Below are 57,671 nucleotides of genomic sequence, written 5' to 3' on the forward strand. Positions count from 1 at the left end.
GCAGATCCCTTTTTCAGTTGGAATTTCATTTTTTGGGCGACCGTGTAAGCGAGAAATTAACGACTGCATGGCGGCTAATTTTTGAGGTTTGTCAGTAATAGGGATACTGTATTTTTGATCCCTTATCTGCATGTTTTTATATTTAGGATTAGATACATCCCTTATTTCAGTTTTGATAATGAAGGCAACATTATCAATATAAACATGACCTTCTAAAATCCGACCAAAATCTGGTGTTGTAGAGTTTTCGTTACTATCGAATATAACTCCATTATCTAACTTAATTACTTCCTTTAAAAAAGGGGCATCAGATGAATCGATAACTCTTTTATTTTTTAACTCTTCTTCACGCAGCTCAATGCGTTGTTTAAATGCAGGGGGATAAAGAAATTGACTTTCAATGGTCATATCATCGATAGTGATGACCGATGAAAGTTCTTGGGTTAACGCTTTGGGATAATTAAAGGTATAACGACCTAAACAATAGGTGGGTGCATCATCAAATAGGGTGTTAATCACGGCAGAATCCTTGTCATTAAGCGAAGTTGAATAGGTTTTATTCGGTACAGAGCACGCTGCTAAAGCTGCGAATAAAACCAGGCCTAAAAAACCGATAAATTTATTTTTCATCAGGGTTTCACTTCATCCGATTGCAATATGCGACATAAGGAACGCAAGGTGAATTTAATAGCAGGAGACACATTTTTTGTTTTTTTGTACGTTTCAAACTCGGCATCCCCTTTTAATGGGACAAACTGATAAGCGTTCTGATGGTCAACGTTCATTTCTAAAATTTCTTTAAACAGTTCTTTTCTATCTAAATTTATGGAATATTTAGGAACTGTACCGTCACCGCGCCCGCCCTCATAATCCATTGTTGGCGTACTTTTCCATTTATTACTGGATTTGAGTAACGTATACTCACGCTTCTCGCCATACATTTCAGTGGCTCTGCTATCATCAGAGACCCATAACCACGAGGTTTTATCCCTTAATTTCCACGTTACAGTTTCATCTGAGCGGCGGGAGTCTTTTGGATCATCATCATCAAAATATGCTCCGTAAAACTGGTAAGTATTCGTATGATACTTATTGTCCATTTTTTGAATAAAAGGAGCGACTTTCCGTTCAATTATATTTTTATAGTTAATGAAATTTTTTTTGCTAGTAGCATCGTTTTTATCAAGAATGTCTGACTCATACATTCGCCACCACACATCATCTTTAAGATAGATTTCTTCGAACGGATCACCGTTTTGAGGCAATAACAAATCTGTTACGCCATCCGGACTGCCTTTTTCAATCCGTAAGCCACGGTTTCCCATGATTATATTTGGGAGAAGGCAAAAGCTGCATGGGGGCGGGTGATTGAGCCAAGACTGACATCAAGCGTGTGGCACTAGCGCCTAAAACAAGTGACATCGGGAATGAATGTTCTCCAATTTTCATCATTTTATAGGCGGTCGGCGAGCCTAAATCGGGCATCACACCATGCACGATCCCGAGAATTTTATCTTTGTAGGGGGTATCTAATAATTCAGAAGCATAGCGTGAAATCAATCCGCCCATTGAATGGGTCACTAGAATGACTTTTTCATGTCCTTCTTCAAACGCCAGTCCATGGCCAACCCCTCCATTTTCATTAGTGTTATACATCATCAACACGTTATCGATGTAATTTGCGAGTTCTTGCGCAGACTGAGCATTATCTTGTAGCCAGTTATAGCCAAAGACATGAAGTGGAAGCAACAGACTGCGGTAATGAGTTGTTTCTTTAATAGAAAGGGGGTTTTTATCATCATCTGAAAGTTTTTTGCCTAAAATATGCTGGAAAATAGATTTAGAACCCTTACCATTACCTTCAAAATATTCCGTTGCGGCAGCCGCAGAGCCAATACCATCCTTTCTTGCTTGGTTATAATAATCTTCCCATATTAACAACTCTTTTTGTAATTGTTCTAAAGGCTCAGCATAAGAGAATTCCAATGCGCTACCCCAACCCCGTTTTTGACGAGAATTAGCAAAATAAGTCGACTCGTTATCACTATTACTCACCTTTTGGTCAAAATCCGTCACAACCGCGTTAGGGTTTAATAGTTCACGGCGACGTTTTCCTCCGGTCAAGCCCCAACCTAGCGCATCCCATAATTTTAATGCCAGATTACTACGAATACGCCAGACAGATTCTCCCGAATCTTTATGTTTTAAGTTAGACCCCATAATGCCGGGTAAAAAAATAACAGGAACCACTTTGGTTGCAGGGGGATAAAGATGGGCTTTGGCGTTCCGTGATTTATGTTCCGTTGTACACTCCCACGCAACGCGTTTCTTCTCGTCAAACTCACAAAAACGGTGTTGGATATTTTCTATTTGTTCATCCTGATCCATCATATATCCTTTAAATTTTGGTTATGGATTGAAATATAACCTAAATTTTATGAGATAACACTCAAATAATAAAAAATTTACCATAAGACCAATTATATCAAAAACAGTAAATGCTCTGGGGAACCGCCAGAAAATAGACAGGGAGCGGGTGGTGTGTTTTATTGATGATTACACCCAGTCAATAGAATCTGGGCCAATTTTTAAAATCCTTTTTTTATTTGCAAGCATATCCGTATTCATTAACCCAATAATCATTAATGTAATAGAAGTAATAGATGCAATAGAAGCTACGATGCATGCAATAGAATAAACTTGAGTTGTTAAAATATGAGCCATTTTATTTTTAACTGTTCTTTATATGGATATAAATAAAATACTCTTAGCCAGAATATTGTGAAATAATATCTTTTTCATTCAACGGCCTGTCAGAACGCTAAAGCTCAGCAAAATAAACCCTAATACTGCCACTCACTGCAATCTAAGATATAAAATTATAAGATATAAAATTAAAAATATTAATATCGGAAATTCTTTATCAAATACCTTATTATCTGGCATCAAGCGCGCGTTCTTAAGCGGAATTAATGATGTCTTATATTTAACCGGCGGGTTTTAGTCACTTTTTTATCAGGCACATCTGATAATCGCGGGATAAATATAACGCGTTCAGCGCCTCTTGCCAGTAGTTAGACTATTTATGCTTCGCGCCGAACTATTTATGCTTCTCATGCTTCGTGAAATGTTTGGCGCCAGACTGTTTTGGCTGAGATTAGGACACATTCAGTCGTGATCGGGCACAGATCGCGAGCGATTGCGCATCATTGAGCTTGATTAGTGGTGTTGTTGGATGATTTATTGATGGTTTGGCGATCATTTGGGGGGTAACCTCCGCGATTTTTTCGCTGATCCACGCATTATTGACAAAAAATCACGATAAAGCCAAATAAAACGAGGCGAATCGAGGTGAAACGAGGCGAAACGAGGCGGATTGAGGCGAAACGAGGTGAAACGAGGTGAAACGAGGTGAAACGAGGCGGATTGAGGCGGATTGAGGCGAAACGAGGCGAATCAAAATAAAATAAAAGCCTATAAAATCATCGAGTTAAAAACCCCTCTCACGAACGTGCTCATTTTAGTCCGATCCACGGCCAATATGGTGCCATTATTAGCGCTCAGCCGTCGATTTTAATCACTCCGCTCGGTATTAAGCTATTTTTGAAGCCTATTGGGCTAATTAAGGGCTTATCTTGGCGCAATCGCGGTAACGTTCAGGGCAATGACTTATTCAATAGAGATTATCTGGATTTTTCAAGGGCAAGGGGTATCCCCCCTGCCAATCGCGACTTGTGATAAATTATGTATAAACGTAAACTTTAGTGTCTAAATTATTTATAACTAGGAATAATGATTAAAATGCGAACGTTTTTAATTCCGATGATGTGTGTTGCGACGTTGTCAGGCTGTGCGGCGACTGAATATAATTATACCCCCCAATCACATAAAATTAGTGAACCCAAAGTAGGCAGCGTGAATACCGTCACGGTGGGCGATACCTTAATTAAAGACGGCAATATCAGTGATATTGAAGGCATTAAAATCGCCAATCTGATCAAGATAGATATGGCGTATAAAATTATTCCGGGGTTGTTTAAAAAAGTTGGTTCTAATGATCAAGGCGATTTTTACATGCCGACCACCACCATGGATTCTGGATCGGTAGTGGTTGAAGTGCTCGGGCGGCCATGGACCTCGTTATTAGTCAAAAAAGAGGGCAAAACCAATGAGATTTGTGTAGTGAGTGATCTAAAAGTCGCGGTGTGCGGTGACGATGCGCAGATTGAAAAAGTGACTTTAAACGATCCGGACAGCAACTCATTTGAACAAGCACTGATTTTTAATGGTGTAAATGAAGATAAAGTTGATATTAGCTATCAACAAATCGGCTCTAATATTAAGAACCAAAACTTTGGCAATAACATTCAATATAACTTGAAAGAAAGTACTATTATTTCGTATAAAGGGGCGCAATTAGAGGTGCTCAACAGCACGGATACTTCGTTAACTTATAAAGTGATCAGCAATTTCTCAAATAACTAATCGTTATTAGGTGTTTTTTAATTGCGGTATTTAACGGCAAGGGTATTTGATCCACAGATACTTTTGAGATAATTAAATATTGGCGGGGATATTTTTTGGACTATGAAAGGCCGCAGGATAATACATTAGCGGCCTTTTGTAATTTGTTAATTCTGATGTGGATCTCGACATTGCTATCTATATTTATATCTATGTTTATGGTTCATGCCGAGATTAATAACGAAATTGATACTATGGCGCACCCGCCGCCGCATAATTTTAATCGGTAGAGATATTTTTCAGCGCATTTTTGGAGGCGATTTTAGCCGCCTCAATAGAGGCATGCAGCGCCTCATCATCAATCAAATTGGGTGCGCTGGCATCAAGCTCTGCCAGCAAGGTATTTTGCTCATGCAAATAATACAGCAAATCAAATTGTTGCTGTAAAACAAAGCTTAAGATCTCTTTAGCTTCTGGCGGCTCTAGCGTAACAATGGCGTAAATTAGGGCACGACAGTGATCGATCACTTCTTCCAACGTTATCGGGGTGTCGTCAAACATACATCACCCCCGAGAGCCGCGCGGTGGCGTGTAGGCGAGAGTGTACAGTGGTGAATATCGCGGTGAGTAATACGAATAGGCAGAAAAATAGGCAAGGGTAAGTAAGGCAAGGGCGGTACGTCTTCAGATCCATGATGACAACCTCTAATTGATGGTTTAATCTCACCGTCTAGAGCTGCTAATCTTAGAGGTGGTGAGCTGAGTAAGGTTAGCAGACCGGTCAACAGAGAACCCGGCGCATCTTTTCGATGCCCCTATCCAGCCCACCATTGCTTTATTTCAGGTGCCACTGTACCTGCACATAATCACCGCTTGTGCGGTTGTGCGCTCTGTTTTGTTTTTAAGCTGCTAAACTCAGCAACGGATGTGCCGCTGCAACTGCACTATATCCGTGGTATCTCAGTGGTTCAATCCACCGGAGGATAATTAGGATAAATATTTTTGTTTTCGGCGTGTGGTAGGGGGGAGAGATATCATAGAACCTATTAAGGCATGAGTGATATTCGGGGAATGAGAACATCGGGGAATTTTAATTAGGGGGATATTAATAGAGAAAATAAAACGTATTGCCAGTGAATGCGTTAGCATCCGTACTGGCAACAGAAATAGCGTTTTTATATTGACGACTCTTTAATCAGTGCAGCGAAAATAAAAAATATTATTTAAATTCATGCTGAACAGTATTGGCGATGCCTTTCTCCAACGTGACCGGAGGTGTAAAAGAGGTGCTTGCAATATAGTTTGATTTGAACTGGGTTCTAGCACAAAACTTTTTAACGCGAATACTACTAACAGGAAATTCTTTTCCGGTGACTTTAGATAAAATATCAAAACAATAACCGCCCATAATCCCGATAATATACGGGACACGGATATTAGATTTTGGTTTATCTAACGCATGACAAATCACCGTAGTCAGTTCATTCATAGTAAAGTCAGGTTTATCAATATAATTAAATACATGTTTACCTTGCGTAAAGGTGGTAGCAAAATTAATAAACGCTGCCACATTTTCTACATAGGCCATGGATTTTTTATTATTTCCGCTGCCGATCATTAAGAAACGACCAGAGGCAATTTGGCGGAACAGATTATATACATTGCCGCGGTTTCTTTCACCGAACACTACCGTTGGTCGAATGGTTACTAATACATTATCAGTAGATTTTGCTTGCCAAGCATCATAGACATGCTCGGCTTCCAATTTTGATTTTCCATAATCATTAAATGGATGATATTCGCCATCTTCGCCGGTTTCTTTTTCAACAAAACCATAAACAGCCACAGAAGATGTAAATACAATATGCTTTATGCCAAGTTGTTCCGCAACATCACAGACATTTTTAGCGCCACCGACATTAACATCATAATACAGGCTAATAGGATGAACATTATCTTTATGCTCAGCCGATAAGTTAATAATAACATCACTGCCTGTTAACGGCTCAATAAGCGTTTCAGGTTTTGTAACGTCACCAAATTCCCAATGTTCAGGATGGGCTTCACTTTTTCTAATATCGACTATTTTAAAGTCAATGTTTTGAGATTTTAATTGATAAGATAGACGCGTTCCGATAAAACCGGATCCACCGATAATTGTTAGCATAGTTTATCTTCTTTTTTTAAATGCGTTTAAGATATAGTGTGAAAAATAATAAGATGATTTTAATAAAGGTAACTTAAGCTCATTTCTGTATATAGACCATTGCCATGTAATTGCTTTTAATTTATTACCAGATAATGAATCGTCTGAGAGTCTATATTTAGCAAGTGGTTCTTGGATACAAAAAGCATGACGTGATTTTTGTATTATTTGTAGCCACATTACATAATCCTCATGACCAATATTTTTCTGAAAAAATACACCTAAATTTTCTCTATTATAAACACCCGTTAAATTACCTACAAAGTTTGATTTTAGCATATCAGAATATTTTATTACTTCAGAGGCTGTTCTTAATGATTTTATACCAGAGGAATCAAAAGTGGTATAATTTGAACAAACCACATCCCAACCTTCATTGAGTAATTTTAGTTGTGAAGATAGTTTATTAGGTAGCCAGAGATCATCACTATCCAGAAATGCAATATACTTACCATTTGCATTTTTTAAACCCTTATTTCTACTTTCTGCAACTCCTGAGTTTTTATCATTTTCAAGATATATAATTCTAGAGTCATTAAAAGAGAGTATTATCTCTTTAGTTTTATCTTGGGATGCATCATTAATAACATATAAATTAAATGATTTAAAATCCTGCTGAAGAACAGAGTTAATACTATCAATAATAGTTTTTTCTGCATTATATGCAGGCATAATTATAGAAACTAATTCTTGAGTAGTTATTTGAGGCATGTATGGGTTACCTAATTAATTACAGGCGTATGGGTTATCGGTCTTGTTTTCAGTCTGTTGGCAGTATACGATTTGCCAGAAGAATGTTACTGTCAGCTTTAAATGTATTAAGGTCACGATACACTTTTGAGTGGAATGATTCATTATCTTTAAGCACTGGTTTATATATGATGATGTCGATACTTTTTTAATTTATTTTATGGTGCATTGTATCTAGAATCGGCACATCTTTTTTAATAATGCTGTCTAACCACAAAAGTAAAGGCTTATGTGTGTTTAGAGTGCTCACCGACCACAATGTGAGAAGAGTAAAGATTGTCATACAATGCAGGGCCTTCGCGTAAAAACTCCGGCGAGAAAATCACATTGCATTGGTATAGTCAAACTCTTCACGCAGACGTTCGATAAAGTCGACCGGAATGGTTGATTTTACAATAATAGTGGCGTTAGGGGGACTTTTTTACACATCATGGATCACCGATTCAACCGACTGGGTATTAAAGTAGTTGGTTTTTAGGAGTATAATCGGCCGGGGTAGCAACAATCACATAGTCGGTACTAGTATAAGCTTCGATTTTATCTTCTATGGTGCGGAAATTGAGGTTTTTTTTCAGTTAATAACTGCTCAATTTCAGCGTCAATGATCGATGATTGTTTGTTATTCAGTATCGCGACTTTTTCAGCGATAATATCCACTGCCACAACTTCATGATGTTATGACAGTAACATGGCGTTAGATAAACCAACGTAGCCAGTACCTACAATTATAATTTTTTTAAATACTTATTAAATAAAAAATTAGTTATTAAAAGATGAGATGTAATTATTAAAGAAAAAATAATGAAAATATGGATATGTTTTTAATATCTAATATAAAAATATTTTTTATGCACTGTAATTATAGTAATCACTGCATATTTTTATTTTATAAAGAGTAGTTTCTTTATTATATATAGACTTTTTCTTTATAATAAAATACTATGTTTTTAATATAAAGATAGATTGATTTATTTTTTATTTTAATAATGATTTTTCTAAAACATATACAGACGTGATTATAAGTGAAACTATATCTATAAACTATCTTTGTGTTATATAATAATTTCATTTACCATTTGTGGTAACACTTTGATAAAATTGATAGAATACACATTCTTGAATTAAACATAAATTTATTTTTATGAATATATTTAAAATAGTCGTGTGCGTGAATTTGCTTTCTTAATATTCTGAGTAATGACATTTTACTTGAGTCGTTAGAACCATGGATTAGCCTAAAGATATATTCATTAAGATACTCAATATCCTCAGGCTTCAATAAACATGCTAACATATTCAATCTTGAATCTAACCAAACATCATCAAATCTCTCATCAAAGATATAGCTCTTATTGTTAAAAAGAAATTCGCCTGAAGTAATAATTGACGATGTTACTGATATGGAGGGAAATAAATTTTTACTTTCTAAAACAGTTCTTTTTATACTTAGATTACTCTCTAAACCTTCATTAGTTATATTCTTTACTTTTGTAAAACAAATTTTTTTTGATTTTATTTTTTTAAAGAATTCAGGACCTAAAGTAGAAAAATTACAATAATCATCAGCATCCATAAACCAATAATGATCTGACGTAGAGAAATATTTACTATTCATTATTTTATTCAAACTTTCAAGCTGGCCTTGATATGGTTTTTTTCGACCTAAATTAGGCTCTGTGCTTTCAAAAATAAATACATTTATTGCATTGAATTCAGAAATGAAATTTTTCATTAAATCTAGACTGCAGTCAGTTGAGCCATCATCACAAATAAGGATTCTAAATTCTGGCTTATTGACTATAGTTTTAATTTCATTTAATAATTTTTTCAAAAAATTGGCGTAATTCCAATTGAAAATCACTATATTTAACAATGTTAACCCTCTAGTTGAAGTTATAATTTATTTATAAAGATTACTTATTTATATATATTTTCAACTAAATTGCTACTACCAAGATTATTGATGTAGCGAATTCTTTTGAAGTGTATAAAACAAGGTGTAATAATTGTTGATGTAAACTGTTCCCATTTTGAAAGTTTATAGTTAAATTTTAGCTCTTCATATAACATTCCATCAACAAAATAAAAAGTTGAATCATTTTTGAATATATATTTCTCAAAAGATAGTTTCATGCCATATATTTCAATACCTTTAAATATAATGACTCGTCTTTTGTCACTAAGTTTATTTTGAATTTTTTTAAGCGCTAATGGTGTGTATAATAAATGAGCATCAGCTTTCATTACATAATCCGATGTAGCTTTAGAAAATGCAAATGTATAGTATGCTGCTAGTGAATTAGATTCAGATAAATTATTATGATAATTTTCACCAGCAATAGCCAGTCTATTATTGTAAGAGTAGATTTTTATATCACATATATCTCTAAGCTGCTCTTGTAATCTATAGCATATTTCTAAAGACTTATCAGATGAATTATTGTCTACAATAATAATTTCTGTACATATTGGAGCTATAGATGTAACAGAAATTTCTAAATACGTTTCAGCATTTTTAATTCTAAATACAGCAGATAATGTAGGTAAATTTTTTCTATTTAAAATTAAGTTATTTTGAAATTTTCCAACTTGGGAGTCAAACTTTAATCTTTTTTTTGTTTTTTTAAGTCCTAACTTGAATATATTTAAAAATGACATAAAAATCCTTTAATTAAATTTTCAGTTACTAATAAGATAATTTAGTATTTGAATATATACTACCATGATGATTTAATTTTTTTTCATTTAGTATTGAAATAGTGAATATTAATAGCCAAAAGACAGGTTGTAAGTAATCAAATTTACTTTGTAATATAATAAAAAAAATTAATAAATGTATATTATTCTTAATTTTTAATCTTGCCCAAAGTATAAATAACACAAATCCTATGAGACCAAATGAATAATAAAGATTTATAAAGAAACCACTATCTCTAAAACTATAATCGTAGACATCATAACCATCGATAACTATAGGAGAAGATAGTATATTTATACCATTACCAATTAGATGATTATACCAGCTCTGATTTTGTATGATATTTGCTACAACAGTTCTTGTAGCAACCATATTATACTCAGATGTGTTATTGATGCGTTCTAAACTAAATAAAATTGTATAAAAAATAAAAATCAAACATAGACTAATAATTAATGTCTTAAATAATATTGTTCTAAGTTTAGATTTATTGCTATAAAATAAAAGTGATATACCTAATGAAGCTGAACCAATTAAAACACCTGCTGTTGATAATGTTAAGATAGAAACAATAAATCCTAATATTACATAACGGTCAATTTTTTTTATTAAATACAGATAGCAAAAAGTTATCATCGTCATTATAGCACTAGCATTTGATGGCTCAGTAAAAAAAGCAGTTGGTCTTATGAGTCCAAGGGTTTTAAAAGTTAGACTAGTATATCTTGATTCGGACTCGCCAAATGAAAAGATTTTATTAAAATCAATGTAATCGTCAGTTAAAAAATAAGTTAACCACTGTAATAAAATTGTGGCCGCTAATATTATTAAATAATATCGAAATATTTTTACTATATAGTCATAATCAAACTCTCTCAATAGTGATATAAATATATATACTATTGATATATATATCATAGATACAAGATATGTATTTATTTTTAGGGAGTAAAGAGTATATGGTTTTAAAATAATTGTAATAATACCATAAAGAATAAGAATAAAAAGAAAGAAATAATCTCCTATATATAGTTTGGTATGAATAATTTCTTTATATGATAAAAGTAAGCAGAATAAAAACCAGATAATAACTATGCCTAACATGTATAAACCGGAGTTTATTAATGGTATAAGAAGAAGTAATATAAAAAAAGAAATTTTTTTCATGAAAGCTCTGAAATAGATAACTAATAAATTAAGCATTAAAATATTCGCAAAAAACATCATATTAATTAGTTGATTCTTTAATATAAATGATAATTAACCTTTATTTTATATGCATATATAATTTTTTGACTAATATTATTAATCTAAATGCTAGTTTAGGACTTATTGAAAATAGTAAAATTTTCATTTTAAGAGTAAGCGGAAACTCTCCAGTTATAAATTTAACATAATGTTTCCTAAGATAGGATGTGTATTCTTTAACTTCTTTATTATATGTTTTATTATTACTTGTAATATATATGGTGTGTAATGCTATATATGTTGTCATATACTTATGATAAATTATTGATAAATCAAAGTGTTTTGATTTTATGATTTTATTTTTATTTATATTATCTAGAGCACGTAATGCATTAATATATTTAGGTATATTGACAACAGTAGTGGCGCTTTGTTGATTATCTTTTCTATAGTTATAAACTTTTCTACTTCCTACACATATTTTATTGGCTTTTTGAGCTGCATTAATAATGAAATTAAGTCCTTCTCCCATATAGAGTGTTTCTGGAAATTTTATATTATTATCAATTATGAATGTTTTTAAGAATAATTTATTCCAACATCCTATTTCAATTTTACCTGGATAAAGTAATTCCGAAGCTGCTTTTTCAGCACTCCAAATTTCTATGTTATCTATTACTTCATCATGTTCTATGCTTTTACTGGGAAATAAACGACAGTTTTTCGACATTACAAATTCAGCATCACTTTGGATAGCCATGCTTATCATATAATCAACATAATCTGGAGATAAATAATCATCACTATCAACAAAAACTAAATAATCTCCTTTAGATAATTTAATTCCTAGGTTTCGAGCACTACTAACACCATTATTCTTAGTGCGGATAACTTTAATTCGTTTTTCTGTTATAGCAAGTTCTTCGGCAATATCACCCGATTTATCGGGTGAACCATCATCAATTAAAATTATTTCGATATTTTTGTATGTTTGTTCTATAACTGAGTTTACACATTTATGTATAAATAGCTCAACGTTATACATTGGTATTATAATTGAGACTAATTTAGTATTATTCATTATGTTTTTCGCTTATTAAATTTTTTAGTTATAATTAACAAAATTGAGCTGATTTCTTTTTTTTCTTGTTTGTTTAAACTAAGTAAGTAACACATTGGAATATATATAATAAAGCTCAAGATAATTATTAAAAATGTATTTTTATTTGGTATAAATAAGTTGATTGTTATATATAGTAAAATATTAGTTATTATAAATGGAAAAAACATTTTAATGATAACATTTTTTATATACCATAATTTTTTTACTGAAAGTATTTCACTGAAGAACCAAATTTTCATTATCCCAGTGATTATTTCAATGAATACAAGAAGGTATAATACATATAATATTGAAAAATTATAAATAAGTAAAATATATGATAATGGAAGAACAGTTAAAGCTGTAGTACCAATTACCATTTGAAATTTCTTTATGTTTCCTACAGCCTGTATTGCCGGAGTGATACCTACAGTTAGTTGATTTATTAAATTGCAAAATAAGAAAAAAATAGTAAATAACACTACATATTGAGGGATGACACCTAACCATAATTCTATTAGTTTAGGAAGTATATACAGACATGGTATAGTAACTAGAGATACTAGGAAAAAACCAATTTTGCTCGCAGCTACTGAAACATTAATAGCTCTTTCTCTATTAGATTTACCCTCACTTTTCATTATTTGAGGGTTCATGGCCGATAGTAAAGTTTGTGATAAATTTTTTACTTGGCCATTTATTTGAAAGGCTATTCCATAGGCTGCATTCATTTTTGCACCAAAAAATTTATTAATAACTACATTTATTCCTTGGGTATTTAGTACATAACATAAGTTAGTATATAGACTCCATAGTGCGAAATGAGTCATTTCTATTAATAATTTTTTTTCGAATGTTGCTCTCAAATTACATTCACTATATTTATTTTTGCAGTATATCAAGTAACATAAAAATATAAAAAAATTTATACTTGCAATAACTATAGAAAATGCAATTAATCGATACTCTTCTGCTATTATATCCAGAGCAAATGAAAATATTAAAAGTGAAAATGATTTAAAAACTAGAATGAGAGCATCAACTCTAAAGTTTTCATGTGAAATAAGTAAGGCATTAAAGGGAACAGTTAAAATAGTAAAAAATATTGATAATACAACTCCACTATATAAGTAGTAAGTACTAGTTATTAGTTTTTTGTCTATATTTAAAAAATCATCTATTAGATGGCCCATCGAGCTAAACAATATAATCATCATAAAAACACCAATAATAAGGTGTAATAATAAACTATTTTTAAATATTCTACTTAAATTTTCAATATCTCCAGTGCCTTGATGAAAAGATAAATATCGTTGCGTAGATACCGTCATCGCTGAGTTTAAAAAAGTAAGAATTGTAACAATTCCTGTTACTAAAGCGTATATACCATATTTTTCTATTCCTAATGCTTCTATTAAATATCTTACTGTCAGAAGGGAGAAAACGGTTGTACAGAATATTCGCATATAAGAAATTATTGAGTTAAATAAAATTTTTATATCTTCACGCTTAGTATTTTCCATTGGTATGCTTAGATTTTTATAAAACGAAAATATTAAATTTAAATTATAGCCTTTTATATTGGATGGTAATCAATCAATAATTAAAAATTAATTTAAGGCCACGTTTTTATATTAAAGGACAACTTTAGCTAGATAACGAGTTGTATAAATAACTTAATGAGCTGGCTCTCAATTTATCAAGATTGTGTTGTTCCTTTTCCATATTATATATTGGTTGTATTTCTTCGAAAGGCTTATTTAAGGGAACAATACATTGTTCAATATCTAGCTTTTGTAATAGAGATATTTGTCGGTCATCAGCTGTATATAAGCTATCAACTACAGAATATAGCGGTATACCAAAGTTTACTGCGAAAGCCGTTCCGTGGAAAGAGGATGTTACTACATATGATGATTTTTCAAATAATTCGATAAAATCTTCTGCACTTATATCAGCACAGCTTTCGTAGTTAATACCAAATGAACTAGGTATTTTACTGAAAGAATAAATTTTTAATTTTGTTTTTTCTTGAAGTTTTTTTAATATTTCATAAATATAAGGAGTTACATCAAAAGAATGAGTAATTAGATAGAATATAATATAGCCATTATTAGAATATCTGGATTTTCTATTCTTTGAAAATAAAGACCATTCATCTTTACTCATCATTAAGGTTGGATCTAATGTAACATCAGCTTCTTTACCAATAAGTTCTTTTATAATTTTATTACCGCCTGAGTCTCTTATTGATATATTATTATATTTTTTTAAGAGCTTTTTAAATGAAGGTTTATATTTTTCTTTTAATTCATTACCGGCGATACTGGCAGAGAATGATATTTTTTTAGCATTCTCCGGTGCGAAAGCCAGTAAAAATACATCATCTCCTTTTGTATGTTTAGGATTCCAGGTTTGATCGCTTCCTGTAATATAGATATCATAAGTAGGCGGGTTATTTTTAATTTCAGATGGGGTACTATATGTTTTAGATAAATTTAAATACTTATTAACAGCATGGTTTAACTTTATTTTTTTTCTATGTCCTGGTTTAATTCCTAATTTATGAACTATATCAGATATATTTTTTTTTACTCCACTTGTTCCAATGACTCCTTTTTCAAAATGCCATTTATTTGGGAATTCATAATCAATAATCTCGCATTCATATCCTAATTTTTCAATGATAAATTGGGTAGCATATGCTTGTAAGAATGATCCATAGTTAATTACTTTATGCATTGTAACAACACCAACTTTCTTTAATGCTTTATTTTTCATTTTTTTCTTCATGTTAATGCTAAGAATTTATCTTAGTAGGTTATTATTCTAAATAAAAATGGTAAATATATTATGGATGTCTTTTGATCTTATAGTGGATGTGATTTCCATATAAAAAGCGATAATAATGAATATTCAATATTATAAGATTATTTTAAGCAGAAAGATTTCATCTTATTAATCTTTTATAATCTAGCATTTTTTTAAAAAATTTATATAAGTTTTGAACATGAACCTAAGGCTTAAAATCAATTTAGGTACGCTACCGCCACAGGCTTTACAGCTACCTGAGCGCTGGGAGAAACATAAAATTTTATTTTTCTGCCGATTATCGGCATATAAAACAGCGCGGCAAGGATACAGCTTTTTGAAAAAAAATTCCACATTAATAAGCCGGAAATTGAATTTATTGTGTTTGAAAATATTGTTTTTGGTTTTAATATTTCTTTTAAATTCAATGGGTAATTAGTTGCTTGGTTCAAAATTTAGTCTTAAATGATTGATAATGAAAATTAATATTAATTAGGATTAAACTGATACGCAGAGAGAGATTGGCTTACGCCTTTTGGGTGTATTTTTTCGGGGGGATGTGATAGCTAATTGACTAAATGTAGATTTTATCGCTATCACGCGGAGCAGATTACGGCTTAGGTGATGTCAGTTAATTCCGCTCGCTTGGTTTAGCTAAAGCCAGGAGTGTGGGGTATAGATCATCGGATAAAGCTATTATTTGGCAATATCGAAGGTAAATATTATTTATTTGTCTTGAAGGGAAACAGCTAAATATTATTTTATAATATTGCAGTTAAATAGAGTTTTGGTCTATAAAGCGATACACGCATAAAAGGTATGTGTTTATAAAGGTTATGGTATTGTCTCTAATATCCAAGAGGTTGCTGGTTGAATATATTGACAGCGCTTCTGTCGCTCTTCTTTAGCTCTTATATAGAGAACCTTTACTTATTATCGTATCGCGATTATTGCGGGAATAAAAATATCTTTAATTGAGGGGATCGGTTATTGAGTTAAAATTCCAGTGTTTATAGATAGAATAAAATAGGTCTATTTGTACGAAATTATGATTATTATTTTTTATTCGAGTGAAAAGTTGAATTAATTATAATTATTACCGATTACCGATTACCGATTACCGATTACCGATTACCGATTACCGATTACCGATTACCGATTACCGATTACTGATTATTTATTATCCATTATCCATGACGGATTATTTGGTATTCATTATTTATGGCTATTGATTGATAATTGTTTATTTCAGGCTGTTTATGGATAAGCGGTTATGGTTTTTTATATCTGCCGGCGTCGAGGCTCGAGCCAGCAGTGGTGAGTTATTCGCCAAATGAGAGAATAGTGGTTGATAACAGTTTGATTATTTGGGTTGTCGTGGGAATATTTGGCACAGCGTTTAAGATTAAACATTGAATGGAGCAATTATGGCTATCTGGGTGGATGCGGATGCGTGTCCGAAAGTGATTAAAGACATTCTGTACCGCGCGGCGGAGCGCGAGAAAATCGTTGTCACCTTGGTGGCTAATCAACGGTTGAATATTCCGGCCTCGGCGTATTTACGCACCTTGCAAGTGGCGGCGGGGTTTGATGTGGCCGATAATGAAATCGTCAGTCGAGCGGCTGCCGGCGATTTAGTGATTACTGCGGATATTCCGCTGGCGGCGGAAGTGATCGAGAAAGGGGCGATTGCGCTCAATCCTCGGGGGGAGCGTTATACTGAGGCGACAATCCGTGAACGGCTGAATATCCGTGATTTTATGGATACTATGCGCGCCAGTGGTGTGCACACTGGGGGGCCTGCGACCCTGAACCAGCGTGATCGCCAGCAGTTTGCTAATGAGTTGGATAAATGGTTGCTGCAACAGCGGTTATTGCGTCAGAAAGCGTCACGCGAATGATCGGGGTGGCAGGAATTGCAGCATGATGTTTGATGTTTGATGCAATACAATATAATGCAGAGCGATACGCTACCAAACAGCAGGATGGTGAGCGAAAGCTAAAGCGCGGGCGGCTAAACGGTTAAAGCCAGCGGTATAAGCCGCCAGCGGTAGCAGCTCGGCGATAAAACTGAATGACATAACGTTAAGTTATCTACGCTAATCTATAGGCCAAGTTATATCAGTCATATCAGTTATAAAAGCTTATCTACACGCTCTTCTACACGTTCTTCTATATGTTCTTCTATATAAGAAGCAGAAGCAGAAGCAGAAGCAGAAGAATAAGCTTAGTGGTAAACGAAACCACAAAAGTCAGGGAGAAGCTAATTCGTGGAGAATGTATGGGCTGGAGAATAAGCGCTAGCAAGCCAAGTTGTAGCATATAGGTTGTGGAGAATAAGCGTTCTAACGCTAAATTACAGACGCTGGGCGACATAAATACGCGCGATTTTAGCCCTGACGATTAACCGGCGGACGCCCTGAGCGCGGTGTTATTCGGCACTTGGGACCTCTACCTGTTTGATCAATTCTACTTTATCTCACTTTATCTGTCTAATTCTGTTTGTTTAATTAACTCGGTCTGTGTGATTAACCACGGCGCGGCTGCCCCGTGGTGAGATAGTCATTGCCGGTTATGGCTACCAGAACAAGGCATACAGTACGCACAGAATAATTAAGATAGCGTAAGAAATCAGATTAAACGCTTTGCTGGTTTTAAAGGTTTCGGCTTCAAGAATGATCGCGCCTTGGCAATCATCGCCCGGTTCCGAGGTTAAACTGATTAAGCCAATCACTACGCAGGTAAATATAAAGGTGTACATCATCTGGTCGAGGAACGGCATGTTTAATGGCATTAATTTTAAGAACAGTGCAAATGGCAGGGACAATAACACCCCAATAATCGCACCTTTGGCATTGGTTTTTTTCCAGAACAAGCCCAGCAAGAAGACGGCTAAAATTCCCGGGCTGACTAAGCCGGTATATTCTTGAATATATTGGAATGCTTGACCAATGTTGCCTAATAATGGCGCAATAAAGCAGGCAATGATTAATGCCACGACCGCACTGATGCGTCCCACATTGACTAAACGGTGGTCGCTGGATGCCGGCGCGATGTAAACTTTATAGATATCCATGGTAAAGATAGTGGCGACCGAGTTAAGCATTGAGGCTAACGAAGATACAATCGCGGCGGCTAACGCGGCAAATACAATCCCTTTGGCGCCCACCGGTAAGAACTGGGTTAACCATGGGTAGGCTTTATCGGCTTGGGCTAAGGTCGGCATGTGTTCGCCGGCAATCTCGCCTAATCCGGCCATTAATTGTGGGTCGGAAGTGATCACATACGCCGCAATCCCCGGCACCACCACCAGCAGCGGTACAATTAATTTTAGGAATGCCGCAAAGACTAAGCCTTTTTGCGCTTCATTAATTGATTTGGCGGCCAGCGCACGCTGAATAATGTACTGGTTGAAGCCCCAGTAATATAAGTTGGCGACCCATAATCCACCGATTAATACTGCAATCCCTGGTAGATTGGTGAACTGGGGATTGTCGCTGCTTAAGATCATTTCAAAATGATGAGGCGCGGCATCGACCATGCGGCCAAAGCCGATTAAAAATCCGCCATCCCCGCCGATATAGCTGACCGCTAAAACGGTGGTAAATAAGCCCCCGAGGATCAGGAAAAATACTTGGACAACATCGGTCCATGCCACGGCAGCGAGGCCGCCATACAGGGAATAGATAACCGCAAACGCCGCCAGTCCAATAATCGCGTACATCATCGGGATGCCGAGAATAGTTTCTAGGGCGAGGGCGCCTAAATACAGTACCGACGTTAAGTTAACAAAGATAAATAGGGCGAGCCAGAAGATAGCCAGAATGGTTTTTAAATGGCGGTTGAATCTTTTTTCAACGAATTCTGGAATGGTATAAATGCCTTGGTCGATAAATACCGGCATAAAATATTTGGCGACGATAATCAAGGTGATGGCGGCCATCCATTCATAGGAGGCAATCGCCAAGCCGATAGAAAATCCGGAGCCGGACATGCCGATAAATTGCTCGGCAGAAATATTCGCGGCAATTAATGATGAGCCGATCGCCCACCATGGCAAGGTTTTTCCCGCCAGGAAGTAATCTTTGGTGCCTTTTTTGACTCCTTTTTTATCAGTGAGCGCCGTAAAACCCCGTCCTTTTAGGTCGGGGATATAAGGCGTGCAGTTGACTTTATCTGTAAATAATGCCAGTGTTTTACACAATATACTGTGAGAATGTAAGAATGAAGCGCGCATATAAATATCGGTTTTACCCAACATCTGAACAGGCTGAGCTTTTAGCTCAGACGTTCGGCTGTGTGCGTTTCGTCTATAACTCAATCCTGCGCTGGCGTACTACGACCGTCAAGAAAAAATCAGCTATACGCAAGCCAGTTCAAAACTCACCGCAATGAAAGAAAATACTGATTTTTCATGGCTTAATGACGTTAGTTCGGTTCCATTGCAACAAGCTCTGCGTCACCAACAATCAGCTTTTGCTAACTTCTTTGCTGGTCGCACCAAATACCCAACCTTCAAAAGTAAGCACCATAGGCAATCAGCGACCTTCATGAGTACGGCTTTCAAGTACCGCGACAGTAAGCTATACATGGCTAAAAGCAAAGAGCCGTTAGATATTCGTTGGAGTCGTGAATTGCCCTCCACGCCGTCAAGTATCACTATTTCCAAAGACTCGGCAGGGAGATACTTTGCATCGTGCCTTTGCGAGTTTGAACCTAAATCACTGCCTATTTCAGCAAAAACAGTTGGCATAGATGTAGGTTTAAAAGATTTGTTTGTCACTGACACTGGATTTAAAACAGGCAATCCCCGCCACACTGCAAAATATGCAAAACGTTTAGCCTTGCTACAGCGGCGATTGAGCAAAAAGAAAAAAGGCTCAAGTAATCGCGCTAAAGCAAAACTAAAAGTTGCAAAACTCCACGCAAAAATAGCCGATTGCCGCATGGATAACTTGCACAAGTTATCCCGTAGACTGATTAACGAAAACCAAGTTGTCTGCGTTGAATCTCTGAAAGTGAAAAATATGATCCGCAACCCTAAATTATCTAAAGCGATAGCAGACGCTAGTTGGAGTGAATTTGTGCGCCAACTTGAATATAAGGCTGAATGGTCTGGACGTTCCTTAGTTGCTATAGAGCAGTTCTTCCCATCTTCAAAGCGTTGCCATTGTTGCGGTTATACACTGTCTAAACTGGCGTTAAATACACGGTCTTGGGTATGCCCTGAGTGCAATACTGAGCATGACCGTGATATTAACGCTGCAAAAAACATCAAAGCCGCTGGTCTAGCGGTGTTAGCCCTTGGAGAGTTTGTAAATCCTAAATTGCATCACGCGGCCTAGGTTAGACTCTGTGAATTGGGAATCCCCTTCCTTTAGGGAGGGGAGCAGTCAACGCGGGAGACCCATAACCCGACACTAATGATAATGGCCACATATACGATGAAGATCGCATAATCTAATACGCTCAGCCCAATACCTTCAGTTTGCATTGCTACATACCTTTATGAATTGATAAACGGCGCCAGTGTAAACGTTTCCACTACCGAGGTGTGTATTATTTGTCACATTTTTAACTACGTTGACTAAATCTTTGTTAAAAGGAGGGATTGATCACAATTCGAGTCAGATTGAATCATTCAATGGGGGAGTCATTTATCGGCTGATTCGGTGGCTGAGGGGGGGATATTCGCTAGCGTCACCGTGTTATTATCGTGCTTTCATGCGGTTGCCATATTATTGCCATATTATTGCCATATTGCCGCCATAGTGTCGCCGTCGCCATATTGCCGCTTGGCATCAGTGGGGGAATGATCGGCTGGTGCACAACGGGCATAATATTCATTTCTCATTTCTCATTTCTCATTTCTCATTTCTCATTTCTCATTGAATCATTGAAAAAAGGGCCATTAGTCTCTATTATAATCGGTTCTAAAAAGGGCGCTTAATCAGAGGTGAAAAACCTAGGATTAAGATTTCCGAGATTTTACCATCCACCACTTTTGAATCGCAGCACTGATATCCATCATTGAGGTTGATTTAGAATAAAATAATAATGGATAATCAATAACATGCTAAATAATTATGTTTTACGTAGTGTTCGTTACATGCTGGATTTGAGCGATGCGAAGATGGTTCAGATTGTTAAACTGGCTGATTTAGACGTCACACAAGCCGAGATGGTCAGCTGGCTGAAGAAAGATAATGAAGAAGGTTACGCCCCGTGCGACGATAAAGTGATGGAGCATTTTTTAAATGGTCTGATCTTCTTCCGTCGCGGCAGAGATGAAAATCATCCGCTGCCTGAGCTAGAAACTCGCATGACTAACAATATTATCTTGAAAAAACTGCGAGTGGCTTTTGAACTGAAAGACACGGATATGCTTGAAATCTATGAAAAAGTTGATTTTCGCGTTTCCAAACCTGAGCTGAGCGCGGTGTTCCGTAAGCCGGGTCATAAAAATTACCGCGATTGTGGCGATCAATTATTACGCTACTTCCTGAAAGGTTTGACGGTGGTTATTCGTGGCGTTTCGCCTGATGACAAGAAAAAAAGTAAATAATATTAGCGTATCACAACAGCAGCGCGCCAAAAGTCGCGAGTTCTAAGCGGCACAAAATGAGCAGCACAAAATGAGCCGCATAGCATGAGCCACCGCTAAAAATTAGCCGCCCAAAATAAGCGTCTAAGAATAGATTAATACGCTAATGTGTTAATCCAGAACGACTAAAAAAAGCCATCATTCATGGCTGTTAGCCCGGTAATTTACGCCCGGCGAAACAGTGCAGGAAGATGGCTTTTTTGTTGGCTTAGCCTATACGTCGCGAAATGAACCCGGCTAGCGCGCTGATAGCTAAGCCGGTAATAGATTAACTGATTGATAGGTTAAGTGGCTGATAGCGTAGCGGTTAATAGGTTAAAGCCTATACGTCGTGAAATGAAACCGGCTAAAGCGCTGATAGCTAAGCCGGTAATAGCTCAACTGATTGATAGGCTAAGCCAGTAATAGATTAATTGATTGATAGGCTAAGTGGCTGATAGCTTAGCGGTCAATAGTCTAAACTATTAATCGCTTAACGCGGCGATAACGCCGCCATTAACGGCGGCGGTTGAGCAGCATTAATCCCAAGAAGTAACCGCCCCCCAGTATCGCCACCAGTGTTCCTGCCGCAATTTGACGCGGAAAAATCAGCGTTTGTCCGAGCCAATCTGCCCACACCATTAAACAGGCTCCGATTAGGCTGCCGATAATCAACTGGGCTTTAACCTGTTGTGCGCCCAGCAATACCGCCATGTGCGGTGCCACTAGGCCGATAAAGGCTAATGGGCCGACCGTTGAGGTGACTAACGCACAGAGTAATGCGACTAAAATCAGCAGGATCATACTGGCGCGTTCGGTGGCTAATCCGCGCGCTTGGGCAAAACTGCGACCGATAGATATTAATGTTAACCCGCGTGCCAGCAGCAAAACCACACCGGCGATAAGCCCAATCGCCAGGCTAAACAGCAGGGCATGCTGCTCGCTGACGCGATAAGTTGAGCCGGAAAGCCACAATAAAATTTTGTAGCTGCTAAGGGTGCCTTTGGCTAAAAAGAACTGTACAAAGGCTTCTAGACTGGCGGTCAGTGAGATACCGATTAAAATCAGGCTGGCAGGGGCAAATTTTTGGCGTTTGCCTAAGGCCAGCAAGAGCATCAGCACCATGCCGCTGCCCAGCAGGGCTATTCCCCATTGTGAGGTTTGGATCGTGCTGCCGACCAGCAGGCTGAAAAACACCAAGGCAAAGGTGGCGCCGGAAGATACGCCAAGAATATCTGGGCTGGCGAGGGGGTTATAAATCATTCGTTGTAAAATAGTGCCGGCTAGCGCTAAGGCGATACCGGAAAATATCGCGGCTAATAAGCGTGGCCAGCGTAATGACCATTGATAAGGTAATGGCCATTGCCAGCTTCCTTCCCAGAGCCAAGCGCTATCGGACTGATTTAATTGCATAAAGATGCTAACAGCTAAGCCAGCGATCAATACTAAGATGATTAAACTCAGGGTATAAACCGATAATTTTGGGGTCAGTGGCGTCAGCGAAACGCTCAGCTGATCTTGCGCTTGTGTTTTTTTGCGGCTAAACCAAATCAGTGCCGGTGCGCCGATAGCGGCGGCAGTTACTCCACTGGGGATCACGGTGTTAAGCCATACGCTGAGTAGCATCGATAGGCTGTCGGTGAGCAGTAATAGCGCTGAACCGAGCAAAAAACTGGCGAACAGTTCGTTGCGTGCGGTGCGGATACCGAAGGCGCGCACCATATTAGGTGCCAGTAAGCCGATAAAGCTGATCATGCCCACCGCGGTTATCGAAATGGAGACTAACCAGGTGGCGAGAATAATAAACAGTGAAAAAATCGGCAATACAGCCAAGCCACGGGCTTCTGCGCCTTGATGGCCTAATCTCAGCAGGGTGAGAATGCGAGGCGCAAAGAAAAAAATCGCCAGTACCGGAACCGCGCGCGGTAATAGCCATAAAACGGTGTCCCAGCCGTCTTGGGCGAGATCTCCGGCGCCCCACATAAAGATATTTTGGGCAAATTGTGAATTCAGCGTAATTAAGGCGGTCGCGATGGCGCCGAATAAAATGTTCACCACCATGCCAGAAACAATCAATGGCAGCCCAGTCATATTGCGTAGGCCGGCAATCATCACCACCAAACTAAAGGCAAATAATGCCCCCACCATGGCCGCCATCGCGCTGTAATCGGCTACCCAGTCAGTAAACCAGATATTGATCACCACGAGGGCTAACCAAGCGCCGGACGAGGTACCCAATGTGAGCGGTGAAGTTAAATTGTTTTGGGTCAGTTGCTGCATCAAGCTGCCGGTGACCCCCAATAAACCACCGATTAATAATGTGATAGCCAGTCGTGGTAACTGCGCCTGTTGCCAATATACGCTGGCAAAGCTGCCTTGAGCGGGATCTGCCGATGCTTGAGCGCCACCAAATTGCAGCCATAATTGTTGCCATACCGGCAGGGGGGATTCAATGTTTAAGCTCAATAGACTGAGTAAAACGATGGCGCCCAGACTGCCATAAGTGAGACCAAAAACACGGCCAATAGGAGATTGTTTTTTCATGGTTAATTATTCTGAGTCGATGCGGGGGCAACCGCCAGCAAGCTCTGAGTGATTGCTTCTGCCATCCGTTGTAATGAGGTTATGCCGCCATAATTCCATACCGGCGGCACCGAATGCATGCGGCCTTGGCGGACAAAAGGCATGGCTTGCCATAAAACGGAGTGCTGTAATTTGGCTTCATCGGGAAACGGCAAAATATATAACACATAGCCGTCGGTAATATTCTGTAATTGATTCATTCGTCGCTGCTCGGTTCCCCAAGGCTGGGGTGGCAAGGGGATAGCGGTAGTTAATCCTAAGCGGTCGAGAACATATTGAGTCGTGGAGTTTTGGTTATATAAAAACACCGTGGAGAGGTTCGAAAAACGCATGACTGCCACCTCGGGCATCACGGGAAAGGCGTGTTGCAGTTGGGCGTTGAGCTGCGCAAAATGCTGGTTTAACTCGGTGATTTTTTGTTCCGCTAGCGCGGATTTGCCAAATCGTTGGGCGAGCGTCTGGAAATGGGCAATAGCCACCGGACCGGCATCATCTTGTTGGGCAAAATTAGGCAGATAAAGCACCGGAGCAATCCGCTCAAGTATCGGCAGCAGATCCTGCTGTGAAGCTGAGGCGAGAATAATATCGGGCTTTAAGGCGGCAATTTTTTCCAGATTCGGCTCTGCTCGGGTACCGACCTCTTGGATCACCTCAGGGGCTGCGGGCTGTACCACCCACTGATTATAGCTGGCAATCTCGGTTGCCCCGACGGGAATAATGTCTAAGGTCAGGAGTTGTTCCAGCAGATCCCAATCTAATACCACGACTCGCTGAGGAAGGGGCTGATCGGCCGTCGTCTTAGAGGCTGTACTCGAGGATGCCAAGACGCGGGAGGAGGGTTGCTGGGCAGCGAACGCGGCGCTCAGAGTAAGCAAACATCCTAGCCATAAGGTCAAAATAGGAGGAATTATGCGCATACGATGGCCACCTTACGACCTTGTGTTTCGGCACTCAGGGCGTGGTCTGGATGATCAATCAGCTTAATCGGGGTGTCGTATAACGCGGATAAGCGCGGTTCATCATTTAACAGTTGCGCCGAGCCGGCAAAATCAACGCGACCTTTTTTTAACGCCACAATATGGGTGGCAAAGCGCAGGGCTAAGTTAAGATCATGCAAAATAACGATAATCCCTACGCCTTGGGTGCGTTGTAATTCGCTTAATAGCTGCATTAATTGGTATTGATGCTGGATATCTAAGGCGGAGGTCGGTTCGTCGAGGATCAGGATCGGCGATTGCTGGGCTAATAACATGGCCACCCATGCGCGTTGGCGTTCACCGCCGGATAAATGATCCGCTAATACCGAGGCAAACGCGCTGACGCCAGCGTGTTCCATGGCTTGGTCAACAATCTGATCGTCCGCTTTACGCCAGCGCCCCAGTGCACCGCGCCATGGAAAACGAGCCAGTTTAACCAGTTCTCTGACGGTAAGCCCTGCCGAGGCGGGTAATTTTTGCGGCAGAAATGCTATCTGCTTAGCCAGATCGCGCGGTTTATAGCCTGAAATATCATGGCCATTTAAACAAATGCTGCCGGTATCGGGGGTCATCTGTCCGGCTAATAAGCTAACCAGGGTTGATTTTCCTGAGCCATTATGGCCGAGGATCACCGTCAGTTCTGAATCGGGGATACTCAACTGATCAATGGCTAAAATGGTGCGTTCGCTGCGTATAATCTGTAGATCAGAAAGTTCAAACATAGTGACTCATAGCGATATATAGTGATTTATAGTGACTGCTAGTAACTTGTAGCGACTGATTGTCACTGTTCCGGGCAACAGCGCTCGGTTGATGTTATTCCATTCATTAACCCGGTTAGTTTTTCACCGGGTTAATTTTAAAGGCATAATTTTATGGCTAGGCGACAAGCTAAGCCCAAAGCCACGAGCGACCCCACCGATTACCAACGGTATTTGGCGTTCAATAATACGGAGCGCGATTGACCAAAATAGCAATAGTAATCGCAAGCAGAGACATAGTCTTTGTCCAGAATATTATTGATATTTAATTGCATTTGCCAGTGTTTATTCAGCTCATAGGTGGCGGCCATATCCCACAAGGTGGCACTAGGAACGGTCAGATTGCTGCTAGCCGGATTATCTTTGGAGGCGCCTAAATAGCGCACGCCAGTCCCCAAGGTTAAGCTTTGTTGTTCGGTCAGCGGTAACTTATAACTGGCCCAAACTGAGGCCATGTTTTTAGGAATTAACGCCGCCTGTTTATGGCCTTTTCCGCCACTATTATCGGTACGGGCATCGGTATAGGTATAATTAGCTTTAAGATTTAGCTGTTCAGTCAGTTGTACGGCACTTTCAATTTCAATCCCTGAGGAAGTAACTTCGCCTGTTTGGGTGGCGATTGAGGTTTTCGGATTCGTGACTAAGGCATTCTTTTGGGTAATATCAAACCAGGCAATATTGAAATAACCGTCGATAAAGTGAGGGGTGTATTTTACGCCGAGTTCAATTTGATCGCCTTTCAGCGGCTTATAAATTTGCTGCGTCGCCGGATCAATGGTGCTCATCACTTCGAAAGATTGGGAATAATTGGCGTAAGGCGAGAGCCCGTTATCGGCCAAATACATTACTCCACTATTTAGGCTCACTTCGCCGTCGTTGCGTGAACGATTATTATTTAGCTGGTGGGTTTTATTTTCGGTTTTAACCCAATCATAGCGTAAACCGGCAACGCCAACCCATTGGCTATCAAATTTTAATTGATACTGGGAGTAGAGGCTAGCTTGCGTTTTATCAATGGTACGATTGATATTTTTGGCCGGATCTAATGGGGTGTATTGGCCATAAATAGGGTGCCATGGATTAATCGGAGCAAAGCTGTAGCTATCTTGTTCATCGCCTTTGGTACGGTGGTATTGCAGCTCGACTCCGGCCAATAAGGTATGCTCTAGTCGTTCAGTATCCCATTCACCGACCAGATTATTATCCAAAGAAACACTTTGGTTATTACCCTCGCGGAATACGACCCCTCGATTAAGCTCGGTGGCGGTGATGTCGGCGTTAGGGAAGGCGTAAACACTGCGCAGTGTGAGGTCGTTGTAGCCATAATTTAACCGTTGTGCATAGCGCCACTCGGAATTAAGTTCATGTTCCAGCAAGTACCCTACAGACAGCTGGGTACGTCGATATTTATCGTAGCTGGGCTCCCCCAAGTTCGTGGACGGTTTTATTTTACCCAATGGCGAGTTAATTAGAGTGCCTGCCGCCGGGAAAAACGGATTGGTCGGCGTGCCATTGTCATGCAGATAACTGGCCATCAAGGTCAAATTAGTGGCTTCTGACAGTGGAATTTGTACGCTTGGGGCTAAATATACCCGTTTATTGTCGGTACCGGACAACTCGCCATCGGCTTCCTTGACGACGCCGACTAAACGGTAGCGGATTGGATCGCTACTGTCGGTCTGATCGGCGAAATCAAAACCGAGGGCACGTTGGTTATTATTACCAAATTCAACAAAGACTTCATTTTGTGGGGTGAGACGTGGTTTTTTTTGTACTACATTGACCGCACCGCCGGGAGCGGATTCGCCAAATAAAATCGCCGAAGCGCCTTTTACCACTTCGATGCTTTCGAAGCCGTAAGGTTCTAATAACCAAGTGTAATATCCGTCCCGGAATAATCGGCTGTTATCTAAATAGGTGGCCGCGTCAAAACCGCGCACTTTAAACCAGTCGGTATCATTATCCGCCCCGTAAGGTTGCGAGACGACACCTGAGGTATAACGTAGCGCTTCATCTAATTTTTGCGGGGCATGGGTCTCTAATTGTTGCTGCGAAATCACTGAGACCGACCGAGGCGTTTCCTGCAGATCTGTATTGACCTTAAGCGCTTGGGCGCTGACAACAATCGCTTCAGGATCTTTGTCTGACGGACTGGATTCGGCCAAGACGACAGGCGAGAATAAACCGAGATATACCGCTGAATTTAAACATAAAAGTTTGCGCAAGGTGAAATGTGTGATCTTTTCCACTGAAAATTCCATCAATCTAAATGATAACTGTAATTACTATTATTACCAATTGTAATTTTTGATGAAATAAAAATTATCGTTATTCAGCATTAATTCGCTTAACACCAGCCAGTTATAAAATTCTGTTGATAATAAAAATTAAAATTTATTGTTATTTTAAAACAGCTTAGATTTGATAATTAATTGGATTTGACTTAAATCGCGAGGTGAATTAAGCACAGAATAATTTGTTAGCAATTGTTTCAGTGCAAATAAACTTCGCTATTGGGGAGGATTACCGAGTTTTATTTCGCCGAAGCCAGAGCTCTCCTTGGCGCGAACGGGAATGCCAAGGAGAGCTTAAGGGAAGCGAACCCACCGCCAACAACCAAGTAAGGCGCGCCAAGACTAACGATTAATCATACAGGCGATATTTTTGGCGTATTTTAAGATAGTTATCGATACCTGGCTGCCAGCTGTTTTCAATTAACTCAATGGTTTGTTGCTCTGATAATCCGCGTTGTGTGGCGGTTTCCAGTAACGGAATTAATTGGTCATTACCAAGCACTTTGGCCAGCCAAGAGGGGCGGATCACAAAACAGTTATTTTGATAGTCCAAATAATTAGCTTCATTAGATTTATCAATCACTAACGGATAGCCAAGGCGGTGAAATTTAAACCACCAATTGACAAAATAGCCAATAGTTGGCGCTAAGTTTTGCTTCGATTGCGCGGTTATTCTTTCACCGTAAACCCTATTTCCCGCTTGTGGCCAGCCATAATTAGCTTGATTTGGCTCTACGGTATAGCGGGTATTAGTAAAAAATTGTGGATCGGAAAAGGCCAATTGTTCAAAGGGATGGTCGGAGCCACGCCCCATATTTACGCTGGTGGCTTCAAATAATACTAATGATGGATAAAGTGCAATTGATAGATCGCTGCGTAAGTTCGGTGATGGTCTTTTGGGCAGTCGATAATGGCTATTGCGTGAATAATTAGCCATTTTAATCACTTGTAGATTGTGCGTTGGGAATTGGTATTCTGGCTTACCGAAAGCGGCCCAATGAGTATCTTGATAATGGGTTAACCAGCCTTCATTGACGATCATTAAGGCAAATTCGCCGGAGGTTAATCCGTGCACGAGGGGGATGGGGTGCATCCCAATGCCGGAAATAAACGCTTCTTCTAATACGGGCCCATAAACGTTATCGCCGAGGGGGTTGGGGCGGTCGAAGACCATCAATTGTTTATTATGCTGTTGTAGACTTTCTAGCAAATGATGCATTGATAGGGTGTAAGTGAACGATCTTACGCCGACATCTTGTAAATCATAAATAACGATATCAACATCTTGCAGTTGTTCTGCGCTGGGGTGAGCGCGTGAGCGTCCGTTTTCATCTCGTCCGTACAGTGAAATAATCGGTAATCCGCTTTGTGCATCCCGATGGTCGTTATCCCCAAAGCCGGCATCTTCATTGCCGCGAATACCATGTTCAACCGAGAACAGTTGGGTAATTTTGAATTGGTATTTATCTTGCAGCGCTAATAGTTTATCCAGTGTGTGCGTTCCGTCGCTGGCGACCGAACTTTGATTCACCATTAATGCCACTTTTTTGTTTTTTAGTAATGGTCCATAAATAGCGTCTCGATCGACGCCTAATTGTAACTGTTCTGCCGGCAATGGGGCGGCCAGAGTGGTTGGGCTTAAACCGAGTAAAGTTAAAAATACCATGATGATCTTTGTCATGTCATGCTCTCTTTGTTTAGGGTAGGCGTCATGATTGTCACGCCTATCGAATATTCTGCGAGAATTCAGTTAAATGGCTGCAATAATATCGGCTGGATTATTATCAATCCACCTAAGCCAAGCTAAGCAGATAAGCCAAGCCGGGTAAGCCAAGCCAGTTTAAATCCGCCAGATTAAAAGGTGTGGCGTAATTCCAGTGCCCAAAACCAGAAATTATTCTTTTCTTGGCTCCCTTGGGTCCAAGTGACTTCCGGACGGTAGTAAACATCCCAGAAAACCGAGGTATTTTGACTGATAGGATACAGTAATTGGAGTCCATAACGACTGCGGTCTTTTTGTTTATATAAAGCTTGGTGATTGTCAGAATCGCGAAAACTTTGTTGGCCTTTGGTCAGCGCATAGCGGGTATATGGCATCACGGTTAATCCATTATCAAAGCGATAGCGATAAAGTGCCCATAAGAAATGCTCTTTATTATGCAGCGTATTAACCAGATTTTCGTCAATATACAAATAATTTACCCACAGGGAACTTTTACTATTAAAGGTATAGGTGGCGCCAATAAAATGTTCGTTAATCGAACTCCAATCGCGTTTATATACCCCATATTCCCCTTTAGCTCGGGCATAATCTAATTTGCGATCAATAAAGCGGAACGATAAGCTGGCATTTAAATTAATATTATCTGAGTATTTATAATTAAATTGAGGTCGTATCCATATTTCATGTCGTTCTTCCCCTTTTCTAATATCGCCTTTATAGGCGGGATCAGAGAGCGCCGGGTTATTAATCGACGGATAATGCCAATTATCATTACGGTAACCTAAACGGAGTTTAAAATTCCCCGGTTGGTTATGGTAGTTAAATGGAAAGGTGCGGGTCGCGCCTAATTGCCAGCGGGTTCGGTTATATTCAGAATTGTTATCTAAATAAGTTTTTAGAATTTGAACATCATACATCCATAGTGATTCATCTTGATAAATAAATGCACCAATATAGGGGGAGGTCGCCATGCTGCCTTTTAGAAATGTCCAGTTATCATCACTGTCAATTTCTTGCTCTGTGCCTACATACGCTTCTACATGCCATTTTTTCTCCTTAGGCATGGCTTCTAATTGGGCTTTCTTTTGTTCAAGTTGTTGGATTTTTTGATTGAGTCGATTAATTTCTTGTTGGTAATCGGTACTAAATTCATCCTCTAATTCTTCTGCACTCGCTGAACTTAGGCAACTCAAAGACAACGCAACTATCCCTGCCAATAAATAATGTTTATTTCGCATCATAGATACTCGGTGAGTTTATTAACTGCCGTTTTAATAACGGCAGTTAATAAATAGAGTTAAAAGTAGACGTTAAAATAAAATTTAATAAATAAAGTTAAAATTAAACGCTAATAAATAGAATTAATTATTTGCATTAATAATTAGTACTTAATAACTGGTATTTAATACTTAATAAGACAGTCCATGACCAAACGGATAGAGTATTTGTTGATTATCTGGCGTTTTTATATCGACAGGTAATTTCCCGCGTGGGGAATTAATCACTCCAGAGACAGGCGTAGAAAATAAGCTGTTTAATCCTCGGTTAATATTCGTTTCTAGACTGTTTCTGACATTATTCGTGACATCAAAACCGGTAATACCATAAATCGCAATATTGGCTTTCACATTTTTTAAGTACGCAATATCGTAAGGATTTCGGCTCGAAATAACCACCAACGGGATGGCTTTCTGATTAGCGACATCAATGATTTTCTGGGCATTTTTAGGCTGTTCAGTCAGATTATAGGTCACTAGAATAATAAAATCTTGCCCTTCAATGGCCTGCTCTATTTGTGATCCAGTGAGGTCGTCATTCATCATTTTAACCACCTGATCGCGGCTATTAATTGTCACCTGATGATCGGCGGCGATGTTATTTAATTGCTGTTTAATCAGTTCATTTCTTGGTTGTTCGTCAGAAAAAATAACGAAGTTATTATTTTTAGCTAAGGTGTAGGGTAAAATGTGCTGATTTTCAATTAATGTTATCGCGTGATCGGAGACGGTGTTTTCCAGATCTTTATTTTCTTTAGAGGCCACAATATGGCTGGCAATTTGAACATCTTTAGCCTCAGCAGAAATTCGATAAGCTAATTTTTTTTGTACAATTCGTTCAGCAGATTGATTAATTCGCTGATTTAACTCCCTGTTATTGGCGGCTTGATGTTTTAAATAAGCATATAAATCATCTAATTTAGCCGTGCTTTGGGGATTGGATATTTCTAATGGCATTAAAATAATATCGTTTCCGGCTAATATCGCCTGTTCAATCGCCCAATGGCTGGAAAAGTTCTTACTAATCGCGCCCATATCCATAGCGTCAGTAATAATCAACCCATCATAGTGTAGTTCGTCACGCAGAATATCGGTTAAAATAGGTTTGGATAAGGTGGCGGGAACCCCTATTTCTTCACCGGTGAGTGAGGTGATTTTTTGCTGGTCTAAGGCGGGAACCACCACATGCGCCGTCATAATCGCATCGGTCGCCTTCATGGTATTTATAAACGGTTTTAATTCAATATTACGCCAAGTGGCTTGATCAATATTAATGGTCGGGAGCGCAAAATGAGTATCTGAAGAGACATTGCCATGACCGGGAAAATGTTTTACCGCGCTCATTACCTGATATTGGTGGATCCCCTGAATATAGCTATTGGCTAATTGCTGCACCAACTCTGGGCGATCTGAATAAGAACGCACGCCAATTACTGGATTATTTTGGTTATTATTTACATCAACCACCGGGCCAAAATTAAAGTTAAAGCCTAAGTTTGATAATTCTTTGCCGTGAATGCGACCGGTTAATTCAGCCAATTCCGTGGAGCGTGTCGCGCCCAGTGCCATATTCCCTGGCATTTCAGTACCTTCACGTAAACGGGTTACATAGCCGCCTTCTTGGTCGGTACTAATAAATAATGGCAAGTTGCTTCGAGCTTGTTGAAAGGCATTAATTAATTTCACGGTTTGCGGAGTATTAATTAAGTTTTCACGAAATAAAATCACCGAGCCTAAATGATATTGATGAATAATTGCCGCAATCTCAGGATTAAATTCAGTCAGAGGGGTTTTGTTTGGTTGGTCAGCCGCTTGCCAATAACGAAAATCCAGCATCAATATTTGACCTAATTTTTCTTCCAAAGTCATTTGTTCAACCAGTTGTTTTGCCGAACTTTCTGGTTGCTGCCAATAGTGGGCTAATTGTGCGTTAGAAATAATATCTGCGTGACTCAAGCCGCTAAAAATCATCAGAGCGCATAATGTTTTCTTCATGGGGTGATTTCCTTTGAACCAGTAAGGTTGCTGTGAGCACTTAATTTTCACAGGATAATAAGTAATAGCGCCTATTTTATATGTGATGAAAATCGCATTAAAGCGATTCTAATTAATCCTATAATAGGAATATTTAGCATAAATTTTTATGCCATTAAATAGATAAGCTAATGTTTAACCAAATAATATTTACAGGAATATTTAATTTGTATTAATGAATAATTAGAATAAATAATCTAAATAAATAGTGATAATAAATATTATTAGATCAGTTAAAACATTATCTAATAGTTATTATCAAGAATAGAGAATAGAGAATAATAATTAAACGTAACCCATAAATAGAGTGAAAAGCTTAATAGTCAATCAGCTTAAAATATTATTATCCGAATAACTTAATTAATCGTTAATTCTATTTAAGCGGATATTTAGTCGTATATATCAGTCAGGTATTGGTTAAACCGCGACTGTCATTTACATTGTGTATTTGCCTTTCATTAAATGTGTTCGTCTAGGCGCTCACCGAACTCAATAATAAAACGGCTCATTGCTTGTTTCCAGTTTTGACTGGGCATGCGCCATTTTTTAGAGGCTGATTCAATCGCCAAGTAAGTGACTTGATGAACAGAATCATCAGTCGGGAACACCTTACGTTTCTTAATGGCATAACGAATAACACTATTTAGCGATTCGATAGCATTAGTTGTGTAAATTGCTTTGCGAATATCATCAGGATACGCGAAGAATGTATTTAAGTTTTCCCAATGCGTGTACCTGTAAGGGGCAACTAAAATTGGAGATTGTTTTAGGCTGTTTTTTGTAATTTATGCTCATATTGCGCTGGCGATATATTTCCCAATCTTAAATGTTTTCTTTTTTGATTATAGAACAGTACTGATAGATTGACTAACCAAGGTCAAAAGTTCATTGAGAGCCATCTTCAGCGTTTCCATATTACGGATACTAACTCGCTACTTACACTTGAAAATGGCGAAAAAGTCATTCCACCATATGAAACATATTAACTAAGAATCTATCTCAATAGGGCTTTATTCGAGACTGTCCTGATTTTTGTGTAAGTGCTTTTTTTAGATTATCTTATTGATTAAACTAAAGAAGGTACTTTAAGTCAAAACATCCCAAGATCTTCGTCTGTTATGCCAAGCTCCGCAGCCAGTCTGTTTAGCAAAAGGTTAACTTAGCCGTTATTGATGCTTCCTTCTGCTTCAAGCTCTTTGAAGATACAGGTGTGAAAGTAAAAGTCTTTACAATAGGTAAAGTGTAATGTATTGTTGCGTAATGTAATCAATTGTCGCAATGATTATCTACGACCTATTACATATTAAAGATTGATTGAGCTGATCGGCTAGAGGACAAAAATATATGGCAATTTCCGTAAGATTAGATGAAGACTTCGTGTCTAACGCTAAGGTTCATGCGGAGGCAAAAAGCAGATCTGTGCCTAAACAAATTGAACATTGGGCTAAAATTGGGCGTATAGCCGAGGATAACCCTGATCTGCCATACAGCTTTATCGAAGAACTTTTATTAGCGCAAGCAGAGGTCGGGAACAATAAGGTTACTCGATATGTCCGAACCACAAAACGAGATTGACGTTTATCAATCAGCTAGATTTGAAAAGGCAATGAAAAAGCTGTCTAGTTTTAATGTAAAAGTAGTTGAAAATGAAATTGATCGGATTATCGAAAACCCATTAATCGGTGAGTTAAAGAAAGGTGATTTAGCTCACATGAGAGTACACAAGTTTAGACTAAATGAGTTAATAGTTTTGTTAGGTTATTCATGGGGTTCAGATAAACTTGAGTTGTACCTTCTTCATATAGGTTCTCATGATAACTTCTATGAAGCACAAAAGAGGCAACGAAAAGCCGATTTGAAGATGATTAGATTGTAAGGGTCAACTAAAATAATCTCCAATTTTAGTTGACCCTTACCGTCGAGCCGAAACAAATGATCTGCTTTAATAAAACAGTCTTGCCTGCACTGAGCTTAAAAATAGCGGAGTCCACGAACTTCTCATTGTTTGCGTCGATGGTCTAAAAGGCTTTCCCGATGCGATAAATAGCGTTTATCCATAAGCGCTGTTTTGCCTATCCCGATGATATTCGCAAAGTCACTGATACAACCAATGTTATCGCATCGGTCGCTAAAAAATGGCGCATGCCCAGTCAATATTGGAAACAGGCAATCAGCCGGTTTATTATTGAATTTGATGACCGCCTAAACGGTCATCTTTAATGAAAAGCAAATATACCGAATTATTTATAGGGTTTTGATTTAAGATGAAAACCAGTGCAATGATGCCCGATAATTAACGACTTCGCCGACAATAATTAGCGCAGGGCTATGGCATTGCTGGGCTAAGTGCGCCAGATGTTGTAGCTCACCGGTGACTACTTTTTGGTTGGGCAAGGTGCCATTTTCAATAATCGCCACCGGGGTCGTCGGCGCCATGTTTTGGGCTAATAGCGAGGCTTCAATCAGCGGCGCTTTGGTTAATCCCATATAAAAAACTAAAGTTTGATTTTTAACCGCCAAGCAGCGCCATTCAGGCAGAGTAATATCTTTGCCGTGGCCAGTAATAAAGCGCACGCTTTGCGCGTGGTCGCGGTGAGTCAAGGGGATCCCGGCATAAGTCGAACACCCTGAGGCCGCAGTAATACCGGGCACCACTGAAAAATTAATTTGATGTTGCACCAGCAATGCTAGTTCTTCCGCTCCGCGGCCAAAAATAAAGGGATCGCCCCCTTTTAGGCGCACTACGCGCTTTCCTTGCTGTGCGTGTTGTAACAGTAATTGATTGATTTGCGTTTGGGGCACACAGTGGTCGCCAGCACGTTTGCCGACAAAAATACGCTCCGCATCTCGGCGTACTAATTGCATCACTGGCTCAGAAACCAGTCGGTCATAAATAACCACATCGGCTTGTTGGATATGTTGTAAGCCTTTTAATGTTAGCAAGCCGGGATCGCCCGGGCCTGCGCCGACCAATACTACGCTGCCTTGAGGCGTGGTGGTTGACGGTTGCGCGTCAAAGAGCTGATTTAAACTGGCTTGAATATGGGGCTGATGTTGGTCCGCCACTGATTGCGCTAAGTTGGGATGAGTAAAAAAACGTTCCCAAAATTGACGCCGTTGGCTCATTCGGCTAAATCGTGCTTTGACGGTATCGCGTAACGAACCGGCTAATTCAGCTAAGCGCCCCAAATGCTGCGGTAGGCTGACTTCGAGCTTTTCGCGTAAGATGCGCGCCAAAACAGGGGCTTTGCCCCCCGAGGAGATAGCTACCATGATAGGTGAACGGTCGATAATCGATGGCATAATAAAACTGGCTTGCTGCGGTGAATCGACGACATTGCAGAAGGTTTGGCGTGCATTTGCCGCTTGATAGACCTGTTGATTGACGGCGTCGTTATTGGTTGCGGCAATCACTAGCCATTGATGGTTGATTAACTCGTCGGTAAACGCGCGCTGGATTAAGCGGATTTTTTGCGCCTGTTGCCAGCTTAAGAACTGCGGTGTAAATGACAAAGCCACCACGGTGAGCTGTGCGCCAGCATCGATTAATAAGCGCGCTTTGCGTTCTGCGATTTCACCCCCGCCGACCACAAGGCAAGGTTTTTGAGCTAATTGGCAAAAAATTGGGAAATAATCCATAGAGATACGCCTCACATCACGCCTGATTTATCGAGCACAGTTTTTGATCATGGTTTTGAATATAGTTTTGAATATAACTTCGAGCATAGCTTCGAGCATAGCTTGGATCATGGCTGCGATCATGGCTGTGAGCATAGTGGGGAGCACAGCCATCGAACCGATTTTATAAATCGCAAATTACCGATTATCGCCCATAGCCCATTACCCATTACTCATCACCTGAGCAGTTACGATCATTAGCCGCAATCGCCACATGGATCATTCCAGACTCGACCTTGACGGAGTAACTAGCGATTGAATATTCAGCATCCTCTAAACAATAGCCGTCAGATAAGCGAAAATGCTGTTTTTTCAATGGGCTAACAATCCATAATTGTTGATTATGTTCAGCAATCAAACCGCGAGACAGCACACTGGCTTGGGCAAAAGGGTCGATATTGCTTAAAGCAAATATTTGCTGATCGGCATACGGGCGAAATAGCGCCACTTGTGCTTCACCGACTAAGGCGCAAACCCCGGTGCCGGGAATAATGTCATCAACATGACAAACCGCTAACCATGAGCTCATGCGTTTTTCTCCGTTATTAACTGAACCGCGATCCGCTCTTCTGGGCGGGCAAGGAAAAATAGCGCAGTGTGTGCTTCACCGGCCAAAGCGCTAATTTCTGTGCCGGGAATAATGTCATCAACATGACCAACCGCTAACCATGGGCTCATGCGTTTTTCTCCGTTATTAACTGAACCGCGATCCGCTCTTCTGGGCGGGCAGGGCGAAATTGCGCGCGTTCTGGCACCCTTTGCACATTGGCATCCGGCAGTGGGCTATTGATAAAATGTTGAAAACGTGGGCGACCGGCGGTGTCATTAACCGCTAATTGCCATTCGCAGGCAAATTTTTCGCGTAGGCGAGATAATTCGCTTTCAAGTTGCTGATTTAATCCTAATTTGTCGTCGATGATCACTTGTTTGAGATAATCGATACCGCCCTCTAAGCTCTCTAACCAAACCGAAGTACGTTGTAATTTATCGGCGGTACGCAGATAAAACATCATGAAACGGTCGATATATTGGATAAGTGTGGCTTTATCCAGTGAGGCCGCCAGTAAATCGGCATGGCGGGGCTTCATGCCTCCGTTACCGCAAACATACAGGTTCCAGCCCATATCGGTAGCGATAATCCCGACATCTTTCCCTTGTGCCTCAGCACATTCGCGGGTACAGCCGGAAACCCCAAACTTCATTTTATGCGGGGTACGGATCCCTTTGTAACGGTGTTCTAACTCTACGCCCAGCGCGGTGCTGTCGCCCACGCCGAAACGACACCATGTGCTGCCAACACAGGTTTTTGCCATGCGCAGTGCTTTGGCATAGGCGTGACCGGTTTCGAAACCCGCATCGATTAATTGTTGCCATATCGCCGGTAAATCTTGTTTTTGCGCCCCAAACATGGCGATACGCTGGGAACCCGTGATTTTGGTATATAACTGGTACTTTTCAGCGATAGCTCCGATAGTGATTAATTCTTGTGGCGTGATTTCCCCACCGGCAGAGCGCGGAATAATTGAATATGTACCGTCTTTTTGCATATTAGCCAAGAAGTTATCGTTGGTATCTTGCAAGCTAACCAGTTCGTCGCGCAGAATAAAATCGTTCCAGCAAGAAGCTAATAATGAACCAATTGTCGGTTTGCAGACTTCACAGCCGTAGCCTTGTCCGTATTTTTCTAACAGTTGCTCAAAGGTAGTGATGTGTTCTACACGGATCAGGTGATACAGTTCTTGGCGAGAATAGGCAAAATGCTCGCATAAATGATGATTGACTTCGATGCCTTGGCTGGCAAGTTCGGCATTCAGTACTTGAGTGATCAATGGGATACAGCCGCCACAACCGGTACCGGCTTTGGTCGCTGCTTTGATCGCCCCGACAGTATGGCAGCCATTTTGTACCGCTTGAATGATGTCGCCTTTGGTAACATCAAAACAGGAGCAAATTTGAGCGCTATCGGGTAATGCGCCTACGCCAATCGCTGGCTTACTGCCCGCATGCGAGGGTAAAATCAGCGAATCAGGATGTTCAGGCAGTTCAATGCGATTAAGGGCGATTTGTAATAAATTGCCGTAGTCTTCGGTATCGCCGACTAATACCGCACCAAGCAAATATTTATTGTCTTCACTGACGATCAGGCGTTTATAAATTTCTTTATTTTCATCAAGATAAATATAGCTTCGGCTACCAGGCTGGCGACCTTGAGCATCGCCTATTCCGCCGACATCTACCCCGAGTAATTTTAATTTAGCGCTCATATCGGCGCCTGAAAATTGATTTTCGTGCTCGAGCAGGTGGTCAACCGCGACTTGGGCCATTTTATAGCCGGGCGCCACTAAGCCGTAAGTTTTTCCGCGCCATGAGGCGCATTCACCAATCGCATAAATATCGGGATCGGAGGTTTGACACTGGTCATTGATGACGATCCCCCCGCGTTCAGCCACGGCCAGCGAGCATTGGCGCGCGAGTTTATCATTTGGACGGATACCGGTAGAAAAAACAACAAAATCAACTTCTAAAGAGGAGCCATCGGCAAAAAACAGTGTTTTGCGAGCGGCAGTCCCGGTTTGGCTGATTTCTAAGGTGTTTTTAGCGGTATGTACTTGAACCCCCATGCGTTCAATTTTTTGTCGCAGTTGTTCGCCACCTTGTGGGTCTAATTGTTCCGCCATTAATACGGGCGCGAATTCAATTACATGGGTTTCTATTCCCAAGTTTTTTAATGCGCCAGCGGCCTCTAAGCCGAGCAAGCCTCCGCCGATCACCGCGCCTTTAGTACTGCGCCGCGCACAGGCTTCAATCGCATTTAAATCTTCGATAGTGCGGTAAACAAAACAATCTGGGCCATCGTTACCTTGGATCGGCGGAACCCATGGATAAGAGCCGGTCGCTATGATTAATTTATCGTAATGCACTGTACGGCCGGTATTGGTGTGTAGCACTTTTTCTTGGCGATTGATGGTGATCACACGTTCGCCGACCAAGACATTGATAGCGTGCTTTTCATACAGGCCAGGTTTCACTAGCGAGAGTTCTTCGGCGGTATGATGAGAAAAATAAGAGGAAAGATGCACGCGGTCGTAGGCGACTCGCGGCTCTTCACAAAATACAGTAATATCAAAAGGTTGGTCTGGTGTTTTGTCGATCAGATCTTCGATAAAGCGATGCCCAACCATCCCATTACCTATGATTGCTAGCTTTATTTTGCTCATCATATGCCTCAGCGTTAATTCATTCTTACGTTAAAAATACGGCGCTGGGATATTTTCTCTTTGATGTATATCAAATGCAGCTTAATCAATTCAGCTATTAGTACTTAATGATTATTCTTTAGCTATCAATTACCTATAAAGTGGTAATTTGTGATCAGCGGATATTCTGTGGCGGTGGATGTTATTCTTTTTGTTCGGTTTTTATCCAGAAGCAGGACAGTTGGCATCGGGTTCGGCAGGGAATATGGCATCAAGCTTGGCGGAGAAAGAATAGCCGCCTAGCTGTGTCTCGCGGCTAATAATAGTTTGATGACAATAATTAAATGACAACAGTTTGATGATAGCCGTCTAATGATAACCGCTTAATCGCAATAATAAATTGTTGTTGGCGATTAATTTTCCTTTCATAAGGGCGTAGACTGATGACTGTACGCGACTAAAAGTGGCTAAATACCACCGTAGATGGGTGGATAATATGGGGTTGCTAGCGGATTGACGCTGGGCGCGATGAAGGCTTAACGCTATTGAGGTTTTTTAAAACTATGAGTACACAAGACACAAATTCCCATCAACCTTTTGGTGCGTTGTTGGGGTATGCCCCAGGAGGGGTCGCCATCTATTCGTCTGATTATGACACAGTTGATCCACAGCAGTATCCGGATGATGCCTCATTTCGCAGCTATATAGGCAATGAATACATGGGGTATAAGTGGCAGTGCGTTGAATTTGCTCGTCGTTTTTTATATCTCAATTATGGCGTGGTATTTACCGATGTGGGGATGGCGTATGAAATTTTTTCGTTACGCTTTCTTCGCCAAGTTATTAATGACGCTATTTTGCCATTACAGGCGTTTGCTAACGGCAGTAAACAGCCGCCGGTTGCGGGGGCCTTGCTGATTTGGCAACAAGGCGGTGAATTCAAACACACCGGTCATGTGGCGATTATTACCGAGGTCTTTGAGCATAAAGTACGGATAGTCGAACAAAACGTGATCCATCATCGTTTACCCGTCGGGCAGCAATGGACGCGAGAACTGGCACTGTCTCGCAGTGAAGACGGCGATTATTATTTGCACGATACGTTTGATGATACTGAAATTTTAGGCTGGATGATCTCTGGGGAAAATAGCCCTTATGGTTTGCCACAACCGATTATTTCGGCTGATCTTCTCGCCATTCATGCGGAGCGCGTCGCTATGCACGGCCAATTTGATCATGATTGGTTAGATCCGCAAGATCCCCTCGAACATGCCTATATTGAAGCGAATCATGGGCATATCATTACCGCTGACCCTTATCAGTATTTTAGTCTTTCTCACAGCGCAGAGCAGGAATTAATCAGAGCAACCAATGAACTGCATTTAATGTATCTGCATGCTACCGATAAAGTGCTGAAAGATGATGAATTATTAAAACTGTTTAATATTCCAGAAATTTTATGGCCACGTTTACGTTTATCTTGGCAAAATCGACGTCACCAAATGATCACCGGACGGCTGGATTTCTGTATGGATGAGCGCGGGCTCAAAGTGTATGAATATAATGCAGATTCCGCATCTTGCCATACTGAAACGGCGGTAATTTTGGCGAAATGGGCCAAACAAGCCGGGGTGAAACATGGGGAAGATCCGGGCCAGCATTTATTAGCGGCGCTGTCGGATAGCTGGAAACACAGCGATGCCAAACCTTTTGTGCATTTAATGCAGGATGTTGATAGTGAAGAGGATTATCACGCATTGTTTATGCAACGTACCTTAACTCATGCCGGGATCGACAGTAAAATTCTGCATGGATTAGACGAGTTGCATTGGAACACCTTGGGTCAATTGGTCGATGGTGATAACCGGGTCGTTAATTGTGTGTGGAAAACCTGGGCATGGGAAACCGCGTTAGATCAACTGCGGGCAGAGAGCGAAGCTGATTATGCGGCGCCGCCTATCCGTACTGGGCATGAAGCGAATCAAGTGCGTTTAATTGATGTGCTGCTGCGTCCCGAAGTCACGGTGTTTGAACCGCTATGGACCTTGATCCCCAGCAATAAAGCCATTTTACCGATACTGTGGTCTCTGTTCCCACACCATCGTTATTTGTTGGATACCGATTTTGAAATCAATGCTGAATTAGCTCAAACCGGCTATGCAATTAAACCGATCGCCGGGCGTTGTGGTAATAATATTGGTTTGGTTAACCATGATGAGCAGATGCTGGATGAAACTCATGGTAAATTTGCCCAGCAAGAAAATATTTATCAGCAATTGTGGTGTTTGCCGCAGGTGGCGGAGCGTTATCTGCAAGTCTGTACTTTTACCGTCGGTGGGCATTATGGTGGCGTCTGTTTACGCTCTGATCCGTCGTTAGTGATCAAAAAAGAAAGCGATATTGAGCCATTACGAATTTTAGACGATGATGATTTTATCCGTGCAGATTAATCGATTAATTCGGTAGTCATTGGCAGATTTATCCGTGTGTATTAATGAGTGTGTATTAACAGCTAGCGCTATTAATTAAGTTGTATTTACTAAGCGATATTAACCAAGCGATATTAACCATAAGGAAAGCATAATGAGTTCACACAATGCGGTTACCGTAGTGGCTTATATTACGGTCAATGATAAAAGTGACCTTGATATGATTGAGGCTACGTTAAAAACTACGGTGCAAGCGGTGAAGCAAGAGCCGGGTTGCGAAATGTATGCGCTGCATAGAAATAATGATCATCCACTGCAATTTATCATGATTGAAAAGTGGAGTTCGCCGCAAATGCTGGAGCAGCATAGTCAAGCGGCCGCGCTACAGAATTTAGGCCGGGTATTGGCCGGTAAAGCGCAGCTTGAAGTAAAAACCATGCAATTAATCGCATAATAGTGATTTAATCGTTATATGATAGCCGGATAATCGCTATCAAATAAATCAGGGGCACATTATGTGCCCCTGATTATTCATAACAGCTAATGAGTTATCACTAATCAGCTTTCAGTTAGTTATCTTACAATAATACCTAATAAAATCCCGATGGCACCAAAGTCCGCATCACTAAATGTGGTATTGGCAATGCCGATGTTACCCAGTACCGGTAATAAGAACACGGGCAAGAAGGTGATTAATAGGCCTTGAGCAAATGCGCCTAAAATCGCCCCGCGACGTCCACCGGTGGCATTACCAAATACCCCAGCCGCTGCACCCACAAAGAAGTGTGGAACTACGCCCGGAATGATAATAGTCATGTTTAAGGCATATAAAATGAACATGCCGATAACCCCTGCCGCAAAGCTGCTGAGGAAGCCAACTAGTACCGCATTCGGTGCGTAAGGGAAGACCACTGGGCAGTCCAGTGCCGGTTTGGCGTTCGGCACCAGTTTATCGGAGATACCTTTAAATGCGGGAACGATTTCAGCAATCACCATGCGTACACCTTGCAGGATGATATAGACCCCAGCCGCGAAGGTGATGGATTGCATTAGAGAGAACATGAACCAGCTTTTTCCGCCGCTGACTTCACGCACATAATCGCCGCCAGCGAATAGGCAGGTGATCACAAAGATAATCGCCATGGTGAACGAGATAGCCACAGGGGTATCTCGCAGGAATAATAGGCTTTTAGGCACATTCATTTCTTCGGTTGAATGGGCTTTATTACCAAATTTGCTTCCGATAAAGCCGGCTAAAACGTAAGAAATTGTCGAGAAGTGACCGATAGCCACATCGTCTGAACCGGTGACTTTTTTCATATAAGGGTGGGCGATCGCTGGGAAGAAGACCATGCAGAAGCCGACAACTAATGAGCCAATCACCACTAACATAGTGCCTTCAACGCCGGCTGTCGCTAAGATCACCGCCACCATCATTGACATGAATAATGTATGATGACCGGTTAAGAAAATGAATTTCCATGGCGTCAAGCGGGCAATCAGAATATTGATCACCATGGCAAAGAACATGATCATCGCCATTTCTTTACCGAAGCTTTTTTGAGCAATAGAAACAATCGCTTCGTTATTGGGGACTACACCGTGGATGCCAAAAGCATGCTGGAAGATAGCCGAGAAATCCCCTAGCGAACTGACTACCAGCCCGGCGCCGGCGCCTAAAATCACAAAACCCATGATGGTTTTGACCGTACCTTTAATGCACTCGGTAACCGGCTTTTTCTGGGCAATTAAGCCGATAAGGGCAATGAAACCGACTAAAATAGCCGGTTCGGATAACACATCTTGCATCAGGAAACGAAAAAATTCCATATTGCCTCCTACAGCGCACCAAGCTCAACTAAGGCGACAGAAAGGCGTTCTTTCATCGCAGCTTTATCAATCATATTGTTAAGCGCTACAATTTTACCGCCGACCGCTTGCGCCACTAATTGCTCTGCAATATCGTTAGTGCCGACAAAGATATCGCTCTGCGTCCCTTTTGCTGAGCCTAAATCCACATGATCAACCTCGGCAGTGACGCCCAGATCTTTCAGAATGGTTTTGATGCTCATTTCCATCATTAAACTTGTTCCTAAACCATTTCCACATACGACGGTGATTTTCATAATATTATCCTTGTCTTTCATTTATTAGGTTAAAAATAGCGGCTAGATCTAGCGGCTAAATAATCGCTGGTGGTTGTACTTTGTCATCGCGTCGCTTACCGCGCGCCAAGACAGTGTTAATCTTTAGAGTGAATATTCAGTGTCAATATTGATTAATACGGTGCAACTAGAGTCGCAGCAGTTAGTATTTACTGATCACCGCTAAAACATCATCGACAGTCGCGGCATTGATTAATTGGTCGATATCTTCTTGGTTATCAAATAATTCCGCTAACTGAGAGATAGCCCCCACATGGCTATCGCTATCGGTAGCGGCCAGCACAAATAACAGTTTGATGGGGTCGTTCTCATCGGCATCAAAATTAACCCCGTGTTGGATCACTGTCAGGCCGAGTGACAGCTTGTTAACCCCATTTTCAGGGCGTGCATGCGGCATCGCGATACCGGGACCTAACACATAATAAGGACCAATCGCTTCATGGGACTGAATAATCGCCTCAACATATTGTGGCTGAACTGAGCCATTATTAATTAATGGCTGGCAGGATTGAGTCACCGCATCTCGCCAGTTTGTCGCGCTGGGTAGAACTTGGATGACGTCGGCTGTTAGGAGTGTCTTTAGCATCTTCTTTTCCCGCAGTGATTCGGTGATTAGGTTAAATGATGATTTCCCATGATAGTAATCAGGAATGGTAGCGCTATCTAGAGTGATTTATTGAAATTGTGATAGCGCTATCATTCTGCGCTAATTTATTTGCTGGTTATCGATAAACCCGACACAGTGTCAGCTCTCTCTGCAAGGGTAAATACGCTATAATCCGCTTAATGGCTCACGATACGATGAAATGATTATTTTATGGAAAAAGTAAGAAAACGGCGCAATACAGGCAGGGTAACGTTACAAGACGTGGCTAAACATGCGGGAGTAGGCTCCATGACCGTCTCTCGGGCGTTGCGTACCCCGGAGTTAGTCTCAGATAAATTAAGGCAAAAGATAGAACAAGCGGTGGAAGAATTAGGCTATGTACCTAATTTGGCTGCGGGAATGTTGGCGTCAGGGGTCAGTCGCAATGTGGCGGTGCTGGTGCCTTCGTTAACCGATCATTCGAGCGCCACCTTTTTACAAGCGTTGCAGGAAATCCTTAACCAAAATAATTATCAGGTATTAATTGGCTGCCATGAATATAATCAACACAAAGAATTGGAAGTCTTAAATACGTTATTGCACGCCAATCCGGCGGCGTTAGTGATCTTTGGTAATTTGGTGTCAGAAAAATCAACGGTGGAACTATTAAATACCCATATTCCGATTATTAGTATTGCCGGTTATTACCATCAGCCATCGCTAAATATCGATAGCAATATCGAAGATGGCGCTTATTTTTTAGCGAAATATATGCTGGATAAAGGCTATAAAAATATTGGTTATATTGGCGCGCAAATGGATAATAAATTGCAAAATCAGCAATTAAGTGGCTGGGCGAAAGCCATGCTACATCATTATCATAGCGCCGAGCAGAGCATTACTACGCCGTATGCGGCCAGTATGCAATTTGGTCGGCAAGCGATTACTGAAATGTTAACCCGTCAGCCTGAATTAGATGGCGTAATTTGTAGCCATGAAGTGATTGCGTTGGGGATTATGTTTGAATGCCAACGGCGATTATTAAAAATTCCGGCCAGTTTAGCGGTGGCTTGTCTTGAGGGGACGGAGAATTGTGATCACATTCAGCCGACATTAACCTCGATCCGTATTGATTATCGTAAAATAGGGCGGGAAGCCGGTAAAAAATTGACCAAATGGTTAAGTCAGCCGGTAAATGAAGATGGCCCGACTTTGCGAGAAGAGATTATTTTTCCTTATCGGTTCGAACCCCGGCAAAGCGCCTGAGCCAGCTATTATCATCGGGTTATTAGTGATAATAGGCCATACGCTCAGGGGATCCGCCGGGTTCAATAGCGCGGGTGGCCGATAAGCGAAGCACCGCGAGACGATAAAAAATTATGCGTTATAGAAAGAATAATATTTACGCGGGATAATTATGGAATCCGAGTTTTTCAGAAATATTACGACACGCATTTTTTAGCATATCGACATAGTAATCTTGGTGTTGTTGATCATAGCGAATGGTGGGCAGAGAAATCGATAACCCGGCAATCGCACGACCAAACCTATCGTAAACGGGCGCAGCAATACATCTTAATCCCAGTTCTTGTTCTTCAATATCTTCAGCAAAATGTTGTTCACGGACTTGCGCTAATTGAGCGAGCAATTGATCAACATTTTCTAAGGTATTTGCAGTATTTTTAATAAAGGTGACATCTTTTATCGTATTAAGATAGCCGATTATTTTAATTAACTGATTTGGAGTAAAGAATGAAAATTGCATTAATGATGGAAAATAGCCAAGCCGCGAAAAACCCAATCATCATCAACCAATTAAAACAAGTTGCGACCCCATTAGGCCACCAAGTATTTAACGTAGGGATGAGTGATGAGCAAGATCATCATCTGACCTACATTCATTTAGGAATTATGGCGAGCCTGTTATTGAATTCTAAGGCGGTTGATTTTGTGGTGGCGGGGTGTGGTACCGGGCAAGGCGCATTGATGTCATTGAACATTCATCCGGGAGTGGTCTGTGGTTACTGTTTAGAGCCTTCCGATGCTTTCCTGTTTAATCAAATCAATAACGGTAATGCTATTTCTCTGGCTTTCGCGAAAGGTTTTGGTTGGGGCGCGGAATTGAATGTGCAGTATATCTTTGAAAAAGCCTTCACCGGTGAGCGCGGTCAAGGGTATCCGATTGAGCGTGCTGAGCCGCAACAATGCAATGCGGCTATTTTGAATCAAGTTAAAGCCGCGATAGTCAAAGATGATTATCTGGACAGTCTGCGTGCTATTGATCAGTCACTGGTTAAAACAGCGGTGTCTGGCGAGCGTTTCCAAGAATGTTTCTTTGCCCATTGCCAGAAACCAGAAATTGCCGACTATGTGCGTTCTTTATTAGCATAATCGCCTAATCATCGATGATTTGTTGTTTCTAGGTTGCCGCACTGGCCGCTTAGAAACACAGATAAACTGATTTGAAAACCGACTTTATGGGATAGATAACGTTTATCTAACTAGGTTGAATAAAAGCCCAAATAGGTGATTTAAATGAATATAAATCATATTGCTGTGATTGGTGAATGTATGGTTGAGCTACAGCAAGGCGAGGGGGGATATAGGCAAGGGTTTGGCGGTGATACGCTAAATACCGCGTTATATCTTTCTCGTTTGACCTCGGCTCACGGGGTAACCACCCGATATATCACGGGGTTGGGCGAAGATCCTTTCAGTCGCAAAATGCTCGAAAGCTGGCAGCAAGAAAATATTAATACCGATAATGTGTTTATTTTACAGGATAAACTGCCGGGGATTTATCTGATTGAAACCGCACAAGACGGTGAGCGCCGTTTCTTTTATTGGCGGGATAATTCGTCGGCCAAATATTGGTTAACCGCAGAGACAGCCGCGCAGACGGGCGAGCTTTTAAGCCAGCAGCATATGATTTATCTCAGTGGGATCAGCTTGGCGATTTTACCGCCAGCCCAACGAGACCTGTTGTTTAGCTTGCTTGCACAGGCAAAATTGTCCGGTGCAAAAATTGCGTTTGATAACAATTATCGGCCTAAATTATGGTCATCGATCGCTGAAGCTCAGCAGGCTTATGCCCGTATTTTGGCACTGACAGATATGGCTTTTTTAACTTTTGATGATGAAAAATTGTTGTACGGCGATCAACAAGAACAACAATCGATAGAACGCGCACGCGCGCTTGGCGTTGAAGAAATTGTGATTAAGCGGGGCTCTGAACCCTGCTATGTAATTATTAATAATAACAAATGGATCGTTGCGGCCAATAAAGTGGACAAAGTGGTTGATACCACGGCGGCCGGTGATTCTTTTAGCGCAGGCTATTTAGCCAAGCGGGTCACGGGCGGAACCCCAGAACAAGCGGCAAAAGCCGGGCATGATTTAGCCTCAGTGGTTATCCAACACCAGGGAGCCATTATTCCAACCGCAGCCATGCCTGAGATAACCCCCCATTAAGGAATCGAAAATGCATACCGCGTTATATGAAAAATTAAAACAAATTAAAGTGATCCCAGTTATTACGATTAACCATGCTGAGTATGCTGTTGCTTTAGCTCAAGTGCTGATTGAAAATGGTTTACCGTGCGCCGAAGTGACTTTCCGGACACCTGCTGCTGCGCAAGCGATTAAAAATATGCGTGCGGCATACCCGGATTTACTGATTTGTGCGGGCACGGTATTAACCCCCGCGCAGGTTGATCAAGCGATGGCAGCAGGGGCAGATTTTGTGGTCAGCCCAGGGTTTAATCCTAACGTTGTGGCGTATTGTCAGCAAAAAAATATATTAATTATTCCTGGTATTAATAGCCCGAGTTTGGTCGAACAGGCGATGGAATTTGATTTAAAAGTGTTTAAATTCTTCCCGGCGGAAGCTTCAGGCGGGTTACCGATGCTCAAAGCATTAAGCGCGGTGTATCCGGTCGAATTTATGCCAACTGGCGGCATTGATTTACATAATGTTAGAGCTTATTTTGCGTTTAAATCGGTGATTGCTTGTGGCGGTTCGTGGATGGTGCCGACGGCATTGATTGAAGCGCAGCAATGGGACGCATTGGCTAAATTAGTCACTGAAGCCGCTGCCGCGGTATAATCAGCTGGCGGTTTGGATGGTCGAGCGGTTTGGCGCTAATGGTATCATCGGCTTGTTGCTGAATATTTAAGGTTTGCCATTGGGCTAAATTTTTTTCTACCATTTCATGGCTGATTTTTTTATCTTTACTTGCGCCTGGGTAATCATCAAAGCGCCGATAAATCTTGGCGGTTTCAGGTTGGTCATCGCGAAATGCAACCTTGAAATTGAGTTGGGAATAATACTGCTGGAACATTTGATCGTACATTCGCAGCGCACGCCAGTTTTTGCTCACCATGGTGTTGACTGCATTATTGACGAACGGAATGGAATCATCGGAGATCGGCCAGCGCAGATCAACGGGTACGCTCATGATCAACTGATCAAAAAAACCGTTCCGGCGTGATCGCTTAAAATATCTCACGAGGCTAGAGTCGTATCATCTAAAATGCGAGCTTGCTCATGTTTTCATCATGTTTATCTATTTTATGAAAAGCTTTTCATATATCGTAATGTGAAAAGCTTTTCATAAATCAGAGAGTGCGTCAAAATGAATGAAAAAATCAGTAAACAGATCCTTGCGGCTATAGGTGGCAAAGACAATATTGTCGCCCTGGAACATTGTGCGACAAGGTTACGCATCGTGGTCAAAGATAATGACTTAGTTGCGGCTGATGTGATTAAAAATATTGATAAAGTGCGTGGTTATTTTTATCAATCAGGGCAACATCAAATTATTCTTGGTACCGGATTAGTCGATAAAATTTATGCTTTAATGACTGCCGATGCTCCGGCATCTAGCGCTTCGGTTAAGCAATCTGCCTATGAAAACATGAATTGGTTTCAAAAAAGTATCCGCGCTTTAGCGGATGTTTTTATTCCTTTAATTCCGGTATTAGTCGCGACTGGTTTGTTTATGGGGATCCGTGGATTTGCTGAGCAATTGGGTTTCGAATTTTCGCCAGATGTGCTGGTATTGACTCAAGTAGTTACTGATACGGTATTTATTTTCTTACCGGCACTGGTAGTTTGGTCGGCATTTAATCGTTTTGGTGGTACGCCGGTGGTGGGGATGGTGTTAGGTTTGATGTTAGTTGCCCCAATGCTGCCGAATGCATGGGATGTTGCCAGCGGCGGAACTGAAATGCTAAAAATTGGCTTTTTTAATATCCAAGGCTATCAAGGAACAATTATTCCTGCGCTGATTGTGGGTATTTTTGGCGCCAATGTTGAACGCTGGATCCGCCGTTGGATGCCGGCGGTGGTTGATTTAGTGTTTACCCCATTTTTAACTATCTTAATTGGTTCGATGACCGCATTATTTATCATTGGTCCGATTTTTACCTTAGTCGAGCACGGTATTATGAACTCGGCCAATGTGATTATTAATTTACCTTACGGTATTGGTGGAGGTATCCTAGGCGCGGCGCAGCAAGCATTAACCGTAACCGGTTTGCATCATTCATTAATGGTTGTGGAATTAAATTTATTAGCTAATGGCGGAGTTAACCCACTGAATGCCTTGATTACTGCATCGATGGCGGGTCAAGCAGGCGCCGCGATTGCTTATACGTTATCGTTAAAAGATAAAAAAGAGAAAGCCCTTAAATTTTCATCCATCGTACCTTGTTTCTTTGGGATCACTGAGCCATTACTGTTCGGTGTTACCTTGACTAACTCTAAAGTATTTTTATCTGGCATGATTGGCGGTGCGGTTGCCGGGGTATTTGCCATGTTAATGCATATAGCTCCGCCAATGATGGGAATTACCTTCTTACCTGCTATTCCTGGCTATTTAGGGCATGGAATGGCGTTATATCTCGCGATGATCGCGATAGCCATGATTGTTGGAATGATCTTCACTAAATTATTAGTTAAATCTCCAGCATCAGCAGAATAATCATTATTAGTGCCCCTTTGGGGTACTTTTTTCTTACTGCGCTAGTTTCCAGCCGATGGCTGGTCATCAATATTAGGTAATTAACATCGTGAATAAATGGTTAGCAAATACCCAGTTAGTGTTAGCAAAACAACAGGTTATTGATAACGATCCGTTTAGACCAAGCTATCATATTGCCCCTAAATTAGGGCTATTGAATGACCCTAACGGGTTAATTCAATTTAACGGCCAATATCATGTGTTTTATCAATGGAATCCTTTTGCTTGCGATCATAGCCAGAAATGCTGGGGACACTATATAAGTGATGATTTAGTCCATTGGCGCGAAGTCGCTCCGGCAATTACGCCAGATGCTAGTTATGATGCCAATGGATGTTATTCTGGGAGTGCGTTTGTTCATCATGACGAGTTATATTTATTTTATACTGGCAATTTAAAATATGGTGTGGATCAGCAACAAAGAGCCAGTCGCCAATGTTTAGCCAAAAGTAAAAACGGCATTGATTTCGAAAAAATAGGCATTGTTATTGATGGCGAACCCGAAGGGTATACCGCGCATTTTCGGGATCCTAAAATTTGGCGAGAGGGCGAACAATGGTTGGCAGTGATTGGTGCTCAGACGGAAAAATTACACGGACAAGTGCTGCTTTATCGCTCTGAAAATCTTACTGAATGGCACTGTTTAGGGCCGATAACAGGCAGTGGTATTTATCCTTTTGATGATTTTGGTTATATGTGGGAATGCCCCGATTTATTCCGCTTAGGCGAACAATGGGTAATGCTAGCATCTCCCCAAGGAATTGAACCGCAAGGTATGAAATACCAGAATATTTATCAATCTGGCTATTTATTAGGTCAACTTAGTTTAGCGCCTGCTCAGTTTGATACCCAACATTTTGAAGAATTAGACCGTGGTTTTGAGTTTTATGCACCGCAAAGTTTCCTCGACAATCAAGGCCGACGGATTATGTTGGCGTGGATGGGATTACCGGAGGAAAACGTTCAGCCTACGGTGGAATACGGCTGGTTACATCAAATGACTTTGCCCCGTGAGCTAAGTATCCGTGATGGAAAGTTATATCAAACGCCGGTAGCTGAATTAGTCGCTTTACGTCAATCGCATATTCATTATCAGTCAGTGGATTTTTCTGGGATATTGATGCTCGAGGGGGTGAAGGGTCGCTGTTATGAGTTACGGGCAGAATTTAGCGATTTAACATCGCCGTTATCATTAAAGCTACGCAGTAATGGCGCGGATCAATATACGTTATTGCATTTTGATCCTGAAAATCTGGTGATAACACTCGATAGGGATCATGCGGGAGCGGGCTTAGGGGGAATACGGCAATGCAAATTAGCCCAGTCTAACTCATTGGAGTTGGTTATTTTTGCCGATAATTCATCGCTAGAGATTTTTATTAATCAGGGAGAGGCGGTCTTTAGTGCGCGTATTTTCCCAGAGATGACATCAACTGAAATTTGTTTTGAAAGTACCACGCCATGCCATATAAACACAGTTGATTATTTTGAATTAAAAACTGATGGCGTAATTAGATAACAAATAAGAAATCCTAAATAAGAAACGTTAAGTGAATATTAAAGAAATTGCAAAGTTAGCTAAAACGTCAGCTTCTAGCGTATCGCGGGTGATAAATTCATCCGGCTATGTAAAAGAAGAGGTCAGGCAGCGAATTAATAAAGTATTAGAAGAAACCGGCTATCGGCCGAATGCTTTTGCTAAAGCGCTTCATTCTAAAAAGAGTCATACTATTGGGGTTATTTTACCTAAGATAAATGCCACATCATCCGGCGAATGTGTTGCTGGTATTGATGGTTTTTTTAGTGCCAAAGGCTACAGCATTTTGCTGGGAAATACTCATCATCAACTGAATAAAGAATTGGAATTTTTAGATATTTTTAAAGAAAAACAGGTTGATGGTGTCATTTTTATTGCTACCGTTTTAACCCCAGAACACCATAAAAAATTACAAAAATTGGCGATACCAACGGTGATTATTGGGCAAGAATCACCCAATAATATTCCATGTGTATTATTTGATGAATATCACGCAGCTAAAGAGATGACTCAGTATTTATTAACCACGGGCAAACAGAGGATCGCGTTTATTGGTGTGGATGAAAGTGATATTTCTGTGGGGGTTCACCGTCGCCAAGGATATTTAGATGCTTTGCGCGAGCAACATATTCCTATTGATGAGCATTTATTGGCTAAAGGTGATTTTACTCACCAAAGTGGTTTTGCCGCATGTCGTGCTATCTTTGAGAAAAATACACTTAAACCTGATGCCATTTTTGCGGCTAACGACAAAATGGCGATTGGTGCGATGAATTATTTATTTTCAATGGATCTACAAATTCCACGAGATATTAGTGTTTGTGGTGTCGGTGGCGGGACCTTAGCACAGTTTTATCATCCTCAATTAACGACGTTGATTTATGATTATAAACAAGCAGGAATTATTGCATCGGATTTATTATATCGACAGATTAATAAAGATCAGTCAGAGAGTATAACTGCACATAAAACTTGGGTTAATTATCAATTAATGATAGGCAAGAGTACTCAATAAGATTAAAAAAGCAAAATAGCCCAAGGAAATAAAGCTATTTTTTTGGGCTATTTTGTCTACACGAGTAGATGTCTACGCGTAGAGTTTATTCTAGACAATGACGGGGATATAATAATTAAGTTCTTGAATAAAGTTATGAGGCGTAGCCATAAACTCATCATAAGTTACACCCTCTTTTAATACATAGTTTTCCACATCACAGCTTTCCTTACGCATAATATCTAAATTAGGTAATACCTTTCCGTAGGCGGTATAAATGATATCATCATACTCTATTCCTGCCAGACTACCGCTAAATTTCAATTCGAGATAATCACCCGCGGGTAATTCAACGGTTTCAAGATCTGGCGGAATAACCTCAAAATTTTGTTTTTCTAAGCCAGTTGTATAATAAAAAGTTAAATCTTGTTCTTTTTTCTCATGACGTTTATCTAACCCATGAATAGCATAAAGATTATCTGAGATTTTTTTAGTTTTTTCTAAATAACGGCGCCAGTATTGCCTTCTTATTTCCAGAGTATTTATGTTTCTATCTGGAATGTCACGTGCATAACAATGTTTCATACCGATTAATTGTTTGGCTGGTAATTTAGTTAAACGAACCTCAACCTGCAAATCTGAACCCATTCTTATTGGCAAACAAAAACCCTGTACATTCCAACCGGATTGCTTACGGTATTCTGACGGAGTGGTTTTAAATTGCTTTTTAAAGGCGCGGCAAAAGGTTTGTTGTGAGTCAAAACGGTATCTTAATGAAATATCCATGACACTATCATGAGTTAGTCTTAAAGCGACGGCTGCACATGATAATCTTCTGGCGCGGATATAGGTTCCTAATGCGAGCCCAGTTTTAGATTTAAAAATACGTTGAAAATGCCATTTGGTGTAGCCTGCTTTCTCCGCAACAATATCGAGAGAAAGACGAGATTCAAGATTTTGCTCAATCCAGAGAATGATTTCTCTTATAACACTTTCCTGAAGCATAAATATCCTTTTAATTACTAAATTCCCACGATCCTGATTATTCATATTAAATTGAAGGAGCGAGAAAAATACTAGGGAATTGTTTCAATAGTATACTGAATTAGAGGGGGAGAGCAAAATATTCTACGATAAAAACTATTATTTATTTACAGTCAAGATATGTTTATATACGTAAAGATTTTAGTATTCTCCATCTTATCTGAGATTAGATAAATTGAGAGGGATGCTTAACTTAGTCACTCTTACTATGTTATGAATAAAGTTAATTGTAATATTTAATAATTATCATTAACAAATAGAATTATTATTTTTCAATAATTCATTGAAGGGGGTGCTATTACAAGTAATTACTATGCTTATGTTTTTATTGTATAAAAAAATTAATTGATTTTATTTGCTTCGTGGTTTTTACTTTACTCCATTTTTACTAAAATATAATATTATATTCTAATTATTATCTTATTATGATGTTTATATTTTATTGGTTGTTGATATAGATTCTTAATGTTTTATTTTATTTTAGTTGTCAAAATTATTTGTTGTGTTTTTATTGATTTATTTTTTATGTTTTGGTCTTTTTAGCTTAAAAATATTTCATTCATAATGACTTTGTATCATAATGTATTATATTATTAATTAAAGTTAGCTAGATGTGGATTAATCAAGAATAGTCAGTATGGTATAGACACTCTATTTATTAGCAAAGAAACTGATTAGCATGATGTTTTTGTCAGTTTTTATGGTGTGGTTTTTTTATGTCAAATTAGAATAATTATTTATAGTTATTCTTTATTGGATTATTAGTTTTTAAATTTTTTATATATATCAATGATTACTGGATTTTAAAGTGAAATTTTATACTCGCAGTTTAATTGGTTTTTATATTAATATGGAGATATAACGATGAAAAACATTCAAATTTCGAAGTTAATTGGGGTGAAAATCCGTGAGGAGCGTGAAAATCATAAAATGAGCCTACGCCAAATTGCCACTTTAATTGGAGTAACCGAAGAAGAGTTATATCAATTTGAGTGTGGTAATACATGTATTGATGTTGATTCATTATTTGTATTTGCTCGTTTATTTAATTTAGATCCTATATCTTTTATGCATGGAATAGTTAACGTTAACATTGGAGCAGGGAATACGATTCATTAAATCAATAAACACCATTTAATTTATTTGTAATGTTTTAATTAACAATGTATTTTTGGTAATGTATTTTCATTATCGAAGATGCTATTCATCTGTATTAAGCTATTTATTGAGCTATGTTATTATTAGTATGAGTTATTTTATTAATTAGAAAAATGTGATAAGTAAATTTAACTATCACATCTTTCATATTTTGAATAAATAATAAATTATAGTGAAAGTAACTTTGGTTATAATAAGTTAAGTTGGAATATTTTCATTTATCATTAAAAGACAATATATAGATAACGATAAATTATTTTATTTCGATGACGATGTATTGTTTTCTAGATATCATTTTTATTGTTTTATTATTCTATCCTATAGTGTTTTAAACATATACTAGTTACTATTGCAATGGTCCCTCCAAGGCAAGTCTCTAATACGCGATCGAAAAATAGGATATAAGCGGGATGGCGCCAATACTCAACTTGCTCAATTACAGATAGTATTAAGCAGGTAGTGATAAATGTCATAAATGTGTAATTTTTATGTCCACTCATAGGATATAAAAATGCGAAAACTAAAATTGAAATTACACCAATATATGGCATCAAAGGTGTGTTAAATAATAAATATAGACATAGTACCGCTAATATACTGCCTAAAACTCGTTGGCTGGTAAGTAAAATAATACTTTTTGATTTAGGATGAAGAACAAAAACAAATGTTAAAAGTGTCCAATAAAAATGTCCGAAGTCTAACAATCTAGGGATGTAGAGCGTCAATAATAAACCAGAAACATAAATTAGTGATCGAGGAAGGATATTTTTTCTTAATGTAAATAAGTTTTTTTCTATTTGGCTATTGCCAAAGTTAATTTTTTTATGCGCTTTATTGCTGAGATAATTACAGACAAAAATAGTAATACTGCTGCCAATAAAAAATCCTATCGGCAAGTCTATAGAGATATTAGGAATAGCGGTACCAATTGTTGACATTATAATGATAAACTTCATTGATAAGTCAATAACAGGATCTGAACCATATATTTGATAATAAATAAAAGAAAAAATAATTAAGAATAGATAAAATGGATCGCCTAAACGTAATATGTTTCCTAAATAAATAGAAAAAACAATAACTAACAGCCAGAATCCAGTGTAATAATGATTTTTGTAATCCTTTGCAGCATTAAATAATAGAAAGGCATACAAGGTTGAGAATGTACTCCACATTGCGGTTTGTACACCGGAAAAAATCAATGAAATAATAGCCCCAGTGAGCATGCAGCCACTGAAAATAAGCCCGTCATCTATTGCTGGAATTCTTCTCATAATAAGACACTCGAAATAAAATATTAATATTATATTGTACAGATAATAACTTATTGATTTTTATATTATCATTTAGCCTGTCTGTGTGGAATGAAAAACTATCTTTGTCGTTAGTTAGAAATTATTTTAATTGTA

General features: G+C 39.7%; 45 protein-coding genes and 5 pseudogenes. 17 read left to right on the top strand and 33 right to left on the bottom strand.

Annotation, left to right across the window (positions count from 1 at the left end; genetic code table 11):
- From M992_RS06355 to M992_RS15440, 3 genes and pseudogenes are all read right to left on the bottom strand, one after another.
- Positions 1-630, bottom strand: a pseudogene (locus M992_RS06355) (T6SS immunity protein Tli4 family protein); the annotation flags it as partial.
- On the bottom strand, positions 630-1,325 hold the full coding sequence (locus tag M992_RS15435; RefSeq protein WP_248842495.1) for a hypothetical protein: 696 nt from the start codon (positions 1,323-1,325) through the stop codon (positions 630-632). The gene M992_RS15435 and the pseudogene M992_RS06355, both read right to left, overlap by 1 nt.
- Positions 1,300-2,391, bottom strand: coding sequence for a lipase family alpha/beta hydrolase (locus M992_RS15440; RefSeq protein WP_248842496.1), 1,092 nt, complete (start codon positions 2,389-2,391; stop codon positions 1,300-1,302). The genes M992_RS15435 and M992_RS15440 overlap by 26 nt, the downstream gene beginning before the upstream one ends.
- Before the next feature lie 1,410 nt (positions 2,392-3,801).
- On the opposite strand from M992_RS15440, the gene M992_RS06365 reads away from it, so the two are divergent.
- A complete protein-coding gene (locus tag M992_RS06365) occupies positions 3,802-4,485 on the top strand; it encodes a hypothetical protein (RefSeq protein ID WP_053907913.1) in 684 nt (227 codons plus the stop codon).
- A 258-nt stretch (positions 4,486-4,743) separates the two neighbouring features.
- On the opposite strand, the gene M992_RS06370 is transcribed toward M992_RS06365, so the two are convergent.
- From M992_RS06370 to M992_RS06410, 10 genes and pseudogenes are all read right to left on the bottom strand, one after another.
- The gene (locus tag M992_RS06370; RefSeq protein ID WP_053907807.1) at positions 4,744-5,025 is read right to left on the bottom strand and encodes a hypothetical protein; all 282 of its coding nucleotides are present in this window, start codon (positions 5,023-5,025) and stop codon (positions 4,744-4,746) included.
- Between the two features lie 658 nt (positions 5,026-5,683).
- A complete protein-coding gene (locus tag M992_RS06375) occupies positions 5,684-6,631 on the bottom strand; it encodes an NAD-dependent epimerase/dehydratase family protein (protein WP_053907808.1) in 948 nt (315 codons plus the stop codon).
- A 3-nt stretch (positions 6,632-6,634) separates the two neighbouring features.
- Positions 6,635-7,381 (bottom strand): glycosyltransferase family 2 protein, encoded by a 747-nt coding sequence (locus tag M992_RS06380; protein ID WP_248842497.1) that lies wholly within the window; start codon positions 7,379-7,381, stop codon positions 6,635-6,637.
- Positions 7,382-7,589: 208 nt separating this feature from the next.
- Positions 7,590-8,110 (bottom strand): annotated as a pseudogene (locus M992_RS15600) (UDP-glucose 6-dehydrogenase family protein); the annotation flags it as partial.
- Between the two features lie 379 nt (positions 8,111-8,489).
- Positions 8,490-9,281: a glycosyltransferase gene (locus M992_RS06385; protein ID WP_261796769.1), complete on the bottom strand. Its 792-nt coding sequence runs from the start codon at positions 9,279-9,281 to the stop codon at positions 8,490-8,492.
- A gap of 56 nt (positions 9,282-9,337) precedes the next feature.
- Complete coding sequence (locus M992_RS06390) at positions 9,338-10,078, bottom strand: glycosyltransferase (RefSeq protein ID WP_053907810.1); 741 nt, start codon at positions 10,076-10,078, stop codon at positions 9,338-9,340.
- A 28-nt stretch (positions 10,079-10,106) separates the two neighbouring features.
- Complete coding sequence (locus M992_RS06395; RefSeq protein ID WP_147638163.1) at positions 10,107-11,285, bottom strand: hypothetical protein; 1,179 nt, start codon at positions 11,283-11,285, stop codon at positions 10,107-10,109.
- A 100-nt stretch (positions 11,286-11,385) separates the two neighbouring features.
- Positions 11,386-12,387 carry a glycosyltransferase family 2 protein gene (locus M992_RS06400; protein WP_053907812.1) on the bottom strand — a complete coding sequence of 334 codons (1,002 nt, stop codon included), beginning with the start codon at positions 12,385-12,387 and terminating at the stop codon, positions 11,386-11,388.
- Positions 12,387-13,931, bottom strand: coding sequence for a lipopolysaccharide biosynthesis protein (locus M992_RS06405; protein ID WP_053907813.1), 1,545 nt, complete (start codon positions 13,929-13,931; stop codon positions 12,387-12,389). The genes M992_RS06400 and M992_RS06405 overlap by 1 nt, the downstream gene beginning before the upstream one ends.
- Before the next feature lie 124 nt (positions 13,932-14,055).
- Positions 14,056-15,189: a polysaccharide pyruvyl transferase family protein gene (locus M992_RS06410; RefSeq protein WP_053907814.1), complete on the bottom strand. Its 1,134-nt coding sequence runs from the start codon at positions 15,187-15,189 to the stop codon at positions 14,056-14,058.
- Positions 15,190-16,646: 1,457 nt separating this feature from the next.
- Between M992_RS06410 and M992_RS06415 the strand changes: the two genes are divergently transcribed.
- Positions 16,647-17,120, top strand: a complete 474-nt coding sequence (locus M992_RS06415) for a YaiI/YqxD family protein (RefSeq protein WP_053907815.1) — start codon at positions 16,647-16,649, stop codon at positions 17,118-17,120.
- Positions 17,121-17,797: 677 nt separating this feature from the next.
- Here M992_RS06415 and M992_RS06420 read toward each other — a convergent pair.
- Positions 17,798-19,540 (bottom strand): sodium/sugar symporter, encoded by a 1,743-nt coding sequence (locus tag M992_RS06420; protein ID WP_248842499.1) that lies wholly within the window; start codon positions 19,538-19,540, stop codon positions 17,798-17,800.
- On the opposite strand from M992_RS06420, the pseudogene M992_RS06425 reads away from it, so the two are divergent.
- Both M992_RS06425 and M992_RS06430 read left to right on the top strand, forming a co-directional pair.
- A pseudogene (locus M992_RS06425) lies at positions 19,444-20,564 on the top strand (RNA-guided endonuclease InsQ/TnpB family protein). The gene M992_RS06420 and the pseudogene M992_RS06425 overlap by 97 nt on opposite strands.
- 728 nt (positions 20,565-21,292) lie before the next feature.
- The gene (locus M992_RS06430; RefSeq protein WP_047257196.1) at positions 21,293-21,784 is read left to right on the top strand and encodes a YehS family protein; all 492 of its coding nucleotides are present in this window, start codon (positions 21,293-21,295) and stop codon (positions 21,782-21,784) included.
- Positions 21,785-22,318: 534 nt separating this feature from the next.
- Here M992_RS06430 and fhuB read toward each other — a convergent pair.
- From fhuB to M992_RS14675, 8 genes and pseudogenes are all read right to left on the bottom strand, one after another.
- A complete protein-coding gene (gene fhuB, locus M992_RS06435; RefSeq protein ID WP_053907816.1) occupies positions 22,319-24,346 on the bottom strand; it encodes a Fe(3+)-hydroxamate ABC transporter permease FhuB in 2,028 nt (675 codons plus the stop codon).
- Between the two features lie 2 nt (positions 24,347-24,348).
- Positions 24,349-25,302, bottom strand: coding sequence for an iron-siderophore ABC transporter substrate-binding protein (locus tag M992_RS06440; RefSeq protein WP_053907817.1), 954 nt, complete (start codon positions 25,300-25,302; stop codon positions 24,349-24,351).
- Positions 25,293-26,084: an ABC transporter ATP-binding protein gene (locus M992_RS06445; RefSeq protein WP_053907818.1), complete on the bottom strand. Its 792-nt coding sequence runs from the start codon at positions 26,082-26,084 to the stop codon at positions 25,293-25,295. Before M992_RS06445 ends, M992_RS06440 begins: the two co-directional genes overlap by 10 nt.
- 200 nt (positions 26,085-26,284) lie before the next feature.
- Positions 26,285-28,372 (bottom strand): TonB-dependent siderophore receptor, encoded by a 2,088-nt coding sequence (locus tag M992_RS06450; protein WP_248842500.1) that lies wholly within the window; start codon positions 28,370-28,372, stop codon positions 26,285-26,287.
- 394 nt (positions 28,373-28,766) lie between these two features.
- Positions 28,767-30,098, bottom strand: a complete 1,332-nt coding sequence (locus tag M992_RS06455; protein ID WP_082335398.1) for an exo-beta-N-acetylmuramidase NamZ family protein — start codon at positions 30,096-30,098, stop codon at positions 28,767-28,769.
- A gap of 173 nt (positions 30,099-30,271) precedes the next feature.
- Positions 30,272-31,378 (bottom strand): hypothetical protein, encoded by a 1,107-nt coding sequence (locus tag M992_RS06460; protein ID WP_315970587.1) that lies wholly within the window; start codon positions 31,376-31,378, stop codon positions 30,272-30,274.
- Between the two features lie 171 nt (positions 31,379-31,549).
- The gene (locus M992_RS06465) at positions 31,550-33,412 is read right to left on the bottom strand and encodes a glycoside hydrolase family 3 protein (protein ID WP_053907820.1); all 1,863 of its coding nucleotides are present in this window, start codon (positions 33,410-33,412) and stop codon (positions 31,550-31,552) included.
- Between the two features lie 497 nt (positions 33,413-33,909).
- A pseudogene (locus M992_RS14675) lies at positions 33,910-34,182 on the bottom strand (transposase); the annotation flags it as partial.
- Between the two features lie 613 nt (positions 34,183-34,795).
- Here M992_RS14675 and M992_RS06475 point away from each other — a divergent pair.
- The 3 genes and pseudogenes from M992_RS06475 to M992_RS14940 all read left to right on the top strand — a co-directional run.
- Positions 34,796-35,026: a ParD-like family protein gene (locus tag M992_RS06475; protein ID WP_047255907.1), complete on the top strand. Its 231-nt coding sequence runs from the start codon at positions 34,796-34,798 to the stop codon at positions 35,024-35,026.
- Positions 35,001-35,327: a type II toxin-antitoxin system RelE/ParE family toxin gene (locus tag M992_RS06480; protein ID WP_047255908.1), complete on the top strand. Its 327-nt coding sequence runs from the start codon at positions 35,001-35,003 to the stop codon at positions 35,325-35,327. Before M992_RS06475 ends, M992_RS06480 begins: the two co-directional genes overlap by 26 nt.
- An 88-nt stretch (positions 35,328-35,415) precedes the next feature.
- A pseudogene (locus M992_RS14940) lies at positions 35,416-35,671 on the top strand (transposase); the annotation flags it as partial.
- A 39-nt stretch (positions 35,672-35,710) separates the two neighbouring features.
- Here the strand turns inward: M992_RS14940 and cysG are convergent.
- From cysG to nirB, 4 genes are all read right to left on the bottom strand, one after another.
- Positions 35,711-37,090, bottom strand: coding sequence for a siroheme synthase CysG (gene cysG / locus M992_RS06485; protein ID WP_053907822.1), 1,380 nt, complete (start codon positions 37,088-37,090; stop codon positions 35,711-35,713).
- 208 nt (positions 37,091-37,298) lie between these two features.
- Entirely contained in the window at positions 37,299-37,658 is a 360-nt protein-coding gene (nirD, locus tag M992_RS06490; protein ID WP_053907823.1) for a nitrite reductase small subunit NirD, read from the bottom strand.
- Positions 37,655-37,807: a Rieske (2Fe-2S) protein gene (locus M992_RS15060; RefSeq protein ID WP_156317257.1), complete on the bottom strand. Its 153-nt coding sequence runs from the start codon at positions 37,805-37,807 to the stop codon at positions 37,655-37,657. Before M992_RS15060 ends, nirD begins: the two co-directional genes overlap by 4 nt.
- Positions 37,804-40,347, bottom strand: a complete 2,544-nt coding sequence (nirB, locus tag M992_RS06495; protein ID WP_053907824.1) for a nitrite reductase large subunit NirB — start codon at positions 40,345-40,347, stop codon at positions 37,804-37,806. Before nirB ends, M992_RS15060 begins: the two co-directional genes overlap by 4 nt.
- Before the next feature lie 542 nt (positions 40,348-40,889).
- On the opposite strand from nirB, the gene gss reads away from it, so the two are divergent.
- Both gss and M992_RS06505 read left to right on the top strand, forming a co-directional pair.
- Entirely contained in the window at positions 40,890-42,776 is a 1,887-nt protein-coding gene (gene gss, locus M992_RS06500) for a bifunctional glutathionylspermidine amidase/synthase (protein ID WP_053907825.1), read from the top strand.
- Positions 42,777-42,909: 133 nt separating this feature from the next.
- Complete coding sequence (locus M992_RS06505; protein WP_053907826.1) at positions 42,910-43,209, top strand: putative quinol monooxygenase; 300 nt, start codon at positions 42,910-42,912, stop codon at positions 43,207-43,209.
- A 119-nt stretch (positions 43,210-43,328) separates the two neighbouring features.
- On the opposite strand, the gene ulaA is transcribed toward M992_RS06505, so the two are convergent.
- From ulaA to M992_RS06520, 3 genes are all read right to left on the bottom strand, one after another.
- Positions 43,329-44,585 carry a PTS ascorbate transporter subunit IIC gene (gene ulaA, locus M992_RS06510; protein ID WP_047255914.1) on the bottom strand — a complete coding sequence of 419 codons (1,257 nt, stop codon included), beginning with the start codon at positions 44,583-44,585 and terminating at the stop codon, positions 43,329-43,331.
- A gap of 8 nt (positions 44,586-44,593) precedes the next feature.
- A complete protein-coding gene (locus M992_RS06515) occupies positions 44,594-44,881 on the bottom strand; it encodes a PTS sugar transporter subunit IIB (RefSeq protein ID WP_047255915.1) in 288 nt (95 codons plus the stop codon).
- 181 nt (positions 44,882-45,062) lie between these two features.
- Complete coding sequence (locus M992_RS06520; protein ID WP_047255916.1) at positions 45,063-45,506, bottom strand: PTS sugar transporter subunit IIA; 444 nt, start codon at positions 45,504-45,506, stop codon at positions 45,063-45,065.
- Positions 45,507-45,737: 231 nt separating this feature from the next.
- On the opposite strand from M992_RS06520, the gene M992_RS06525 reads away from it, so the two are divergent.
- On the top strand, positions 45,738-46,772 hold the full coding sequence (locus M992_RS06525) for a LacI family DNA-binding transcriptional regulator (RefSeq protein WP_053907827.1): 1,035 nt from the start codon (positions 45,738-45,740) through the stop codon (positions 46,770-46,772).
- Positions 46,773-46,908: 136 nt separating this feature from the next.
- Here the strand turns inward: M992_RS06525 and M992_RS06530 are convergent, their stop codons facing one another.
- Positions 46,909-47,271, bottom strand: coding sequence for an IclR family transcriptional regulator domain-containing protein (locus tag M992_RS06530; protein WP_053907828.1), 363 nt, complete (start codon positions 47,269-47,271; stop codon positions 46,909-46,911).
- Here M992_RS06530 and M992_RS06535 point away from each other — a divergent pair.
- The 3 genes from M992_RS06535 (at position 47,259) to M992_RS06545 (ending at position 49,611) form a co-directional block, all read left to right on the top strand.
- Complete coding sequence (locus M992_RS06535) at positions 47,259-47,897, top strand: RpiB/LacA/LacB family sugar-phosphate isomerase (RefSeq protein ID WP_047255919.1); 639 nt, start codon at positions 47,259-47,261, stop codon at positions 47,895-47,897. The two genes, M992_RS06530 and M992_RS06535, sit on opposite strands and share 13 nt — an antisense overlap.
- Before the next feature lie 144 nt (positions 47,898-48,041).
- Positions 48,042-48,977, top strand: a complete 936-nt coding sequence (kdgK, locus tag M992_RS06540; RefSeq protein WP_053907829.1) for a 2-dehydro-3-deoxygluconokinase — start codon at positions 48,042-48,044, stop codon at positions 48,975-48,977.
- 10 nt (positions 48,978-48,987) lie between these two features.
- On the top strand, positions 48,988-49,611 hold the full coding sequence (locus M992_RS06545; RefSeq protein ID WP_053907830.1) for a bifunctional 4-hydroxy-2-oxoglutarate aldolase/2-dehydro-3-deoxy-phosphogluconate aldolase: 624 nt from the start codon (positions 48,988-48,990) through the stop codon (positions 49,609-49,611).
- On the opposite strand, the gene M992_RS06550 is transcribed toward M992_RS06545, so the two are convergent.
- Positions 49,586-49,963, bottom strand: coding sequence for a hypothetical protein (locus M992_RS06550; protein ID WP_053907831.1), 378 nt, complete (start codon positions 49,961-49,963; stop codon positions 49,586-49,588). The genes M992_RS06545 and M992_RS06550 overlap by 26 nt on opposite strands.
- A gap of 177 nt (positions 49,964-50,140) precedes the next feature.
- On the opposite strand from M992_RS06550, the gene M992_RS06555 reads away from it, so the two are divergent.
- From M992_RS06555 to M992_RS06565, 3 genes are all read left to right on the top strand, one after another.
- Positions 50,141-51,490: a PTS transporter subunit EIIC gene (locus M992_RS06555; protein ID WP_053907832.1), complete on the top strand. Its 1,350-nt coding sequence runs from the start codon at positions 50,141-50,143 to the stop codon at positions 51,488-51,490.
- Between the two features lie 88 nt (positions 51,491-51,578).
- On the top strand, positions 51,579-53,048 hold the full coding sequence (locus M992_RS06560) for a glycoside hydrolase family 32 protein (protein WP_053907833.1): 1,470 nt from the start codon (positions 51,579-51,581) through the stop codon (positions 53,046-53,048).
- 31 nt (positions 53,049-53,079) lie between these two features.
- Positions 53,080-54,081 carry a LacI family DNA-binding transcriptional regulator gene (locus M992_RS06565; protein WP_053907834.1) on the top strand — a complete coding sequence of 334 codons (1,002 nt, stop codon included), beginning with the start codon at positions 53,080-53,082 and terminating at the stop codon, positions 54,079-54,081.
- Positions 54,082-54,171: 90 nt separating this feature from the next.
- Here M992_RS06565 and M992_RS06570 read toward each other — a convergent pair whose 3' ends face one another.
- On the bottom strand, positions 54,172-55,065 hold the full coding sequence (locus M992_RS06570; protein ID WP_053907835.1) for a helix-turn-helix domain-containing protein: 894 nt from the start codon (positions 55,063-55,065) through the stop codon (positions 54,172-54,174).
- Positions 55,066-55,968: 903 nt separating this feature from the next.
- On the opposite strand from M992_RS06570, the gene M992_RS06575 reads away from it, so the two are divergent.
- Positions 55,969-56,223, top strand: coding sequence for a helix-turn-helix domain-containing protein (locus M992_RS06575; protein WP_053907836.1), 255 nt, complete (start codon positions 55,969-55,971; stop codon positions 56,221-56,223).
- A gap of 347 nt (positions 56,224-56,570) precedes the next feature.
- On the opposite strand, the gene M992_RS06580 is transcribed toward M992_RS06575, so the two are convergent.
- Entirely contained in the window at positions 56,571-57,536 is a 966-nt protein-coding gene (locus M992_RS06580) for an FUSC family protein (RefSeq protein ID WP_053907837.1), read from the bottom strand.
- Positions 57,537-57,671 lie beyond the last annotated feature (135 nt).

Source organism: Moellerella wisconsensis ATCC 35017 (assembly GCF_001294465.1).
Taxonomy (GTDB): domain Bacteria; phylum Pseudomonadota; class Gammaproteobacteria; order Enterobacterales; family Enterobacteriaceae; genus Moellerella; species Moellerella wisconsensis.

What these genes read in the sequence shown, in the direction of transcription:
- M992_RS06505 (WP_053907826.1), top strand. Translation starts at nt 42,910, where the DNA reads ATGAGTTCACACAATGCGGTTACCGTAGTGGCTTATATTACGGTCAAT.
- M992_RS06440 (WP_053907817.1), bottom strand. Translation starts at nt 25,302, where the DNA reads ATGCGCATAATTCCTCCTATTTTGACCTTATGGCTAGGATGTTTGCTT.
- M992_RS06395 (WP_147638163.1), bottom strand. Translation starts at nt 11,285, where the DNA reads ATGAAAAAAATTTCTTTTTTTATATTACTTCTTCTTATACCATTAATA.
- M992_RS06410 (WP_053907814.1), bottom strand. Translation starts at nt 15,189, where the DNA reads ATGAAAAATAAAGCATTAAAGAAAGTTGGTGTTGTTACAATGCATAAA.
- M992_RS06445 (WP_053907818.1), bottom strand. Translation starts at nt 26,084, where the DNA reads ATGTTTGAACTTTCTGATCTACAGATTATACGCAGCGAACGCACCATT.
- ulaA (WP_047255914.1), bottom strand. Translation starts at nt 44,585, where the DNA reads ATGGAATTTTTTCGTTTCCTGATGCAAGATGTGTTATCCGAACCGGCT.
- M992_RS06430 (WP_047257196.1), top strand. Translation starts at nt 21,293, where the DNA reads ATGCTAAATAATTATGTTTTACGTAGTGTTCGTTACATGCTGGATTTG.
- M992_RS06550 (WP_053907831.1), bottom strand. Translation starts at nt 49,963, where the DNA reads ATGAGCGTACCCGTTGATCTGCGCTGGCCGATCTCCGATGATTCCATT.
- M992_RS06455 (WP_082335398.1), bottom strand. Translation starts at nt 30,098, where the DNA reads ATGACAAAGATCATCATGGTATTTTTAACTTTACTCGGTTTAAGCCCA.
- M992_RS06475 (WP_047255907.1), top strand. Translation starts at nt 34,796, where the DNA reads ATGGCAATTTCCGTAAGATTAGATGAAGACTTCGTGTCTAACGCTAAG.
- M992_RS06370 (WP_053907807.1), bottom strand. Translation starts at nt 5,025, where the DNA reads ATGTTTGACGACACCCCGATAACGTTGGAAGAAGTGATCGATCACTGT.
- M992_RS06380 (WP_248842497.1), bottom strand. Translation starts at nt 7,381, where the DNA reads ATGCCTCAAATAACTACTCAAGAATTAGTTTCTATAATTATGCCTGCA.
- M992_RS06415 (WP_053907815.1), top strand. Translation starts at nt 16,647, where the DNA reads ATGGCTATCTGGGTGGATGCGGATGCGTGTCCGAAAGTGATTAAAGAC.
- M992_RS06570 (WP_053907835.1), bottom strand. Translation starts at nt 55,065, where the DNA reads ATGCTTCAGGAAAGTGTTATAAGAGAAATCATTCTCTGGATTGAGCAA.
- M992_RS06515 (WP_047255915.1), bottom strand. Translation starts at nt 44,881, where the DNA reads ATGAAAATCACCGTCGTATGTGGAAATGGTTTAGGAACAAGTTTAATG.
- M992_RS06545 (WP_053907830.1), top strand. Translation starts at nt 48,988, where the DNA reads ATGCATACCGCGTTATATGAAAAATTAAAACAAATTAAAGTGATCCCA.
- M992_RS06365 (WP_053907913.1), top strand. Translation starts at nt 3,802, where the DNA reads ATGCGAACGTTTTTAATTCCGATGATGTGTGTTGCGACGTTGTCAGGC.
- M992_RS06530 (WP_053907828.1), bottom strand. Translation starts at nt 47,271, where the DNA reads ATGCAATTTTCATTCTTTACTCCAAATCAGTTAATTAAAATAATCGGC.
- M992_RS06405 (WP_053907813.1), bottom strand. Translation starts at nt 13,931, where the DNA reads ATGGAAAATACTAAGCGTGAAGATATAAAAATTTTATTTAACTCAATA.
- M992_RS06580 (WP_053907837.1), bottom strand. Translation starts at nt 57,536, where the DNA reads ATGAGAAGAATTCCAGCAATAGATGACGGGCTTATTTTCAGTGGCTGC.
- M992_RS06460 (WP_315970587.1), bottom strand. Translation starts at nt 31,378, where the DNA reads ATGCGAAATAAACATTATTTATTGGCAGGGATAGTTGCGTTGTCTTTG.
- M992_RS06520 (WP_047255916.1), bottom strand. Translation starts at nt 45,506, where the DNA reads ATGCTAAAGACACTCCTAACAGCCGACGTCATCCAAGTTCTACCCAGC.
- cysG (WP_053907822.1), bottom strand. Translation starts at nt 37,090, where the DNA reads ATGGATTATTTCCCAATTTTTTGCCAATTAGCTCAAAAACCTTGCCTT.
- M992_RS06465 (WP_053907820.1), bottom strand. Translation starts at nt 33,412, where the DNA reads ATGAAGAAAACATTATGCGCTCTGATGATTTTTAGCGGCTTGAGTCAC.
- M992_RS15440 (WP_248842496.1), bottom strand. Translation starts at nt 2,391, where the DNA reads ATGATGGATCAGGATGAACAAATAGAAAATATCCAACACCGTTTTTGT.
- nirD (WP_053907823.1), bottom strand. Translation starts at nt 37,658, where the DNA reads ATGAGCTCATGGTTAGCGGTTTGTCATGTTGATGACATTATTCCCGGC.
- M992_RS06480 (WP_047255908.1), top strand. Translation starts at nt 35,001, where the DNA reads ATGTCCGAACCACAAAACGAGATTGACGTTTATCAATCAGCTAGATTT.
- gss (WP_053907825.1), top strand. Translation starts at nt 40,890, where the DNA reads ATGAGTACACAAGACACAAATTCCCATCAACCTTTTGGTGCGTTGTTG.
- M992_RS15435 (WP_248842495.1), bottom strand. Translation starts at nt 1,325, where the DNA reads ATGGGAAACCGTGGCTTACGGATTGAAAAAGGCAGTCCGGATGGCGTA.
- M992_RS06575 (WP_053907836.1), top strand. Translation starts at nt 55,969, where the DNA reads ATGAAAAACATTCAAATTTCGAAGTTAATTGGGGTGAAAATCCGTGAG.
- kdgK (WP_053907829.1), top strand. Translation starts at nt 48,042, where the DNA reads ATGAATATAAATCATATTGCTGTGATTGGTGAATGTATGGTTGAGCTA.
- M992_RS06375 (WP_053907808.1), bottom strand. Translation starts at nt 6,631, where the DNA reads ATGCTAACAATTATCGGTGGATCCGGTTTTATCGGAACGCGTCTATCT.
- M992_RS06390 (WP_053907810.1), bottom strand. Translation starts at nt 10,078, where the DNA reads ATGTCATTTTTAAATATATTCAAGTTAGGACTTAAAAAAACAAAAAAA.
- fhuB (WP_053907816.1), bottom strand. Translation starts at nt 24,346, where the DNA reads ATGAAAAAACAATCTCCTATTGGCCGTGTTTTTGGTCTCACTTATGGC.
- M992_RS06535 (WP_047255919.1), top strand. Translation starts at nt 47,259, where the DNA reads ATGAAAATTGCATTAATGATGGAAAATAGCCAAGCCGCGAAAAACCCA.
- M992_RS06525 (WP_053907827.1), top strand. Translation starts at nt 45,738, where the DNA reads ATGGAAAAAGTAAGAAAACGGCGCAATACAGGCAGGGTAACGTTACAA.
- M992_RS06400 (WP_053907812.1), bottom strand. Translation starts at nt 12,387, where the DNA reads ATGAATAATACTAAATTAGTCTCAATTATAATACCAATGTATAACGTT.
- nirB (WP_053907824.1), bottom strand. Translation starts at nt 40,347, where the DNA reads ATGAGCAAAATAAAGCTAGCAATCATAGGTAATGGGATGGTTGGGCAT.
- M992_RS15060 (WP_156317257.1), bottom strand. Translation starts at nt 37,807, where the DNA reads ATGAGCCCATGGTTAGCGGTTGGTCATGTTGATGACATTATTCCCGGC.
- M992_RS06555 (WP_053907832.1), top strand. Translation starts at nt 50,141, where the DNA reads ATGAATGAAAAAATCAGTAAACAGATCCTTGCGGCTATAGGTGGCAAA.